The following is a 57,671-nucleotide window of genomic DNA, read 5'->3' on the forward strand; positions in this document are numbered from 1 at the left end:
GGACCGTACGCATTGAACATCCGCCGACCCGGCGCCCACCGCGCCACCAACTCCGGCGCACACACATCACCACCGGTCACCACCACCTCGACCGAATCCAACCCCACCGGATCCACCGACGCCAACGCCGCAGGAGTGACGAACGCATGCGAGACCCGCTCCGCGGCCAACAACGACGCCAACTCCACCCCACCGAACACCAACGGCGGCGCAATCACCATCGTCGCCCCACCCGAGAACGCCAACACGAACTCGAGAATCGAGGCATCGAAACTCGGCGAGGCAAACGCCAACACCCGCGACGACGGCCCCACACCGAACCGAACCCGCTCCTCGGCAGCCAAGTTCCCCACACCACGATGAGTGACCACCACACCCTTGGGCACACCCGTCGAACCCGACGTATAGATCAGATACGCCGCATCATCGAGCCGCAACACACCCGAACGCTCGGCATCCAACACCGGAGCAGACGACCGAAACGCCAGATCCGCCACCACATCGGCATCATCGAGCACCACCCACGAGACCCCACCCACACCCGACAACACACCCACATCGGCACCCAACGTCACACCCACCACAGCACCCGAATCGACCAACATGTGCTCGATCCGATCCACCGGATAATTCGGATCCACCGGCAAGAACGCACCACCGGCCTTCGCCACCGCCCACACCGCCACCACAGACTCCACCGACCGCGACAACGCCAACGCCACGAACGACCCCGGACCCACCCCACACGACATCAACATCCGCGCCAACCGCGACGACGCCGCATCCAACTCACCATACGAAACAGACCGCGACCCCGACACCACCGCAACACCACCGACACCAGCAACACCCACAGCACCAGCCAACAACTCCGGCAACACCACACCCACCACAGACCGCGGACCACGAACCGGAGCCAGGCGAGCGCGCTCGGCGGTGGACAGCAGGTCCACATCGCCGATCAGCAGATCCGGCTCGCTGGTCAGAGCGTCGAGCATGCGTACGAGGCGACGGGCGAGCTGAGCCATGCTCGCGGCATCGAAGAGTTCTGTGGCGTAGTCGAAGACGACTGTGAGAGTGTCGGACTCGTCGACGGTGACGACCAGATCCATGCCGATCCCGTCCCGCGGCAGTGCGGACGGACCGAACCGGAGCGCTACCTGAGCAAGCGGGCTGTGCGATTCCGAGCCCGGCAGACCGAGGGCCGCGGCGACGTCGTCGAACGACGTATGACCGTGCGCCATCGCAGCATCGAAGTCGATTCCGGAGGCATCGACGAACTCGGCGAACGAGTGGCGAACGTCGGGTCGGGTCCGTAGTACCACGGTGTTGTCGTCATCCGCGGGCACCGCGATCGACACGTCGTCGGTGTTCGCCAGTCGCGAAAGCAACACGGCGAGAGCGGATTCGAAGACCACGAACGGAGTCGTGGAACGTTCGGCCGCCAATCCAGCCACCCCGGACCACGATTCGGATCCGATGGTCACCTCGTGGGATGCGCGAACGTGACCGATGTGCGAGGGGCGCGGTCGGTCGGTCGGAAGATCGAGGAGATCCGGGGCATCGGCGAGCCGATCGGTCCAGTAGGCGAGCTGGGCTGCGGCGCGACGCCGACGTTGGCCTTCGCGTGCGCTGTCCGGATGTACGTCGAGAACGGCGACATCGGGTCCGGCGGCGATGAAGGATTCCACCATCTCCACGAAGCTCGCATGGTGCGCGGTGAGGTCGTCGTCGTCGTACCGGTTGGGGTTGGCCCTGAAATCGACGAACGTCCTGGCCGGAGAACCGCTCTGATACACGTTGACCAGAAGATCCTCGACCGGGCCCGAGGTCACGATGTTGAACTCGCCGACGATCGAGCCCAGGTTGATCTGCTGATGGAACAGCATCATGTTGACCATCGGGCCGGAAAGCTGTTTGTCGCTGCCCGAGGCCGCCAGCTCGCGCCGAATGTCCTCGATGCTGAAGCGCTGATGCCGCAGGGCACCCATCAGTTCGAGCTGCACCTGCTGTACCAGCTCGCCGACGGTCGCGTCCTGAGGCACGTGGATCGAAATGGGTGCGACGTTGACGAGCATTCCACCGGATCGGCGAAGCAGTGCGGTGGTGCGCGCGGACACCGGGATGTTGACCGAGACGTCCTCTCGCCCGGTCATTCGCGAGAGGTAGCAGCCGAAGGCGGCGATGAACACCGCGGCTGCGGTTCCGCCCTTGGTCGCGTCGGACGCCTCGAGGTCGGCGACGACATCCTCGGGCAGAGCGACGCTGCGCAGTTTACTGGCGGCGATCGTGCGACCGGCCGTGTTGGACAGAGAAGCTCCGTCGTGGATGTCCGCGGCGCGAGCCGTCCAGTATTCCTTGTCGGACTCGAAGCGGGACGACGTCCGGTATTCCTGATCGAGCTCGTAGAGTCGGCGAAGCTCGGCCGCCTTGTTGGGGGCAGGCTCGACGTGTTCGACGGCCGCTGTGTACAGGGCTGCGGTTCGATTGACGAGCGTCATCGCACCGTAGCCGTCGAGAGCGACGTGGTGAATTTTGCTGTACCAGAGGTTGCGATCGTCCTCGACCTGGATGATCCAGCTCTCGACGAGGGGATCGTGTTCCATGTCGACAGGCTGCACGTAGTTCTCGTCGATCCAGTGCAGCGCCGAGGTCATGGGATCGTCTTCGCCGCGCAGATCCAGGTAGTGCACGGACTGGTCGATGGAGTGATCGACCATCTGGACCGGTTCGCCGTCCACCTCGGCAAGTCTCAGGTAGGCAGATTGGAATTCGTGTGCCGCGCGAGCCGTCGCGTCTTGGAGCACGGCGATGTCGAGGTTGCCGCGAAGGTCGACGTATTGTGCGATACAGACCGGGACGTCAGGGGCCAGCTGCTGGGCGAACCACATGCCACGCTGAGCGGATGACAGCGGGAAGCCGTTCTCGAAACCGGGGCCGGTCGGGGGCGTCTGAGACCCACCCGTAATTGCTGCGCGCATTCACTTGCCCTTCGGCGGCACGGTCACGGCGGCGAAGGCCGACGTCGAGTCGAACGACTCGGAGCCCTCGGTTCGGTTCGGACTGTCGAGCCGCGGCGGCCTGTGCGCGCGATTGAGCAATTCTGGCTTCCGTTCTGGTCTGCGTTCGTGTCGATTCACACACGTTCGGTGGTGATATGGCTCTGGATCAATTCGTCGCGCACAGCCGACCGGATTGAAACAGGGAGAGAACCCGGTTCTACCGAATGGAACAAACCATGAGTTCAATGAATGAGTGTGTGGTGATCCTCGAATCCATCGTTCGGTACGACATGAACTCCCCTCCCCGCCAGGCGTACGACACGCTCGACAATGTCGGTGTCGATACTGTTCTCACACACCAACGCGAGACCGTCGGTCATCCGCTGAAAGCCGACCCGGAAATTCCGCGTCGAGCACCCCAGCGGCTTACAAAGATACAACATCGGCGAGATTCTTTTGTGCAGTAATCATAAGAACCATCGATCGCCGTCTCCAGCCTGTTACAGAAGTGACCTCGAGTGCTACCCGAACAGATGCTATTCGGTCGAACGAATGACTCCGCACGCCGCATCGACCGGCATTGCCTCGCTCGTATCCGACTCGACGATGCGATAAACCGGCTATTTACCAACTCGGCGATTGTTTCAGGAGGCGGAGCGGCGGCGTCCGGCCAGCAGCGTCGCGCCGAGGGCTCCGACGGCTGCCAGACACAGCACGAGTTCCGATCCGAAGCCGATCCGTGTCGCGACGGTGAGGGATTGTCGCAGTACAACACTGGACACCAGCACGTCGGGGGTGAAGAGCGGCGTCTGCTGCAGGACGTGCCCGTCCGGCGACACGATCGCGCTCACGCCACTCGTCGCCGCCACCACCACAGTTCTCCCGTGCTCGACGGCTCGTACTCTGGACATGGCGAGTTGTTGGTACGTCATTTCGGTGTCGCCGAAGGTCGCGTTGTTGGTGGGTATGGCGATGAACTCTGCGCCCGATCGGACCGATTCCTCGAGGGCGCGATCGAATGCGACTTCGTAGCACGTCGCTATTCCGGCCGCTATTCCCCCAGCGTGTACCACTCCATTTCCGTTGCCGGGGACGAAATAGCCCGCTCGGTCGGCATATTCCGAAAACAATCGGAAGAAACTTCGGAATGGCAAGTATTCGCCGAACGGTTGAATTATCTTCTTGTCGTGCCGCTCACCGGGCCCATCGTTACCGTTCCACGCAATCACCGAATTCGTGTTCGTGCCATCGGCATTGACCAGTACGGTGCCGACGAGAATCGGAGCCCCCACAGCCACCGACGCCTGTGTGATGAGCGTCGCAGCGTCGGTATTTCTCAACGGATCGATATCGGACGCATTCTCGGGCCACACGACGAGATCCGGGGCAGGCTGCCTGCCGGCCTCGACGTCAGCGGCCAACGTCATCGTTTCCCGAACGTGATTGTCCAGTACCGCTCGCCGCTGTGCGTTGAAATCCAGACCCAGACGCGGAACGCTTCCCTGGACGGCCGCGATCGTCACCGTCCGTTCGTCGTCCTCCGGCGCGTCGTTGCTGTGCAGTGTCGGTAGCAACGCCAGCGCCACGATGGACGCGGCCGTCGTGGCAGCGACCGGTCCCAGGAACGAACGCGCTCCGTCTCGCCGGCCGACCGCGACCAGCAGCGCCGCCGTTCCGGTTCCGGTCAGTGCCACGCCGAAACTGAGCAACGGTGCGCCCCCGATGCTCGCCAAGGGAAGCAGCCAGCCCTCGGGTTGTCCGAATGCCAACCTGCCCCACGGAAAGCCACCGAAGGGAACACTGGATCTGAGCCATTCGGTCAGGCTCCAGGCCAATGCCATCGACAACGGCCACCAGGCACTCCGTGCCGCCAACACCCCGAGCACTCCGAACAGGCCGACGAAGACGGACTCGGCGACGGCGAGCGCCAGCCAGGGCATCGGTCCTACGTACACACCGATCCATGGGAGGAGCGGAACGAAGAATCCGAGTCCGGCGGCACAGCCGTAGCCGAATCCCGCTTTCAGCGATACCGACCTGCGGCCGCCGAAGCCGGTCAGGACAAGGGCCAGCAGCGCGATACCCACCGGTGCCAGGAACCACAGTGTTCGCGGCGGAAAGCTCGCGAATATCAGTGCACCACCGGCAACGGAGAGCGCCGTGGACATCGCGCCCAGGCGTAGCCGCTGCGCTGACGAGGCCACCGTCCCGGCACCCGAAGCGGACTCAGTTCTCATGGATGACCTGTCCGCGATGCACGGTCATCGAGCACTGTGGGCTGGTGGACGACGGGTCGAGACCGGGCAACGGAGATACCCCCGCGCGTGGGTCCGTCGACCAGCGTTGAACGCTGTCCTTGGGTGCTCGGACGACGAGTTCGTCGACCTCCCACACCGCGAAGGACGCGGGAGCTCCCGGCACCAATGTCCCTGCCAATCCGTCTCGGACTCCGCCTGCGCGCCACGCCCCGCGGGTACCGGCCGAGAAAGCGGCCCGAGGCGAAATGGCACTGCCCGGCGTGTGGTGGTTGACCGCGGCTCTGACGGTCGCCCACGGATCGAGTCGGGTCACCGGCGCATCCGAACCGAATGCGAGCGAGACCCCCGCCGATGCCAAGCGCGCGAACGGATGGAGCGCCGATGCCCGATCTGCGCCGAGCCGTGCCGAGTACAACCCGTCCGTACCGCCCCACAGTGCGTCGAACATCGGTTGCATGCTGGCGATCACGCCCCACGAAGCCAATTTGTCGGCCTGCTCGGGTGCAACCATTGCCAGATGTTCGAGCCGATGCCCGCGCGCGGCGACGGCCGGAGTTCCGAGCTCGGCCACCACCCGCTCGAATGCGGTGACGGCAGCCGAGATCGCCGCGTCACCGATGACGTGGAAACCGGCCTGTACTCCGGCCGTCGTGCACGCCGAGATGTGAGCGGCGATCGCATCGACGTCCTCGTACGGCACGCCCGATCCGGAGCTGTCGGCATACGGAGAGGACAACCACGCGGTCCGCGACCCCAGCGAGCCGTCGACGAAGATGTCACCGGCCAACCCGTGGGCACCGGTGCTTTCGAGTAGCTGCCGCGCCTGCTCGGCCGTCTCGACCAGCTCGCCCCAGTATCCGCGAACCTCCACCCCGTGTTCGGTGGACATCAGTGCGCGGAAGTCGTCGATACCCGACACGATGGGACCGGCACATTCGTGAACGGCCACGATTCCCTGCGCCGCAGCACTGTCGAGCGCAGCCGTTCGAGCCCGCTCCCGGGTATCGGCCGTGATCATCGACCGTGCCGTCAGCCGCGCGAGGTGATGCGCGGCAGCGGTGAGCGGGGACTGCCCCGAGAAGCCGGCGGTGGATTCGATGCCGGTCGCGGCAACGCGCAACGGCGTCGAGACGGCGGCCGAATGCGAATCGATGCGAGTGAGATACACCGGCCGCCCGGGCGCTGCCGCATCGAGGTCGGCGCTCGACGGTGCACGACGTTCGGGCCACTCGGTTTCGTCCCAGCCGTGTCCCCAGACCAGGGCGTCCGAGGACGACGATGCATGCTCGGCGAGCACCCGCATGCAGTGTTCGAGCGAGGTGCAGCCGGACAGATCGAGTCCGATCAACGACAGGCCCAGATCGGTGACGTGCACGTGAGTGTCCACGAACGCCGGTGCCACGAAGGCCCCGGCCAGGTCGGTGACGTTGACCCCTGGGTGGAGGGCTCGGCCGGTGCGATCCTCACCGATCCAACTGACGATCCCATCGGTCACGGCCATGGCGGTGGCGTCGGAAGCCATCGGACTGTAGATCCGTCCGCCGCAGAACAATTCGGTGGTCACGAACGACCAGTCTGCCCCTACCGGTGTGGCTTCCGGAAATCCCCAGCGGCGGGATCGGATCGGTCGGGCTCGATCACCTGTCCCTCGAGGATCGCCGCAGGACCTGATGCATTCGGTGTTCGCGTGCTGTCGTCGACGTGATCGTCGAGTATCTCTCCGTCGATGACGGTGGGGCGCATGCGCCGCGTCGCAGTCGCAACCTGCGGCAACCAGCGTGCGGCGGCCCACATCACCGCTGGGCGTAGCAGCCACCTTGTCGGCGGGATCAACAACAGCAATCCGATCACCGTGGTCACCAGACCCGGCACGAACATTGCAACCGACCCTGCGGCGAAGAGAGCTCCATCGGCCACGGCCCCACCGGCCGACCGCTCGCCTCGCGATGCTCTCTGCAGACCGTCCAACACGCGTCTGCCCTGCGATCGCACCAGCAGTGACCCGATCAGCGATCCGCCGATCAGCAGTACGACGGTCCAGAGCACGCCGAGCGCGCTTCCCACGGCGACCAGCGCTGCGACCTCGACCACGACATAGAGTACGAACAGAGCGAGCATGACGGTCCTTTCTTCGCTTCACCGGTACAACGCGCGGGGCATCGAAATCGCTCCCGAAGTGACCGGTTTGCCGGGAAGTTCTCTAAGAACCCGGCCGTACGAGGCCGGTTTCGTACGCCAGAACGACGGCCTGGACTCGATCGCGGACGCCCAACTTCGTCAGGATTCGGCCGATGTGAGTCTTGATCGTTGCCTCGGACAGATGCAGGCCGGCCGCTATCTCGGCATTGGACAAGCCGGTCGCCAAGTGCACCAGCACCTCGCGCTCACGGCCGGTGAGAGCGTCGAGAACGGAGGCGTCGGTGGTCGACGGGGTCTGTGCGACGAACCTCGAGAGCAAACGCTTGGTGACCTTGGGTGAGACGACGGCATCGCCCGCGGCCACGCTGCGAATCGCGGAGACCAGGTCTTCCGGTGGAGTGTCCTTGAGCAGGAATCCACTGGCCCCCGCCCTGAGCGCACCGAGCACGTGTTCGTCGAGATCGAAGGTCGTCATCACCAGAACCTTGGCGTCCGAACCCGATTCGGTGATGGTGCGGGTGGCCGCCACGCCGTCGATGCCGGGCATGCGGACGTCCATCAGCACCACTGCAGGTGCCAGTCTGGCCACGGCCTCGACGGCACCCGCCCCGTCGGCGGCCTCCCCCACCACCTCGATGTCGTCCTGCGCCTCGAGCACCATGTTCAACCCCATGCGCATGAGTTCCTGGTCGTCCACGACGACAACGGTGATCGGCACCGACCCAACCTAGCCCTCACTCGATCGGCAGCGTCGCCCGCACGAGCCAATTGCCGTGTGGCGTCCGACCCGCGTGCAGGGTGCCGCCGAGCACCGCTACTCGCTCGCGCATTCCGAGCAGTCCGTGTCCACCGCCGACCGCGGACGTCGGTGCGCCGGAGCCGGTGCCGTTGTCGGAAATCTCGACGGTGACGGCCTCTTCTCCGCGAACGACCTTGACGACGGCGCGCGGCGCATGGCCGGCGTGCCGTAGGACATTGGTCAGCGATTCCTGGACCAACCGGTGCACTCCGAGGCTGATCGCCGGGCTGATGTCGTCCAGGTTTCCGGTCTGCTCGAGCTCGACGTTCAACCCGGCGCGACCCATCATCTCGACGACACGGGCCAGGCCTGCTGTCCCGTACTGGGGCATGTCGTCCGAGTCGGGGGACGTCCGCAGCAACGCGACCGTGCGACGCAACTCCGCGAGCGCCGACCGGCCCGTGGCGGAGATGTTGGCCACGGCCTGCTCCGCGCGATCGGGGTTGCGCCTGATGGCATACGAGGCACCGTCGGCCTGGACCACCATGACACTGACGCTGTGGGCGATGACGTCGTGCAGTTCGCGTGCGATGCGCGTGCGCTCGGTGATCACGGCCTCTTCGGCGCGCCGGTCCCTGTCGTACTCGGCCACGACGAGACGGGCCTGCGTCGCTTCGTCGTATGCCCTGCGGGCACCGAGAAATTCCGCCGCGACCCACGACAGCGCGTACATCAGCGCGCTGAACAACAGTGTCGTGAAGACCGGTTGGGCGAACAGGTACAGATTCGCGGCGGTGTAGGCGGCGAGTGCGGCGGCATAGATGCCGCCCTGGACTCGACCGACGTACGCAACCAGGGTGTAGAGCATGATCGGCAGGGCCAGAGCGGCCGGGTGACCGTTGTACGCGTCGCCCACCAGGCTGCCCGCTATGTCGGAGCTGAGCGTGGTGACGAGAGTGAGTGCTGCGATCGAGCGAGGCAGACGGCGCCGCCACGCGACGGGAATCGTCAGTACGACCGAGAACACCAGGAACAACGGTCCGTTGAGACCGTCGACCGAGCTGACGAACACCAGAATGTCGACGACGAACAGCCCGGCCGCCAGTAGGGCATCGGCCACGAACGGCTGCCCGCGGAGCCACAGACTGAATCGACGCATGTGATTGAGTTTGCCGTATGACTGCTGCCGACTGGGGATTGCTGATGGTCGCTGCCACGGCCGCCGGCTGGGTCGACGCCGTGGTGGGCGGAGGTGGGCTCATCCTGTTGCCCGCGATTCTCCTCGTGGCACCTCAGCTGACCCAACAGGCAGCGCTGGCGACGAACAAGGCGACCGCCGTATTCGGTACCGTCGCCGCCGTCGTCACCTTCGCGCGGAAGGTCTCGCTGAACTGGGCGGTGCTGATTCCGGCCGGCATCCTCGCCGCCGTGGCTTCGGCGGCAGGCGCTGCTGCGGTGTCGTTGATCGATCGCGAGCTGTTCATCCCGATCATCATGGTCGTTCTCGTCGGTGTGGCCGTACTGGTCACCTGCCGTCCGACCATCGGTCTGACCGCGGCACCGTCGCCGCCCACCCATCGCAAAGTTCTGATCGTCATCGGGTGCGCAGCCGCCGGAATCGGCTTCTACGACGGCATCCTAGGGCCCGGCACCGGAACGTTCCTGATCATCGTCTTCGCCACGATGCTCGGAACCGAGTTCGTGCGCAGCGCCGCGATGGCCAAGGTCATCAACGTCGGGTCCAACATCGGTGCCCTCGCCTTCTTCGCCGTCACCGGCAGCGTCTACTGGCAACTCGGAGCGGTCATGGCGGTGTGCAACGTGCTCGGTGCCGTCCTCGGGTCGCGGACAGCGGTCGCCCGCGGTGCCGGATTCGTGAGAATCGTCCTACTCGTCGTGGTGGTGGGGATGGTAGTTCGCCTCGGATGGCAGCAATTCGGCTAGCGTCTTCAGGCGTGACGAGACAATCGGATCGGTCGGTCGACGCCGACTTCCTGGCTCTGCCCCTGCATGCCCTCGCGGACGCCGCCCTGAGCACGGCCCGCTCGGCCGGCGCAACGCACGCCGATGTTCGCGTGCAGCGCTTGACGACTCAGTCGATCTCGCTGCGCGACGGCTCCGTTCAATCCGCAATCGACGCCGGGGAGATCGGTCTCGCCGTGCGGGTCGTGGTCGACGGGACCTGGGGTTTCGCATCGCACGCCGAACTCGGCACCGACGCAGCCGCAGCCACGGCCCGGAGTGCAGTCGAGGTGGCCACAGCGCTGCGCGCACTCAATCGCGAACGCGTGGAACTCGCTTCCGAGCCGGTGTACTCGAATGCAATGTGGGTGTCGGAGTACGACATCGACCCGTTCGAGGTACCCACCGCCGAGAAGGTGGCACTGCTGGCGGAGTACTCGTCCCGGCTGGCCGCGTCGGACGGCGTCGACCACGTCACCGCTTCGGTTCTGCAGGTCAAGGAACAGTCGTTCTACGCGGATCTGGCCGGTAGCAGCATCACTCAGCAGCGGGTGCGACTCCATCCACAGTTCGAGGCCACCACGGTGGATCGATCCGCCGGTGCGTTCGAGACCATGCGCACCCTCGCGCCCCCCGTCGGACGAGGCTGGGAGTACCTGGGTGAGCACAGCACGTGGGACTGGGCCGACGAGCTGGCCCGTATCCCCGAATGGTTGGCCGAGAAGGTGAAGGCGCCGTCCGTCGTGGCAGGCCCGACCGATCTCGTCATCGATCCGACCAACCTGTGGCTCACCATTCACGAATCGATCGGGCACGCAACGGAATACGATCGGGCCATCGGCTACGAGGCCGCCTACGCCGGCACCTCGTTCGCGACCCCGGACCAGCTGGGTACATTGCGCTACGGATCGCCCATCATGCACGTCACCGCCGACCGAACCGAGGTCAACGGCCTGGCCAGCATCGGCTGGGACGACGACGGAGTGGCCTCGCAGAGATGGGACCTGGTCCGCGACGGGACACTCGTCGGATACCAACTCGATCGAGTGTTCGCCCCGAAACTCGGTCTCGAACGGTCCAACGGGTGCTCGTACGCCGATTCCCCGCATCACGTTCCGATCCAGCGCATGGCGAACGTGTCGCTGCAGGCCGACCCCGACACCGATCGATCCACCGCCGACGTCATCGGTGAGGTGGAGGACGGCATCTACGTCGTCGGCGACAAATCCTGGTCGATCGACATGCAACGCTACAACTTCCAGTTCACCGGCCAACGCTTCTACCGAATCCGCAACGGTGTGCTCGACGGCCAGGTGCGTGATGTGGCGTACCAGGCGACGACCACCGAATTCTGGGGCTCGATGGAACTGCTCGGCGGACCGTCCACGTGGCGACTCGGCGGCGCATTCAACTGCGGCAAGGCCCAACCCGGGCAGGTGGCCGCCGTCAGCCACGGCTGCCCCGTCGCGCTGTTCCGCGGCGTCAACGTCCTCAACACCCGATCGGAGGCAGGTCGATGATCGCGCCGCAGCTCGTGATCGAACGTGCACTCGCCTGCGCGAGTGTCGACGACACCATCGTGATCGTCACCGACTCCAGCGACGCGACTCTGCGGTGGGCCGGAAACTCCATGACCACCAACGGAATTGCCACCTCGCGGCGGTGGGAGGTCATCTCGATCGTGCGCGGGGCCGACACCGTTCGAGTGGGCACCGTGTCGTCGACGAGTGTCGACCCCGAGGACATCGCGGCAGTGGTTCGGGCGAGCGAAGCGGCAGCGCGATCGGCAGAGCCTGCCGAGGACGCGATGCCGCTGCTGCCTCCGGATTCGGTCGGTGCTGCCTCCGGCTCGGAGAACTGGGACCGCACGGCGGCGCACACGTCGATCGACGTGTTCGGTTCGCTGGCAACAGAATTGAATGTCGGTTTCGATGGCGACGACACACTGTACGGATTCGCGCAGCACACCGTCGACAACGTCTGGCTCGGAACCTCCACCGGTGTGCGTCGTACGTTCACGCAGCCCACCGGATCGGTCGAGATCAACGGCAAGCGATCCGGTGCGAGCGCCTGGGTGGGCACCGGAACCACCGACTTCCAGGACGTCTCGGCCGGAACCATGTTGGCCGAGCTGTCCACCCGACTCGGCTGGGCCCGGAACACCGTCGAACTGCCCGCCGGTCGCTACCAGACTCTCCTGCCCCCGTCGGCGGTGGCCGATCTGATGATCTACCTGATGTGGACCATGGAGGGCCGCGGAGCACAGGAGGGCCGCACCGCACTCTCGCGGGCCGGGGGAACGCGCGTCGGCGAAAAACTCACCGACCTGCCACTGACGTTGTACTCCGATCCACGCGTATCCGGACTCGAGTATGCGCCGTTCGTGGTCGCCGGGTCGTCGAGTGATTCGGTATCGGTGTTCGACAACGGCATGGACATCGAGCGTGTCGACTGGGTTCGCGACGGTTCGGTGGCGGCCCTGTCCTACCCGCGCGCAGCAGCGCAGAAATTCGACGCACCCGTCGCGGTCCCGGGCAACAATCTCGTCATGACCGGCGGCACCGACATCCGGCTCGACGAGATGGTCGCCGCAACCGAGCGCGGACTGCTGCTGACCACGCTCTGGTACATCCGAGAGGTCGATCCCACCTCGCTGCTGCTCACCGGGCTGACCAGAGACGGCGTCTACGCCATCGAGAACGGTCGAATCACCGGAGCGGTGAACAACTTTCGCTTCAACGAGAGCCCACTCGACCTGTTGCGACGCGTCACCGAGGCGGGCGCAACGGAGGCGACACTTCCGCGCGAGTGGAAGGACTGGTTCACTCGCACGGCGATGCCGCCGCTACGCATCCCCGACTTCCACATGTCCTCGGTGAGCGCCGCTCAGTAGGGCGCCGTGGCTCGGCCTACTTGTCGGGGCCGGAGAGCTCGAGAGCGATGTTGTCGGGGTCGCGGAACTCCAGGATGGACAGTCCGGGCCCTGCGTCCTTGATGCCCTCGTGCGCGATGCCCAACTCGTCGAGTGTCTTCACGGCGTCCTCGAGCGCGGCGCGGGTGTCGACGGTGAAACTGAGGTGATCGAGCCCGCAGCGGTCCTCGGCGAACGTGTCGTCGCTCGGCGCGACCGGGCGCAGACCGAGCAGACCGCCACCGAATTTGTAGATGACGCCGCCGAAGAGGAACCACAGGGCCTTCTTGGTCTCTTCGTCCGCGTCGGGATCCCAGGCGTACGCGACGTCGAAGCCGAACACCGAGTCGTAGAACGACCGGGACCGGTCGATGTCGCTGACGGTGAGGCGAACATGGTTGTAATCGGTCACTGCGATAGGCACGTGGTGCTCCATTCCGACAGCAGGGGAAGCTGCCTCACGAAGCATTCGGAACCGCGCATGCAATCGATGGCACCGATCGCGACTCAGGCCGCGGTGATCGCCAGCCCGATGGAGCCGCTCTTGCCCCGGCGCAGCACGCTTCCCTTGACCGTGAGCCAGCCGATGATGCCGTACTTCGACGCTATCGCCGAGCGGGCCTTCTCCGTCTCGGCCGCGTCGAGTATCTCGGCCCGCGCGTCGACCGCGTCGCCCTGGGGGGTACCGCGCATGTCGCACGGTGCCAGGGTGACTGCCGGGTTGCGGCGTATCCGTTTGACCTTCCACGAATCGGCCACCGTCCAGACCAGCAGCCGATCCCCGTCGAGGGCACCCCACAGCGGGGTCGGCACCCCGGTGCCGTCCTTCTTGAACGTCGTCAGCAGTACGTACTTGCCCTTGGCAATGTCTTCGAAGGTGGCAGCCATACCGCTCAGAGTACGTCGCTACTCCCCTTCGAGCTCGCCCTCGGTTTCGAGATACACCTGGCGCAAACCGTCGAGAACCTGCTTGTCCGGCTCGGCCCACATCTTTCGCTCGGCCGCTTCGAGCAGCCGCTCGGCGATACCGTGCAGCGCCCACGGATTGGACTGTTGCATGAACTTCTTGTTCTGCTCGTCGAGCACGTACGTTTCGGCCAGCTTCTCGTACATCCAGTCCTGCACCACGTCGGTCGTCGCGTCGTAGCCGAACAGGTAGTCCACGGTCGCTGCCATCTCGAAAGCGCCCTTGTAGCCGTGCCTGCGCATTGCTTCGAGCCACCGCGGGTTCACCACGCGGGCGCGGAACACCCTCGCGGTCTCTTCCGAGAGCGTGCGCGTGCGAACCGATTCCGGGCGTGTGCTGTCACCGATGTACGCCTCGGGCGACTTCCCGGTCAACGCACGCACGGTTGCGACCATGCCGCCGTGGTACTGGAAGTAGTCGTCGGAGTCGGCGATGTCGTGCTCACGCGTATCGGTGTTCTTGGCGGCGACAGCAATGCGCTTGTAAGCGGTGCGCATGTCGTCCGAGGCCGGAACGCCGTCGAGACCGCGCCCGTACGCGAAGCCGCCCCAGGTGGTGTAAACCTGCGCCAGATCGTCGTCGCTGCGCCAGGTCTTGCTGTCGATCAGCTGCAGCAGACCGGCACCGTACGTGCCCGGCTTCGATCCGAAAATGCGCGTGGTGGAACGTCGTTCGTCACCGTGCTCGGCGAGATCGGCCTGCGCATGCGCTCGCACGTAGTTCTGATCGGCCGGCTCGTCCAATGCGGCGACCATCCGGACCGCATCGTCGAGCAGTGCGAGCACGTGGGGGAACGCGTCGCGGAAGAATCCACTGATGCGGACCGTCACGTCGATGCGGGGACGGCCGAGCTCGTCGAGGTCGATCACCTGGAGCCGCGTCACCCTGCGCGACGCCTCGTCCCACACCGGCGAGACTCCCAGCAGGGCGAACACCTCGGCGATGTCATCCCCGGAGGTCCGCATGGCCGATGTGCCCCACACCGACAGCCCGACGGATTTCGGCCACTCCCCGTGATCCTGGCGGTAGCGAGCGAGCAGCGACTCCGCCATCGCCTGCCCGGTCTCCCATGCCAACTTCGACGGCACGGCCTTCGGATCGACGGAGTAGAAGTTGCGGCCGGTGGGCAGCACGTTGATCAGCCCGCGCAACGGTGAACCGCTCGGCCCCGCCGCGATGAAACCGCCGTCGAGTGCGTGCAGTACCTGGGCGATCTCACGCGAGGTGCCGCGCAGACGCGGAACGACCTCGGCTGCTGCGAATTCGAGAATCTGTGCAACCACGCTGCCGTGTTCGCCCGCCACCCGCGCGGCCGCTGCGGGATCCCACTGCGCTGCCTGCATCGCCGCGACCAATCCGTGGGCCACGGCCTCGATGCTGTCGACGCGGGTACGGTCCTCGTCGCCGTCCTCGCTGAGTCCCAGTGCCTCTCGCAGACCGGGGACAGTCTGCTCCCCGCCCCACATCTGCCGGGCCCGGAGCATCGCGAGCACCAGTTCGACCTCGGCGTCTCCGACGGGTTCCTGGCCCAGGATGTGCAGCCCGTCGCGGATCTGCACGTCCTTGATCTCGCACAGCCACCCGTCGACATTGAGCAGCATGTCGTCGAACACTTCCTCGTCGGGTCGCTCCTCGAGCCCGAGGTCCTTGTGCATCTGCGCGGCCGTCATCAGGGTCCAGATCTGCTGGCGGATCGCAGGCAGCTTGGCCGGGTCGAGTGCCGAGATGTTCGCGTGCTCGTCGAGCAATTGTTCGAGCCGAGAGATGTCGCCGTAGCTCTCCGCGCGCGCCATCGGCGGAATCAGGTGATCGACGAGAGTTGCATGCGCTCGGCGCTTGGCCTGCGTGCCCTCCCCCGGATCGTTGACGAGGAACGGATAGATCAGCGGCAGGTCTCCCAGGGCCGCATCAGTTCCGCAGGAAGCGGACATACCGAGTGTCTTGCCCGGCAGCCATTCCAGGTTGCCGTGCTTGCCCAGGTGAACCATGGCGTCCGCACCGAAGCCGCCGTCGGCCTTCGTGGCCGAGATCCACCGGTAGGCCGCCAGGTAGTGATGGCTCGGCGGCAGGTCCGGGTCGTGATAGATCGCAACCGGCTTCTCGCCGAATCCGCGCGGCGGTTGCACCATGATCACCACGTTGCCGAATTGCATGGCAGCGATGACGATTTCACCGTTCGGATCGGCAGACCGATCGACGTAGAGATCGCCCGGTGCCGGGCCCCAGTGCTCGACGACGCCATCTCGCAGATCTGCGGGAAGCTGCTCGAACCACCGGCCGTACTGCGCGGCCGAGATACGAATGGGATTGCCCTCGAGCTGGGCGTCGGTGAGCCAGTTGGGGTCCTGGCCGCCGCGGGCGATCAGCGCATGGATGAGCGCGTCACCGTCGCGAGCAGCCAGACCCGGCACAGAATCCGGGCCGTCCAGCGGTCCGAGGTCGTAGCCCGCGGTGCGCATGTCCGACATCAACGCGATCGCGCTTGCCGGAGTGTCGAGGCCGACGGCGTTGCCGATCCGCGCATGCTTGGTGGGATAGGCCGAGAACATCAGGGCGATACGGCGATCGGCAGCCGGAATGTGGCGCAGCCGCGCGTGTCGTACGGCGATGCCTGCCACCCGAGCGGCGCGCTCGTGGTCCGGGACGTACGTGGTCAAGCCGTCGTCGTCGATCTCCTTGAACGAGAACGGGACGGTGATGAGCCGGCCGTCGAATTCCGGGACCGCGACCTGCGTTGCCACGTCCAGGGGGGATAGTCCGTCGTCGTTCTCGGCCCACGTCGCGCGGGAACTCGTCAGGCACAGACCCTGCAGGATCGGCACATCGAGCGCGGCCAGCTCGGCGACGTCCCAGGCTTCGTCGTCCCCACCGGCCGACGCTCCGGCCGGTTTGGTGCCTCCGGCGGCCAGCACGGTCACGATCAGGGCGTCCGCCGACTTCAGAGTGTCGAGCAGGTCGGCTTCCGCGGTGCGCAGCGACGCGCAGTAGATCGGGAGCGCGGTGGCTCCGGCGTTCTCCACTGCGGTGGAGAGAGCATCGATGTACGTGGTGTTTCCGGCCAGATGCTGGGCGCGGTAGTACAGGATCGCCACCGTCGGACCGGCGGACTGCGGAGCGGCGTGCCGTTCGAGGTGGCCCCATGTGGGCAGGTGCCGTGGAGCGTCGAAACCGTGGCCGGTCAGCAACACGGTGTCGGAGAGAAAGTTGTACAGCTGACGGAGGTTGTCGGATCCGCCCTCGGCCAAGTAGTTGTGCGCTTGCGCAGCAACGTTGGCGGGCACTGTCGAGATTTCCATCAGGTCCGCGTCGGGTGCCTGCTCACCGCCGAGCACGACGACAGGCAGTCCGGTCGCGAGAACCGCGTCGATGCCCGACTCCCACGAGCGCCTCGATCCCAGGATGCGCACGATGATCAACTCGGCCGACTCGGCCATTGCCGGAATGTCCTCGGCGAGCAGCCGGGAAGGGTTGCCCCAGGTGAAGTCGGCTCCACTGGCACGGGCGCTGAGCAGATCGGTGTCCGACGTGGACAGCAACAAGAACACGGGTAACGCCCTCCTCGGGGGTTTCGCGCCCCTGACTTCGGTAGTTCGAATGGTCGGTGAAAACTTCTCTTCGACTCGTCGGCGAGAGGGTCTGACTCCTGCCCCGTCCCGTAGGACCGAAGGCCATCACAGTGGCGCGACCGTACCGGATTTTCGCCGGTTTCCTCTCGGCCGGAGCCGTGAACATCGAATGCTACCGGGGCGAGCGTGGAATCGGGCCACCCGTTGCGCTTGTAGCCTGGTGACCATGAGTTCGCCAGAGAGGTCGGTGCCCGACGGCTGCCCTGGAGCCCTGACGACCCATCTGGCCGCGGACGGGCCGCTGGCACGAGTTCGGCTGCCGGGCGGCGTCGTCTTGCCGGGGCAGATGCAGGTTCTGGCGCAGGCCGCTTCGGAGCTGGGTGACGACACGCTGGAACTGACCTCGCGGGGCAATATCCAGGTGCGCGCGGTGTCGGACCCGGACGGCTTCGCGACCAGGTTGGCCGACGCAGGGTTGCTTCCGTCCCCGACTCACGAGCGAGTGCGCAACATCCTCGCTTCGCCTCTGTCGGGCCGGGTGGGCGGCCTCACCGATGTGCGCGCGCTGGTCGGTGCGCTCGACGAGGGCCTGTGTGCGCGGCCCGATCTGGCCGAACTGCCGGGTCGGACGCTCTTCGCGCTCGACGACGGCCGAGGCGACCTGTGCGGCCTCGAACCGGATTTCGGTGCCTATGCCCAGTCCGACGGGTCCTACGCGGTGCTGCTGGCGGGCCGGGACAGCGGCGTTCGCGTGGACCGCGACAGCGTCGTGCCGACGCTGCTGAACTGCGCGGGCACCTTCGTGGAACTGCGGCAGTCCCAGTGGCGGGTGGCCGAATTGGACGATGGACCGGCGCGGATCCTCGACCGTCTCGGGCTCTCGGCCGGCCCCGTCCTACCGATGCCCGCACCCGTGGAGGTGCCACCGATCGGATGGCTCGACCAGGACGACGGTTTGGTGGCGTTGGCCGCCGGATTGGCCAACGGTGTACTCGGGGCGCGGCTCGCCGAGTTCCTCGCGGCCATCGATCGCCCGCTGATCATGACCCCGTGGCGGTCGTTGATCGTGTGTGATCTGGACGAGGAACCGGCCGAACAGGTCGTCCGGGTGCTGGCTCCGATGGGACTGATCTTCGACGCGGCATCACCGTGGATTCGAGTGAGCGCCTGCACCGGATCTCCGGGGTGCGAGAAGTCGATGGCCGACGTGCGAGCCGACCTCTCCGCGGCAGTCGATGCCCGAATGACTCCGCGCGACGAGCGGCAACACTGGTCCGGGTGCGAACGGCGTTGCGGACGGCCCAAGGGCGAGGTGACCGACGTCATCGCGACGGGAATCGGCTACCGCGTGTCCTGAGTGGTGCCTTCACCCCAGGTGCGACCGGCTTTCTGCTGAGGGGTCCCTCTCCCCTATCGTGAAACGCATGCACGACTACGTCCGCGACGGCGCGGAGATCTACCGACAATCGTTCGCGACCATCCGAGCCGAAGCAGATCTGTCTCGGTTCGCGCCGGACGTTGCCCAGGTCGTCGTGCGCATGATTCACGCGGTCGGAGAGATCGATCTGACCGAGACCATCGGCTACACCCCAGCGGTCGTGACCTCCGCTCGCGCGGCACTGAACTCGGGAGCGCCGATCCTGTGCGACGCCAACATGGTCGCCGCCGGCATCACTCGTCGCCGTCTTCCGGCCGACAACGAGGTGCTGTGCACGCTGTCCGATCCTCGGGTGCCGGACTTGGCTCGGAGTATGGGGACCACGAGAACCGCTGCCGCGCTGGAGTTGTGGGGCGACAAGCTCGGCGGTGCCGTCGTTGCGATCGGAAACGCGCCGACCGCTCTGTTTCACCTGATGGAGATGCTCGCGGCCGGAGCTCCGAAGCCAGCAGCCATCGTCGGCGGCCCGGTCGGATTCATCGGCGCAGCGGAGTCGAAAGAAGATCTGATCGCAGCCGACCTCGGCGTCGAGTATCTCGTCGTTCGAGGTAGACGTGGTGGTAGTCCGATCACCGTCGCTGCGGTCAATGCCATTGCGAGCGAGCAAGAATGACCAGCACCGGAAAACTGTGGGGAGTCGGCGTCGGTCCCGGCGATCCGGAGTTGTTGACCGTCAAGGCCGCTCGCGTGATCGCCGAGGCGGATGTGGTCGCCTTCCACAGTGCACAGCACGGTCGCAGCATCTCTCGTGGACTGGCGGCCGGGTACATGCGGGACGGGCAGCTCGAGGAACATCTGGTCTATCCGGTGACCACCGAGACCACGGCGCACCCCGGTGGCTATCAGGGTGCGATCGACGAATTCTACGAATCCGCTGCCGCACGGTTGGCGGCCCATCTGGACGCGGGACGCTCCGTAGTGCTTCTCGCCGAGGGTGATCCGCTGTTCTACAGCTCGTACATGCACATGCACAAACGGTTGGCCGACCGCTTCGAGGTCGAGATCGTGCCCGGCGTGACGTCGGTCAGTGCCGCCTCGGCCGCGCTGGCAACTCCGCTCGTGGAGCGAGACGAAGTGTTCACCGTGCTGCCCGGCACGCTGCCCGCGGACGAACTCACGCGCCGGCTGCGCGGCACCGACGCAGCTGTCATCATGAAACTGGGCCGGACCTACCCCACCGTGCTCGAAGCACTGGAGCGTTCCGGCCGACTCGACGAGGCGCGCTACGTCGAACGCGCCAGCACGCACCAGCAGCGAGTACTCGACGCCGCAGACGCCGACAACGTGCCCTACTTCTCGATGATCGTCGTGCCGAGCCCGTCCAACAGAGCCGAAATGCCCACCGACAGTGGAGAAGTGGTCGTCGTCGGCCTCGGTCCCGGCGACGACGCATGGACGACCGACGAGGTGCGCACCGAACTGGCCGCCGCCACCGATCTCGTGGGCTACGTCACCTACATCGATCGGGTACCGCCCAGGCCCGGGCAGATTCGGCACGCAAGCGACAACAAGGTCGAATCCGAACGTGCCGCCTTTGCGCTCGATCTCGCCAAGCAGGGCCGCCGAGTAGCCGTGGTCTCCTCGGGCGATCCGGGGGTGTTCGCGATGGCGACCGCCGTGATCGAAGTGGCAGCCGAGCAGCAGTGGAACTCGGTACCGGTACGGGTGGTGCCGGGAATGACGGCCGCCAACGCCGTTGCCAGTCGAGTGGGCGCACCACTCGGCCACGACTACGCCGTCGTCTCGCTCTCCGACCGCCTCAAGCCCTGGGACGTCGTCGCAGCGCGGCTCGCGGCGGTCGCCGGAGCCGACATGGCGATCGCGATCTACAACCCGGCGTCGAAATCGCGCACCTGGCAGGTTGCGGCCATGAAAGAGATTCTGCTCGAGCATCGTTCGCCGCAGACCCCCGTGGTCATCGGACGCGCAGTGGGCAGCGCGCAGGAATCCGTTCGCACCGTGACGCTCGGCGAACTCGACCCGGAGTCGATCGACATGCGATGCCTTCTCATCATCGGATCATCGATGACGACGGTGGTCGACACGGGAAGCGGGCCGAAGGTGTTCACCTCCCGCCGGTACCCGTCAGAGGGTGGAGCGTAGTCGTTTCGTCAGCCAGTTCACGGCGGCTGCGATGTCGAACACCGTCGGTGCCGAGCCGGTTCGCGCAGGACGGTCGACCACGATCACCGGAATCGATGCAGCTCGGGCGGCATCGAGCTTGGCTCGCGTCATGTCACCGCCGCTGTTCTTGGTGATCAACAGATCGATTCGGTTGTCCGCGAGCATCATCGACTCGTGATCGACGTCGAAGGGCCCACGGCTCAGGTGCAGCGTCATGTGCGGCGGCACCGGGCCGGTCGGCGGGTCGATCGCCCTGACCAGAAACCACGAGTGCTCGACGCGCGCGAAATGGTGAACGCCCTGCCTGCCTGTCGTGAGGAACACCCTGCTGCCGGGGGTGATCGCCGACGCCGCGTCGGGCAACGACGCAACCGAGGTCCACCGATCACCCATGCCCGCGGTCCATGATGGCCGCGTCAGCACCAGGAGCGCGACCGACGTTGCCCGAGTGGCCTGCTCGGCGTGTGCCCCGATGGTGGAGGCGAACGGGTGTGTTGCGTCGACCACCACGTCGATTGCGTTGTCTCGCAGCCACATTGCAAGGGCGTCCGGCCCGCCGAAGCCCCCGATCCGCGTATGTCCGACGGGAAGTATCGGCTCGGCGACCCGACCCGCCAGCGAGGTGATCGTCTCGATCCCCTGCACCGTGTCCAGGGCTGCCGCGAGTGCCCGCGACTCCGTCGTACCACCGAGAATCAGGACCTTCACAGTTTGACAGCGCTCCATTGGGTGACCGGCAGCTGTGGTCTCCACGTCGTGAACGCGCCCAGCGGTTCACCGCGATAGATCTGGAACCTGCGGAGCTCTCCGCCGTACTTCGCCGCGGCGGTCAGCAACAGCGAATCCGATTCGGCGGTCACCGAATTCGCTACCACCCGTCCGCCGGTGCGCACCGCGCCCCAGCACGCCTCGAGCATGTCGGCACCGGTCAACCCACCACCGATGAACACCGCATCCGGTGCGGCGTCCGAGACCGCAGCGAAGCTCTCCGGGGCACCGCCGTGCACCACGAGTTGCGGAACTCCGAGGTGCAGTGCATTGGTCTCGATCTGCTCACGGCGCGCCGGCACGCTCTCGAACGTCACTGCGCGACAAGATCGGTCGGTCCGCATCCATTCGATCGCAATGGTTCCCGACCCGCCCCCGATGTCCCACAGCAACTCGCCGGGCGCCGGTGCCAACGCGCTGAGCGTGAGTGCTCGAACCTCCCGCTTGGTCATCTGACCGTCTCCGGTATACGCGGAATCGGCCAGGCCGGGAATGCGGGTGTGGCGGGACGCGTCGGGATCTCGGACACACAGCACCGCAACGACATTGAGTGGGTCGATGCCCTCGAACGTCGACTCGCGGGCGATTCCGCCGGCGACCCGCTCGGCCGGTCCGCCGAGCTGTTCGAGGACCGTCATGTCGCTCGATCCGAAGCCGTTGGCGCACAACACTGCCGCGATCTCTCTCGGTGTGCTGCTGCCCCGACTCAACACCAGTATCCGACGCCCGTCGGCCAACTCGGGCAACACCGTCTCGGCCGGGGTGTTCACCAGAGACACCGTCGGGGTGTCCTGCAGTGCCCAGCCCAGTCGCGCGCATGCCAACGACACGGAGGACGGTGCCGGGTGAACGCGTAGTCGCTCGGCACCGAACTCTCGCGCCAGCGTCACCCCGATGCCGTGGAACATCGGATCCCCGCTGGCCAGCACGCACACGCGAGAACCTGCGCAGGCGTCGATCATCGGCCGCAGATTCGGCACCAACGGACTGGGCCATGTCCTGGTCTCGGTGCAGTGCTCCCGCACCCCCGCGACCTGGCGGGCCGAACCGAACACCACATCTGCTTGCTCGACGGCCGTGCGGGAAGCAAGAGACAGTCCGTCCCAGCCGTCCGCACCGATTCCCACGACCACGATCGGAGTGGGCACGGGCACCACCATCAGCGCGGCATCCTGCGCCAGAGCCATTGTGGCAGTAGACGCATGGCGAAGAATACCGGTCGCAGAGTGCCGGGGATCCACACGCTGGCCCGACGCTTGCCCAGCGCCGTGACAACGCCGTCGGCGACCTGATCCGGCGTACTCGACATGGGCGCGGGTGTCATCCCCTCGGTCATGGAACCGATGACGAATCCGGGACGAACGAGCAGCAGATGCACTCCGCTGCCGTGCAGTGAGTCGCTCAGTCCGCTGGCGAACCCGTCGAGACCGGCCTTTGCCGATCCATACACGTAGTTGGCGCGTCGCACTCGCACACCCGCGACCGACGAGAACACGACCAGGTCGCCGCTCCCCTGGGCTCGGAGCAGCTTCGAAGCGTGCGTCAGCACCGAAACCTGAGCCAGAAAGTCGGTGGTGATGACGTCGAGAGCGTGCTGCGCATCGTCCTCGGCCCGCGCTTGATCCCCGAGGATCCCGAACGCCAGCACCACGATCCCGATCGCGCCGTATCGCTCGGCAACCCGGCTCATGAGCTCGGCGTGAGTGTCCATCGCGTTCGCGTCGAACTCGACGGTGTGCACGGCGTCCGCGCCTGCACGCTGCACTCGTTGTTGCTGAGCATCGAGGTCGGTGCTACGCCGAGCTGCCAGTACGACGGTTCGCCCCGAGGCGAGTCGGGTAGCGACCTCGAGTCCGATCTCGCTGCGCCCGCCCAACAGCAACAGCGTTCCGGCGGCGGGTTCTGCTCGTCTGCTCACGCCGACCAGTCTTGCCGATCGAACACCGTTCACTACAGTCGGGTTATGGCCGCACAACCCGCTGACGCGACTTCACTCACCGACGACGCAATCGAATTCCTCACCGAGAGGCACCTTGCCACTCTGACGACACTGCGCACGGACGGAACCCCGCACGTCGTGGCCGTCGGCTTTACCTACGACGGCGACGCGCAGATTGCCCGGGTCATCACCAACGACGTGTCGCAGAAGGCCATCAACGCCGGACGGGGTGCCTATGCCGCCGTCACTCAGATCGACGGCGCTCGCTGGCTGACGTTGGAGGGGCCCGCGTCGGTCCGGAACGATCGAGAGTCGGTCGTCGATGCGGAGAACCGCTATGCGCAGCGCTATCGCGTACCGAGAGAGAACCCCACCCGGGTCGTGATCGAGATTCAGGTGCAGCGGGTACTGGGTAGCCGTTCGCTGCTCGACCGGTAGCGAGCCGTCACCACAGCCCTCACGGCCACGGCAGAACGGTGAGGCTCGGCCACTCGGTCGTCCATCGGGCCGCCTTGGCCTCGTACACGTGCTGCATCGGCAACCGCGGGTTCGGCCGCACGATTCCCGCGAAGAGATCGTCGAATCCGTGCGGTGCGTACACGACATCCGCACCGCCCTGGCCCGTGGTGATGCCGAAGCAGCATGTGGTGGAGACGAAGTGATCGATCGCATCCTCGGTACTTCGGTACGGTGCGATCGCAGTGCCGAAATGCTCCTCGTACCACAGGTGTACGCGCGCCTCGTTGCGTACTTCGATGTCCACACCGAGGTCGGCGAACACCGAATCCACGCGCTCGATCACCTCGTTCTCCGCATCGTAGGACAGATCGGAGTCGTCGAAGTAGAAGAAGTCGTAGTCCCGAATTCCCGCACGCAGGTCCCGACCGGCCAGGTGGTTCCACACCGTCTGGAAGAGGCCACCCGCTGTCAGATACCACCCGGGGAGCCCCAGCTGCGGTGCGCGTCGAAGTATCTCGTCGACAGCAGGATTGGATCGAACGACCGAGACGAACTCGGCCTCGCCCGGTGGCATCACACCGGCAGGACGGCCAGACCGTGCGGCCTGAGGTTGACCGACTCGCAGCCGTCTGCGGTGACGACGACGATGTCCTCGATGCGTGCACCCCACTGTCCGCGGAAGTAGATTCCCGGCTCGATGCTGAACGCCATCCCCTCGGTGAGCGTGATGTCGTTTCCCGCAACGATGTACGGCTCTTCGTGTACCGACAGGCCGATCCCGTGGCCGGTGCGGTGCAGGAACGCCTCGCCCAGACCGGCGTCGACCAGGACGTCGCGGGCGGCCGCATCGATGGACTGCGCCGTGACACCGGGCACCACCGCATCGACAGCTGCCTGCTGGGCCCGCTCGAGTACCGCGTACTGCTCGGCGACCTCCGCCGAGGGCTCGCCGAGACTGTAGGTGCGGGTGGAGTCGGAGTTGTATCCCGGTGCGACAGGTCCCCCGATGTCGATCACCACGACGTCGCCAGCCTCGACGACTCGATCGGAGACCTCGTGGTGCGGATCGGCACCGTGAGGCCCGGACCCGACGATGATGAATTCCGGTGCCGTGTGGCCTTCTTCGACGATCGCGGCCGCGATGTCCGCGGCGATCTGCGCTTCCGTGCGGCCCACTCGAAGCCATTCACCCATACGGGCGTGCACGCGGTCGATGGCGTGCCCGGCGCGCCGCAACGCGGCGATCTCGGCCGCATCCTTGACCATTCGGAGTTCGCGAAGCACGTCGGTGGCCAGCACCGGGACCGTGCCGAAGACGCCCGCCAGCGGCACGAAATGTAGGGCGGGCGTGGCGTCGGCGACGGCTGTTCTCGTTCCACCGGGAACTGCCGATGCCACCAGTGCGTACGGATCCGCACCGTCGACCCAGTCGACGAGCGTCAGAGACAGCTCTTGCGCCGCGGAATCGCCCAGTGCGGCGAGCTCGAGCCGAGGAACCACGACCGTGGGGGTGCTGCCGTCCGCGGGAACGACCAGAGCGATGAGACGCTCGAACGAACTGGCCTTCGATCCGATCAGGTACTGCAGATCCGGACCCGGGGTGATCAACAGGGCATCCAAGCCTGCTTCCGACGTCAGGCGAGCCGCGCGGGCGAGTCTGGACGCGTAGACATCGCTGGAGAAACGTGAGGAACTGACCGAAGAATCGACACTCATCCCACCAGGCTAGTGCCGTTTGGCAAGATGAGCCCCATGACCGCCCCCGGAAAGTCGCCGCTGCTGCTCCTCGACGGCGCGAGCCTGTGGTTCAGGGCCTACTACGCACTGCCCGAGTCGATTACGGCCCCCGATGGCCGACCCGTCAATGCCGTCCGAGGCTTCCTCGACATGATTTCGGCGTTGATCGCGCGCACCGAACCCAGCCGACTGGCGGTGTGCCTCGATCTCGACTGGCGGCCACAGTTTCGCGTCGACCTGGTGCCGTCCTACAAGGCGCATCGTGTTGCCGAGGCCGCGCCGGAGGTCGCCGAGAGCGAAGAGGTGCCGGAGACACTGACACCACAGGTGGACATGATCATGGATGTGCTCGCCGCATTGGGGATCGCGACCGCAGGCGCAGAGGGCCTCGAAGCCGACGACGTGCTGGGAACCCTGGCAGCGCGCGAGCGTCAGGACCCCGTGGTCGTGGTCAGTGGAGACAGAGACCTGCTTCAGGTTGCCGCTGACGAGCCGAACGAGGTGCGCGTTCTGTACGTGGGCCGTGGGTTGGCCAAAGCCGAATTGTTCGATCCCGCACTGGTTTCCGAGCGCTACGGTGTGCCACTTCATCGAGCGGGCGAGGCGTACGCGGAACTCGCCCTCCTGCGCGGCGATGCCTCCGACGGCCTGCCCGGCGTCAAAGGAATCGGGGAGAAGACGGCGTCGACGCTGATGCTGAACTACGAATCCGTCGCTGCGCTGCGTGCTGCGGCACTCGATCCGTCCTCGGACATGGCCAAGGGCATCCGGGCGAAGCTGGCCAATGCGAGCGAGTATCTGGACGCCGCACTTCCCGTCGTCCGAGTCGTCACCGACGCCGATGTCGTCCTGTCGAAGTCCGACGAGATTCCAGCCGAGCCCACCGATCTCGACGCGCTGAACACTCTCGCCGAGACCCTCGGAATCGAGAACGCCGTGAACCGCCTCGTCTCTGCGATGGCGGCCACGGCGTCGAAGAACTGACCCGAGTGGCCGAGCCGGTCTACTTGGGTAGGGAGACCTCGTAGTTCGCGTCGTTGTCGAGGAAGGTCAACGTCACCGTCCTGAACGCACCGTCGACCGTCAGGGTGCAATCGACACTGGTCCCGGCCTCGACCTCGATGTCCTGGGGGCAGGACACACCGGAGACGTCGGACGCACCGTAGGACTCGGTGACGACCGTTCGAATACCCTCCTCGGCCGCAGCAGTGTCGAGGGTGGTCGTGCGACCGAAGGCGAAGAACGACACCACCGCGATCACTGCGACCACTGCGATGACGGCACCTGCGATGATCAGGGGCTTCGTCGACTTGGACCCGGCCTGCCCGGGCCCCTGCTGATTCGGATACTGCTGGTTCGGATACTGCTGGTTCGGATACTGCTGATTGGGATTGAAGGGCTGCTGTGGTTGCTGACCGTATTGCCCTGGCCCGTATTGCCCACTACCGAATTGCTTTGGTGCATAGGGGTTCTGGTATGCCGCATCGCCCGATGCAGGCGCACCGGCACCGGGATAGGGCGCGCCGTACTGCTGACCGGCCGGGTATTGCGCAGGGGGGTTCGGGCCTTGGGGGTACTGCCCCTGGGGGTAGCCGCCCTGTGCGTTCGGAGCCTGGGGGTATTGCCCCTGCGGATAGCCGGCAGGGGGGTACTGACCCTGCGGATATTGACCTTGTGGGTATTGACCTTGTGGGTACTGCCCCTGCGGGTACTGCCCCTGCGGGTATTGCCCCCTGGGCTGCTGCGGGCTCTGCCCGTACGCACTCCGATCGGGTTCGCCGTACGGCGCGGCCGGCGGCTGTCCGTACTGATCCCACGCCGCTGGTGTCGGAGTCTGTGGATCGGCGGAGGGACCGCCAGGCTGCGTCTCCGGCGTGTCTTTCGCGGCACCGTCCTGCTGATCGGGCTTGCGCGACCAGCTGTTGTCCGGATCGGTCGGACCGTATGGGCCGCTCATCTCGCCTCCACTGAAAATTCGGATTCGTCGGGGGTACAGTATCCCGCCCGTACGACTCTCCGCTGTACCGACCCGGCAGTCCGATTCTCGCCTGTCATGCGGCATCGACGGCGACCACGCCGCGGCGCAGGGCCGCGATCGCCCGCGCCGCAGTTCGCGACAGTTCCGGCTCCGGGGCCGCGAGCCGAACCTGATCCAACAGGTCGATCACCTGCCGACACCAGCGCACGAAGTCTCCGCCGGACAGTGCTTTGCCGTTGTCACCCGCGGTGACGAGAGCATCGACCAACGAGTGGTTCGACGCCCACTTGTAGATCGCCTTCACGAAGCCCATGTCGGGTTCTCTCGTCGGCGGAAGCTTGTGCCGAACTTCGTCGGACCGCAACTCGTGCCATACCCGCACCGTTTCGGTCAGCGCGTGTCGAATCGGACCCGTCGGACCGTGCGGAGTGATGTCACCCTCCGACCTGGACTCGTAGACCACCGCCGAGACCACCGCCGCCAACTCTGCCGGAGAAAGGCCCTGCCACAGCCCGCCGCGCAAGCACTCGGCGACCAGTAGATCGGACTCGGAATAGATTCGGCTCAGCCTTGCGCCGTCGTCGGTGACCTTCGGATCCTTGCCCGCCGTCACATAACCGCGGTCGGCGAGCAACGCCAGGATGCGATCGAACGTCCGGGCGAGGGAGTTCGTCGTGGCCGATACCTTCTGGCGCATCGTTTCGGTCTCGCGCGCCAGTCGGTTGTAGCGCTCACCGGTGCGGCCGAGCTCGTCGCGGTCGGGGCGCGCGTGCACCGGATGCGAGCGGATGGCTCGTCGGAGTGTGGCAAGTTCCTTGTCGTCCGCTGCGGTCGATTTGCGTCGGATGCGGTCCGACGGCTGCGAGATTCCGCGGGTGACCAGGGCGGTTGCCAGGTCACGCCGGGTCTTCGCAGTGCGATGGTCGACGAAGCGAGGAAGCCGCATGGTGCCCAGAGGTGTTGCAGGTGAAGGGAAGTCCGCCGCCGAGAGTCGTCCGGCCCACTTGTCCTCGGTCAGCACGAGCGGCCGCGGATCGGCTCGGTCGTCATCCGGCTCGAGCACCACGGCCAGGCCGCTGCGGCGACCGGTCGGCACCGAGATCACGTCGCCGCGGCGCAGGGCACGCAGCGAATCGACGGCCTTGTCCCGCCGATCGGACCTGCTCTGGCGTTCGAGGGTCTTCTCGCGATCCTTCAGTCGCTCGCGCAGCCGCGCGTACTCGAAATACTCGCCGTCGGGGCCTCCGAGCCGTGCACTGAGCGCCTCCAACGTCTGCATGTTCTTCTCGATACCGCGCACCATCCCCACGACGGAGCGGTCGGCCTGGAACTGTGCGAAGGACCGTTCGAGCAGCAGACGCGAATCTGCCGCGCCGAACTGTTCGATCAGGTTGATCGACATGTTGTAGGCAGGCGCGAACGAACTGCGCAGCGGGAACGTACGGGTCGACGCCAACCCCGCAACCTCGGTCGGCTCCGTGCCCGGCTGCCACAGCACGACGGCATGTCCTTCGACGTCGATGCCGCGGCGTCCGGCCCGGCCCGTCAGCTGCGTGTACTCCCCCGGCGTCAACTCGGCGTGCGTTTCGCCGTTGAACTTGACCAGCTTCTCCAGCACGACGGTTCGGGCCGGCATGTTGATCCCCAGAGCCAGGGTCTCGGTGGCGAACACCGCGCGGACCAGGCCCTTGACGAACAACTCCTCGACGGTGTGCCGAAAGACCGGCAACATCCCCGCGTGATGGGCGGCGAATCCGCGCTCGAGTGCGTCGCGCCACTCCCAGAAACCCAGCACTTCGAGGTCCTCGCGCGGCAGTTCCGAGGTGTGCTTCTCGGCGATGTACCGAATCTCCTCGGCCTGCTCGGGCGTGGTCAGCACCAGCCGCGAACGCATGCACTGCGTCAGAGCGCCGTCGCACCCGGCGCGGCTGAAGATGAACGTGATCGCCGGGAGCAGACCCTCTTCGTCGAGCTTGGCGATCACATCGGGTCGGGCCAGTGGGCGGTTGTTCGCACCGCTGCCATGACCGCCACCGCGACCTCCGCCGCCTGCCCGACCGCCGCGGCCTCTGCTGTGCGGAGCGTGCCAGCGGTCCATCGAGTCGAGGGACTGACGTTGTTTGACGTGTCGCACGAGTTCCCGATCGACGACGACCTTCTGACTGCCGTCCGCCGACTGGGCGCGCGTGTCGAACAGATCGAACAAGCGGCGGCCCACCATGATGTGCTGCGAGAGGGGCACCGGACGGTTCTCGTCCACCACGACCGAGGTGTCACCGCGAACCGTGCTCATCCAGGCACCGAACTCCTCGGCGTTGCTCACCGTTGCCGACAGGCTGACCAGTCGAACGTCGTCGGACAGGTGCAGGATGACCTCCTCCCACACCGCGCCTCGGAATCGGTCGGCGAGGTAGTGCACCTCGTCCATGACGACGTGCGAGAGCCCCCGCAATGCGTCCGAGGATGCGTAGAGCATGTTGCGCAGCACTTCGGTCGTCATGATGACGATGGGGGCATCGGGGTTGATCGACGAGTCTCCGGTCAGCAGCCCGACCGTGTCACGCCCGTACCGCGCGGTCAGCTCGGCGAACTTCTGGTTGCTCAGCGCCTTGATCGGGGTGGTGTAGAAGCACTTACGTCCGGCGGCGAGCGCCAAGTGCACCGCGAACTCGCCGATCACGGTCTTGCCCGCACCTGTGGGGGCACAGACCAGAACACCGTGACCGTTCTCCAGGGCGGTGCAGGCATCCACCTGGAACCGGTCGAGGGGGAAGCCGAGCTCTGCCGAGAAGCGTTGCAGCTGGGTGGGTCGGGGGCTTGTCCCCGTATCGACAACCGTCTCGGTCATGCGATCGACCCGGCGGTTCGACCGAGGTCAGATCGTGTCGTCGTACTGTGCCTGTGCTCGGGTCGCGGTACCGAAGCCGTTGGACGGCGGTGTCGGAGCGACGGCATCCGGTGACTCGATCGAACCTGCGCCGTCGATGCGCGTTGCTTCGTCATCTGACACATCACCCCATTCGTCTCTTCTCTTGCGCAACTTACGCTTGTCGTGAATTCGCGCAATCTGCACTGCCATTTCGAAGAGCACCGTCAACGCCAAGGCCAATGCCAGCATCGAGAACGGGTCCTGCCCCGGAGTTGCGATGGCCGCGAAGACGAACAGCCCGAAGATGAGACCTCGACGCCACGCCTTGAGTCTCTCGTAGGTGAGTACGCCGACGAAGTTCAGGGCGACGACCAGCAACGGAATCTCGAAGCTGACGCCGAAGATGATGAGGAGGTTGATCAGGAATCCGAAGTACTGATCGCCGCTGAGGGCGGTGATCTGCACGTTGTCGCCGATGGAGAGCAAGAAGTGCAGGCCCTTGGCGACCACGTAGTAGGCCAGGACGGCTCCGGCGACGAACAGCGCTGCCGCTCCGGAGACGAACGAGACCGCGTGTCGCCGTTCGTTGGCGTACAGGCCCGGAGTGATGAAGGCCCAGATCTGATACAGCCAGATGGGGCAGGCCATGACGACGCCCGCGGTGAACGCGACCTTGAACCGCAACAGGAACTGATCGAACGGGCCGGTGGCCAGCAGTCGACACTGGTCGTCGTCGTTCAGGTTCGCGCGCAGGCTGGGGTCGAGTGTGCAGTAGGGGCCCCGTAGGAGGTCGCCGAGGCTCTCGACGCCGAGGATGGTGTGCGAGTACCAGAAGAACCCGAAGGCAGTCGTCAGCGCGACGGCAACCAACGACCACAGGAGCCGGGTTCGCAGCTCGTACAGGTGATCGACCAACGACATCGTGCCGTCGGGATTGACTCGGCGCTTGCTACGCCGCGGATCGAACGGAATGCGCATGGTGTTCTACGGTCAGCCTTCTTCGGTCGGACGACGGCGATAGGCCGTCACCGACAGCAGTGAACCTTCGGTGCCACCTGGCACCGAAGGCGTGCTGAGCGGCCTTGCGCTCAGGCAGACTTGGCGTCGTGCTGGGTCTCGCTGGTCGGCTGCACGACCGGCGCGGGAGAGGGCAGCTGAGCGGGAGCGGTCGGCTGCTGCGCCGTCGCAGTGTCGGTGTCGGACTTGCCGTCGTTCTGCATCTCCTTCACCTCGCTCTTGAAGATGCGCAACGACCGGCCGAGTCCGCGAGCAGCCTCGGGCAGCTTCTTGGAACCGAACAGAATGATGACGACCACCGCAACGATGGCCCAGTGCCAAGGACTGGTGAATCCCATGCGAACCTCCTACAGATCAGATGAACCGAGCGTACCCGACCCCGGGTGCCGCCTCCGGCAGCGGCGGGTGCCGGTTTGCCCCGTGTTCATGTGGCGACGGTGCCGTTCGCGCTGGTGGCGTCGAGCTCGGCGTACGCATCCAGGGCCGAGCGGGCTCGATCGCGGACGGAGTTCACCAAGGATTCAGGTGCCAGTACCGTGACGCCGCCACCGAAGCCCAAGGTCAATCGCGTCATCCACTGCAGCGTCGCGAACCGCATCGTGACCACGATCGACCCGTCCGCATCCGCGGCGACCTGGGTCATCGGGTAGTAGTCCAGGATCCAGGTGAAGGCGGGCGACACCTTCAACCGCGCCTGAGACAGCGAGGGATCGTCGTTGAAGATCTCGAAGGCGTCCTCGTCCTGCACCGATTCCGGCGGCGCGGCGGGTTCGTCGAGTTCGGTTGCCGAGTCGATGCGGTCGAAGCGGAACAGCCGAACTCCCTCGGCGCTTCGGCACCACGCCTGGACATAGCTGTTGTCGTCGACGACGACCGTCCTGATCGGGTCGACGGTCCGCTCGGTGACGACATCCCGCGATGCGGAATAGTAGGTCAGCTCCAGAGCGTGCCGATGACGCAGCGCAGATCGGACGGTGGCGGAGACCGGGCCTTCTTCCGCACCTGCGCCGTCGTGATCCGACGAGAGTGGCACGTTGGCCGCCGCCGAGCCCGCTGCGGTCTCGATCTTCGCGATCGCGCGCTGAGCGGCGGACGGATCGACCATGCCGGGCATCGAGGTCAGGGACCGCAGTGCAACCAACAGGGCCGTCGCCTCGGTCGACGTCAGGCGTAGCGGTCGATCGATTCCGGCCGAGAACGTCACGTCGATGCTCTCCTCGGAGAACGAGAGATCGATGAGATCACCTGGGCCGTAGCCGGGCAGACCGCACATCCAGAGCTGATTGAGATCGGCCATCAGGGTCGCCGTCGACACCCCCAGCTCGCGCGCGGCCTCCTCGGCACTCAAGCCGGGATTGGCCATGAAGAACGGCACCATGTTGAGCAACCTGGCCAGCCGAACCGACAGTCGTGCGCTCATCGCTCGTTCTCCACGTCGGCCGCCTTCTGCAGGGTGGAGATCACGTCGGCGCGCAGTTCCGCGGGTTCGAGCACCACCGCATCCGCGCCGTGACCGGCGATCAACCGCGAGACCCAATCCCAGGACCGCACGGGAACCTCGACGACAGTGCCGCTGCGGGTGCCGAGACTCTGCACGCCGACCACCGTTCCCATTCTGCGCAATTCCAGCGCCCTCCCGTCCTGTAGCCATACCCGGGCCGTGCCCGATACCGAGGACGTGCCCGCCACTCGACGGACGATGTCCTGCAGATCGACGCCGTCGGGCTTGCGGACGCTCTGCGGGGTGCCGAACGACTTGACCTCGTCGCCGATTCGGGACAGTCGGAACGTGCGGGTGTCGTCGCGGTCCACGTCGTGTCCCACCAGATACCAGCGGCCGCGAAACGTCACGACACCCCACGGCTGGACGGTTCTGGTGGTGAACGGCTCGGTCAACGACGGGCGGTGTTGGAACCGTACCGACTTGCCGTCGTCGATCGCGGCCAGCAAGGCACCCAGCGCGGGTTCGGAGCCTCGGGTGCGTGCGGGAACCGCGGTCACCGCTGCGGCGGACTCGTTCTGGTCGACCTGAATTCCGGCGGCTCGGAGTTTGAGCAACGCACTCTGTGCCGCGGAGGTGAGCTCCGGCGATTCCCACAGTTTGACGGCGACCGCAACGGCGGCCGATTCCTCGCTGGTGAGGTCGATGTCGGGCAGTTCGTAGGCATCGCGATTGATGCGATAGCCCTCGACGCCACCGAATCTGGTTGCGGTACCGGTCTCCAACGGGACTCCGAGGTCGCGCAGTTCGTTCTTGTCTCGCTCGAACATTCTGCTGAACGCTTCGTGGCTGGTGGAGTCGTCGTATCCGGCAACGCTCTCGCGGATCCACTCCGCGGTCAGGAACTGACGTGTCGACAGCAGACAGATGACCAGATTCATCAGGCGTTCGACTTTGGTGGTGGCCACGACAGTCGAGCCTAGTTGCTCACCGGTGGCCGCAGCGGTAACGACCCGACTGCGTGCGGCGCTACATCGATGCGATCAGCCGTTCCACTCGCTCGTCGACCGAGCGGAACGGATCCTTGCACAGCACGGTTCGCTGAGCCTGGTCGTTGAGCTTGAGGTGTACCCAGTCCACCGTGAAGTCGCGACCTGCCTCCTGAGCGGCCGTGATGAATTCTCCGCGCAGCTTGGCTCGGGTGGTCTGGGGCGGCAGATCGACGGCCTCGTCGATCTGTTCGTCCTCGGTGACTCGTTTGGCCAGACCCTTGCGCTGCAGCAGGTCGAACACTCCTCGGCCGCGTTTGATGTCGTGATAGGCCAGGTCCAACTGCGCGATCTTGGGATCGGACAGCTCCATCGAGTACCGGTCTTGATACCGCTGGAACAGTTTGCGCTTGATGACCCAGTCGATCTCGGTGTCCACCTTCGCGAAATCCTGTGTCTCGATGGCGTCGAGCGTTCGTCCCCACAGATCGACAACCTGCTCCACCTGAGTGTTCGGCTCGCGCGTCTTGAGATGCTCGACCGCTCGCGCGTAGTACTCGCGCTGAATATCGAGGGCGCTGGCCTGTCGTCCCCCGGCGAGTCGAACGGGACGCCGCCCGGTGAGATCGTGACTGACCTCGCGGATGGCGCGAATCGGATTGTCCAGTGCGAAATCTCGGAAGGAGACGCCCGCCTCGATCATTTCGAGAACGAGGGCTGCCGTTCCGACCTTGAGCATCGTCGAGGTCTCGGCCATGTTCGAGTCGCCCACGATGACGTGCAGCCGGCGGTACTTCTCGGCGTCGGCGTGCGGCTCGTCGCGAGTGTTGATGATGGGTCGCGAACGAGTGGTGGCCGAGGAGACGCCTTCCCAGATGTGCTCGGCGCGCTGTGAGAGGCAGAACGTCGCAGCCTTCGGCGTCTGGAGTACCTTGCCTGCGCCACAGATCAACTGACGCGTGACCAGGAACGGCAGCAGCACGTCCGAGATTCGGGAGAACTCGCCGGCACGTTGCACGAGAAAGTTCTCGTGGCAGCCGTAGGAGTTTCCCGCCGAGTCGGTGTTGTTCTTGAACAGATAGATATCGCCTCCGATACCCTCTTCTGCCAGGCGTTGCTCGGCGTCGATCAGCAGGTCTTCCAGTACTCGCTCGCCGGCGCGGTCGTGGGTGACCAACTGCAACAGACTGTCGCACTCGGCGGTGGCGTACTCGGGGTGCGAGCCCACATCGAGGTACAGGCGGGCACCGTTGCGAAGGAACACATTCGAGCTGCGACCCCACGAGACGACTCGGCGAAACAGATAGCGAGCCACTTCGTCCGGACTCAGCCGTCGATGTCCGTGGAAAGTACATGTGACACCGAACTCTGTCTCGATGCCCATAATTCGTCGCTGCACACTTCGACACTACAACGCAACCCTCGAATCGATGTGTCGGAGCGCCCCGATGTCGTCCGTCCGTGAGGATGCCGTCGCACGTGCCTAGGCTGGGCGTCATGACATCCACGCGTACCTCGATCGCGACGGCCGTCCACGCGTGGGATCTGTCCCTGGTGGCGCGAAGTGCTGCTCTGCGGCAGAGCAGAGCGGACGGTGGCCTGCGCGCCTTGAGCAACGCCGCCGATCACGGCCGTCTGTGGCTCGGCGCGGCTGCGCTTCTCGTGGCCGTAGGTGGCCCGGCCCGACGCGGTGGCGTCCGGGGGCTCGTGGCACTGGCCGGTGCGAGCTCTGTGGCGAACGGGCTGCTCAAACCACTCTTCCCGCGGACTCGTCCCGATTCCGAGTCGGTTCCCGTCCTGCGTCAAGTACTGGCTCCGCCGGTGTCGTCGTCGTTTCCCTCGGGGCATTCGGCGTCGGCGGCCGCGTTCGTCACAGCGGTGGCGATCGAATCCCCGGTGGCAGGCGTGCTGCTGGCACCCGTTGCGGCCGCGGTGTGTTACTCCAGGGTCCACGTCGGGGTGCATTGGCCGACCGACGTCATCGCCGGTGCGGCTCTGGGCTCGGCCATCGCGTTGTCCACCCGTCGCTGGTGGGCCGTGCGATCGGAAAAGCCTGCCGATCTGGGTTCCCCGGTAGAGATCGATCCACTGCCCGGCGGCCGGGGGCTGCTGGTACTCGTCAATCCGGGTTCGGGCGACGATTCGGACGCGGTGCACGACGCGATCCGTCGAGCACTTCCCGATGCCGATCTGTTCGTGCCGAATCCCGATCAGGACTTCAACGAGCAACTGGAACAGCGAATTCGGAGCACGTCCCCGCGTGCCCTCGGTGTGTGCGGTGGCGACGGAACGGTGGTCAGCGTTGCTGCATCGGCGGTGCGCAACGGATTACCGCTCGCAGCATTTCCGGGCGGCACCCTCAACCACTTCGCGCGCGACACCGGGTTGACCGTCGTGGAGGACACTGCTGCCGCCGTGGAAGCGGGCACCGCCGAACGGGTCGACATCGCCGAGGTGTCCGTCGACGGCCGCAGTGTGTCGTTCGTCAACACCGCGACGTTCGGTGGCTACCCAGACTCGGTGCGGCTGCGTCAGAAGTTGCAACGCCGAATAGGTAAATGGCCGGCCGCCGCCATCGCGATGACGAGGGTCCTGGCAGCTGCGGAACCACTGAACATCAGGCTCGACGGCACAAGACATTCGGTGTGGATGCTGTTCGTCGGCAACGGCAACTACGCACCGGCCGATCAAGTTCCCATGTCTCGCAGCAGCATTCACACCGGAACGCTCGATGTTCGGTTTCTTCCGTCCGAGCCGAGGGCATCCAGAACCAGACTGCTGTGGGCAACGTTGACCGGCACCCTCGGCTCGTCGCCCGCGTACGTTCGTCGAGCGGTGAAGCAGTTGACCGTCGAGGTGGAGGGCTCCCCCGTTGCGCTCGCCGCCGACGGCGAAGTGGTGGGCGACGGAACGTGGTTCGAGTTCACCAGCGACAAGAACGGCCTCGTGCTCTACCGAAAGCGATAGCGCACGAGGCCGAACGAATGTCGGGACCACCGGTCAGGAAGGCGGTGTACCTTCGGTGTCGGTGACCGCCTCGACCGACGCAGTCGGCGTCGGCAGCATGTCCTCCAGCGCAGCTCCGGCGATGCGTCGGAACGCTCGTCGCGGCCGCGCCTGGTCCAGCACCGCGACCTCGAGCGCCGAGACCTCGAGGACCTTCTTCTCCGGCTCACCGCCCGCAGGGGGCGGCGTCGCGGGACCTGCCGTGAGGGCGGCAACAGCAACCCGTACCGCTTCGGCCAGATCCAGGCCGGAACGATAGGTGTCCTTCAGCGCGGCCACGATCGGCTCGGTCGTGCCACCCATGACGACGAAATCCTGTTCGTCGACGATGGATCCGTCGTAGGTGATGCGGTAGAGCTGCGTAGCGACCGGCTCGTCCTGATGCGACACCTCCGCGACACAGATCTCGACCTCGTACGGCTTGAGCTGCTCGGTGAAGATCGTGCCGAGTGCTTGCGCGTACGTCTTGGCGAGCGAACGGCCGGTCACGTCACGCCGATCGTAGGTGTATCCCTTGATATCGGCGTGCTGGATGCCGGCCTTGCGCAGGTTCTCGAACTCGTTGTACTTGCCCACGGCCGCGAAGCCGATCCGGTCGTAGAGTTCGCTCACCTTGTGCAACGCGGTCGAACGGTTTTCGGCCACGAAGAGGACCCCGTCCGCATACGTCAGCACGATGACGCTGCGGCCGCGGCCGATTCCCTTGCGCGCCAACTCCGAACGATCGCGCATGATCTGTTCGGCAGATGCGTAGTACGGCATCGTCATGGTGCGCTACCCCCTTCGCTCACTTGCTGGCCGGCCCGGGTGTGATGCTCGGCACCGCCGGAATGCGCTGCACTCTCGGTCCGCTCCGCGAGGACGGACCGAGCGGCAGCCGAAATCCGCTCGTGCGCAACGTCGTCCGCCCCGACACTGGTGATGGCGACAGCCGTCGGGTAGATCCCGCGGGTGACGTCCGGACCACCGGTGGCCGAGTCGTCGTCGGCGGCGTCGTACAGCGATTCCACCGCTGCACGAATCGCCTCCTCCTCGGTCATTCCGGGGCGATAGAGCTTCTTGAGCGCGGACTTGGCGAACAACGATCCCGATCCCACCGCGTGATAACCCGAACGCTCCTCGTATCGCCCGCCGACCACGTCGTAGGACACGATGCGTCCGGCTCGATCCGGATCCGAGATGTCGATGTCGAATCCGACCAGCAACGGGACGGCGGCAAGCCCTTGCATCGCGGCACCGAGATTGCTTCGCACCATCGACGACAACTTGTTGGCCTTGCCGTTGAACGTGAGCGGAACGCCTTCGATCTTCTCGTAGTGCTCGAGTTCGACGGCGAAGAGCCGGACCAGCTCGATCGCGATGCCTGCGGTTCCGGCGATACCCGCGGCGGAGTAGTCGTCGGTGACGTAGACCTTCTGCATGTCGCGATTGGCGATCAGATTGCCCTGCGTGGCTCGCCGGTCACCCGCGATCAGTACGCCGCCCGCGTAGGTCAGGGCGACGATCGTCGTCCCGTGCGGGGCGATGCCGGACTTGTCTGTGGTGCCGTTGGCGGTGTGCGACGCCAGATCCGCCGCGATACCGCTCTCGGGCAACAGGTGGGGGGCGTGCCGACGAAGATAGTCGGAGAACGACGAGCTGCTCGACCCGAGTGGGATCGTCATTCCGTCGCCGGCCGACCGTGGGTCCGAACGATCCACCGTCACTGGCCGCCCTTCTGAACGTAGGCGCGGACGAAGTCCTCGGCGTTTTCCTCGAGCACGTCGTCGATCTCGTCGAGAAGGTCGTCGGTCTCCTCGGCCAGCTTCTCGCGTCGTTCCTGACCACCGGCTCCGGTGTCGCCGGGAACCTCATCGTCGTCGCCGCCGCCAGAGCGCCGTGTCTGCTCCTGTGCCATAGTCGCCGACCTCCTCCGTATATCGAGAAAACAGATCTACTGCACTCTCACCGGTCGATCCGAGGTGCACCGTCGTGGATGTGCAAGTGCAACCGAACGTTCCGCCGAAAGTGCACGGACCTTTACCCTACCGACAGACCGACTCCGCCGGTTGGCAAGACACCGCGATTGGTCGCCACCGGTCTGTGGGTGCGTCAGGTGGTGAGCTGATCGACGAGCTCTGCGGCGCTGTCGACCGACTCGAGCAGTGCACCGACGTGCGATTTGGTGCCTCGGAGCGGCTCGAGGGTCGGGATGCGAACGAGGGAGTCGCCGCCGAGATCGAAGATGACCGAGTCCCAGCTCGCCGCGGCGATGTCGGCCCCGAACTTGCGCAGGCACTCGCCGCGGAAGTAGGCCCTCGTATCCTCCGGCGGCGTGCCGACGGCATCGAGTACCTGCTGCTCGGTGACCAGTCGATCCATCGATCCGCGAGCGACCAGCCGGTTGTACAGGCCTTTGTCCAGCCGCACATCGGAATACTGCAGGTCGACCAGATGCAGCCGCGGAGCCGACCACCCGAGCCCCTCCCGCTGGCGGAAGCCTTCGAGCAGGCGCAGTTTCGCGGGCCAGTCCAGCAGGTGGGCACACTCCATCGGATCCCGCTCGAGCAGGTCGAGAACCATGGCCCACTTGTCGAGCACGTCCAGCGCGCGCGCATCGTCACTGCCCTCGGCGGCCACGAACTTCGCAACGCGCTGGTGGTAGATCCGCTGCAGCGCAAGCCCGGTGAGTTCGCGGCCGTCGGCGAGAGCGACGGCCTTGCGCAGCGTCGGATCGTGGCTGATCTGATGGACTGCGGTCACCGGCCTGGCCAGCTGCAGATCGGACAGATCGACTCCCGCTTCGATGATGTCGAGCACGAGCGCTGTGGTGCCGACCTTGAGGTAAGTCGACATCTCGGCGAGATTCGCGTCGCCGATGATGCAATGCAGGCGGCGATACTTGTCCGCGTCCGCGTGCGGTTCGTCGCGCGTGTTGATGATGCCGCGCTTGAGGGTGGTCTCGAGGCCCACCTCCACCTCGATGTAGTCCGCCCGCTGCGAAAGCTGGAAGCCCGCTTCGTCACCGGACTGGCCGATTCCGACGCGTCCCGACCCGGTGATGACCTGCCTCGAAGCGAAGAACGGCGACAGACCGGCGATGACCGCCGAGAACGGCGTCTCGCGCGACATCAGGTAGTTCTCGTGGGTGCCGTACGACGCACCTTTACCGTCGACGTTGTTCTTGTACAGCTGAAGGCGCGGCGCTCCCGGGACGCTCGACGCGTGGCGAGCGGCGGCTTCCATCACGCGCTCGCCTGCCTTGTCCCAGATGACTGCGTCCAGCGGGTCACGTACCTCCGGAGCCGAGTACTCGGGGTGAGCGTGATCGACGTACAGGCGGGCACCGTTGGTGAGAATCATGTTGGCTGCGCCGATCTCGTCGGCGTCGATCACCGGAGCCGGGCCGCTGAAGCGTCCGAGGTCGAAGCCGCGGGCATCACGCAGCGGCGACTCGACCTCGTAGTCCCAGCGCGTGCGCTTGGCCCGAGGCACTCCGGCGGCTGCCGCGTACGCCAACACCGCCTGGGTGGACGTCAGGATCGGGTTGGCGGTGGGTTCGGTAGGCGAAGAAATGCCGTACTCGACCTCGATACCGATGATGCGCTGCATAAGTCGAGCCTAGACGGCCGACAGATGCAGTTCGGGGCGCGCCCTGTGCGGACGCGCCCCGAAAACTGCTCGACGAAGGATCTACAGGTACTGGCCGGTATTGGCCTCGGTGTCGATCGCCCGGCTCGCACTGGCGTTCTTGCCGGTGACCAGCGTGCGGATGTAGACGATCCGCTCACCCTTCTTGCCGGAGATTCGAGCCCAGTCGTCCGGGTTCGTGGTGTTCGGCAGGTCTTCGTTCTCGGCGAACTCGTCGACGATGGAGTCGAAGAGATGTTGAATTCGCAGACCGCCGTTGCCGGTTTCGAGTACCGATTTGATGGCGTACTTCTTCGCGCGGTCGACGATGTTCTGGATCATGGCACCGGAGTTGAAGTCCTTGAAGTACAGAACTTCCTTGTCTCCGTTGGCATACGTCACCTCGAGGAAGCGGTTGTCGTCGCTTTCGGCGTACATGCGCTCGACGACACGGTCGATCATCCCTCGGATGCAGGCAGCGCGGTCTCCGCCGAACTCGGCGACATCGTCGGCGTTGACCGGCAGCGAGTCGGTCAGGTACTTGGAGAAGATGTCCTGTGCCGATTCGGCGTCGGGCCGCTCGATCTTGATCTTCACGTCCAGGCGACCGGGCCGCAGGATCGCGGGGTCGATCATGTCCTCACGGTTGGAGGCACCGATCACGATCACGTTCTCCAGCCCCTCCACGCCGTCGATCTCCGCGAGCAGCTGCGGCACGACCGTCGTCTCGACGTCGGACGAGACGCCGGAACCACGGGTGCGGAAGATCGAATCCATCTCGTCGAAGAACACGATGACCGGGGTGCCCTCGGACGCCTTCTCCCGTGCGCGCTGGAAGATCATCCGGATGTGCCGCTCTGTCTCGCCGACGAACTTGTTGAGCAGTTCGGGGCCCTTGATGTTGAGGAAGAACGACTTCGCTTCCTTGGCGTCCTGCCCGCGGGCCTCGGCGATCTTCTTGGCCAACGAGTTGGCAACCGCCTTGGCGATCAACGTCTTTCCGCAACCGGGAGGGCCGTAGAGCAGCACACCCTTGGGCGGACGCAGGGAGTACTCGCGAAACAGATCCTTGTGCAGGAACGGCAGTTCGACGGCGTCGCGAATCTGCTCTATCTGTCGACCGAGACCACCGATGTCCTCGTATCCGACGTCCGGCACCTCTTCGAGGACCAGGTCCTCCACCTCGGCCTTGGGGACACGCTCGAAGGCGTAGCCGGCCTTGGTGTCGACGAGCAGGGAATCGCCGGGGCGGAGTTTGCGGGACGGTTCGTCCGGGTCGATGGGGCCCTCGTCGTTGACCATGTCGATCAACGGCTTGGCCAGCCACACGACTCGCTCCTCGTCGGCGTGACCGACGACGAGTGCCCTCGATCCGTCGCCCAGAAGCTCACGCAGAGTGCTGATTTCGCCGACCTGGTCGAAGGTGCAGGCCTCGACGATGGTCAACGCTTCGTTCAGTCGCACCGTCTGTCCCGGTGCAAGTAAGTCGGCCTCGATGTTGGGTGAACACGTCAGCCTCATCTTGCGTCCGGAGGTGAACACGTCGACCGTGCCGTCGTCGAAGACGCTCAGCAGAACGCCGTAGCCGCTCGGTGGTTGGCCGAGGCGGTCCACTTCCTCGCGGAGTGCGATGAGCTGTTGCCTGGCCTCTTTCAGGGTGTCCATCAACTTGGCGTTGCGGAGCGCCAGCGAATCGACGCGACCTTCGAGTTCGCGTACCTGCTCGGGGGACTCCCCCAGTTGACGGCGCAGTGAAGCAGCTTCGGCTCGCACGGCGTCCAGTTCGGCTCTGGCCGCGGCCACATCCGGATTGTCTGTTGAGCTCATGAGCGACTCCTCCCAGTGACGATCTATCAACGCTACCGGCACCGGCCCGAATGTGCGGACCGACACCACGATCGGGACGGAGAAGCAGTGTGTCTCGACCGCACCCGAGCGTCGGTCGAGTTCATGTTAGCCTCACCTGACAAAACAGCGGACCGACCACGGAATCAGGGGCTTCACCAGTGAAGATGCGCAATTTCTCGGTAGGTGTCGCGCTCGCGGCAGCGGTGATTTCGGTAGCCGGATGCAGCTCGGCCGACGAATCCGATCAAACCGATCACAATTCGACGTCAGTCGCCGAGGGCAACGCCCCGGCAACCGATACACCCGCCGTCGCGCCCCCGACATCCGATGAACTCGAGGCATCTCTGCTGCAACTGGTGGCCCCGAACGTCGACGCAGCGACGAAGGCGGCCTCGATCGAGAACGGGCAGGCACGCCTGACCAACCTCGACACGATGACCGCGGCTCTGGCGAACTACGGGGCGATCACGTTCGAGGTTGCCGAACCGACGGTCGAGGGCGAGACATCCACCGCCGACGTCGCGATCGCCACTCCTCGGGGAACGGCAGCTCCGTCCCCTCAGACCTGGGTGCTGATCGACGGCGAGTGGAAGCTTTCCGATGCCAGCACCTGCCAGATTCTCGCGATGGGACAGGCTCCCTGCGCCTAGACCGAAAGGTCAGCCCTTGCCGGATCGACGTTGCGGCTTGGGCGTGACGGTGCCCTCGGCGAGGCGTCGGACACTGACGAGGAATGCCGTGTGTCCCTGCATCCGATGCTCGGGACGAACTGCCAGTCCGACGACGTGCCACCCGCGCACCATCGACTCCCACGAACGGGGTTCGGTCCAGCATTCCTGCGCGCGAAGGGCTTCGACGACCTTGGACAACTGCGTCACCGTAGCGACATAGACCAGCAGCACGCCGCCGGGAACGAGAGCCTTCGATACCGCAGGCAGAGCGTCCCAGGGTGCCAACATGTCGAGGACAACCCGGTCGACCTGCTCACCGGGACGATCGACACCGAACCGATCCACGTCGGCCACCGTCAGGTGCCAGTTGGACGGCCGCTCTCCGAAGAACGTCTCGACGTTCTTGATCGCGTAGTCGGCGTGGTCCTGGCGGATCTCGTAGGACATGACCGTTCCTGCGGTACCGACGGCACGCAGCAGCGAGCACGTCAGAGCGCCCGATCCGGCACCGGCCTCGAGTACGCGCGCCCCGGGGAACATGTCGCCCTCGTGCACGATCTGGGCTGCGTCCTTGGGGTAGATGACCTGAGCGCCACGCGGCATCGACAGTACGTAGTCGGTCAGCAGCGGCCGAAGCGCGAGGTAGGGGGTGCCGTTGACGGACGTGACGACGCTGCCCTCGTCGGCACCGAGCAGTTTGTCGTGGGTGATTCCGCCCCGGTGGGTGTGGAACTCCTTGCCCGCCTCGAGCACCACCGTGTAGTGGCGGCCCTTCCCGTCGGTGAGCTGGACTCGATCCCCTACGCGGAACGGTCCGCTGCGGGCGGGTCCGGTCGGTACCGGCTCGGCCGGTATGCCGTCGTCGGTCGTCAGAGCTTCGTCCAGTTCGATCTCGTCGACGGTCGCGGTGACCACCTCGTCCGCATTGGGGACGTCCGCGCTGGGAACCGGGGCGTCGACGATCGCGTCGACCTCGGGCCCGTCGGTCGTCGACGCGGACGCGGAATCACCGAAGGACACAGCATCACCGGACGGCACAGCGGAACCTGCTTTCGTTGCTCTGTTCGACGCCCGACCTGTTCGGTCCGACACCTGGGACGACTCGACGTGCCAGACTACGGCCTTGACCGAAGATGTCGGACCAACGGCATAGGGTCGCAGTCGTGAGTATTTCCGTGTCGACGCCCATCGACTTGCCGCTAGTCGATCCCGGCGACAGTGCGCACCAGTCGCCGTCGATGTCCGGCTCCCGCAGTACACCGGCGTTGTCGCCCTCGCGCGCAGGTGATTTCAAGCAGTGCCCGCTCCTCTATCGCCTTCGAGCCGTCGACCGAATTCCCGAGGCCTCCACCGAAGCTCAGGTGAAGGGAACTGTGGTGCATGCCGCATTGGAGGCCCTGTACGCGTTGCCCGCACAGGATCGTGTGCCGACCACTGCACGAGAGCTTGTCGACCCGGCGTGGGAGCGAGTGGTCGCGCGGTCGCCCGATATCGAGACTCTGGTTCCGGTGGACGAAAGGCCGGCGTTTCTCGACCGGGCTCGCGCGCTGGTCGCCGGCTATTACGAACTGGAAGACCCCACCCGGTTCGAGCCCGAATCCTGCGAACAGCGAGTGGAGGTGGTGCTGGACGACGGTACGCCGCTGCGCGGGTTCATCGATCGGATCGACGTTGCTCCGAACGGGATGATCCGTGTCGTCGACTACAAGACGGGCCGGGCGCCGCGGGAGTTCACCGAGTCCAAGGCGCTGTTCCAGATGAAGTTCTATGCCCTGATGATCATGCGGATGCGTGGAGTCGTTCCGGCGCAACTGAAGTTGATGTATCTCTCCGACAAACAGGAGCTGACCTACACCCCCGACGAGGGCGAACTGCGCAGGTTCGAGCGCATGCTCTCGGCGATCTGGAAAGCGATTCTGGCCGCAGGCGAGACCGGCGATTTCCGCGCCAAACGGGGTGCGTTGTGCAAGTGGTGCGATCACCAGGCGCTGTGTCCGGAGTTCGGTGGTACTCCCCCGCCGTATCCGGGGTGGCCCCGGGCCGCTGCCGAACCGGTGGGAGCCGAGCTGTGACGGTTCCGAACGCCTTCTTCGTTCCCGCCGGTGTCGGCAGTAAGGGCCACGAGAGGGTCACCGCGACCGAGCACACCGTCAGCCTGTGGGCACCGACGATGCAGCACGGGGCTCCGCCGTCTGCGCTGTTGGTCCGTGCGCTCGAACGAGTGGACGCCAGGGAGGACACTCGTATCAGTCGCGTGGCCGTCGACATCCTCGGGCCGGTTCCGGTCGGGGACATCGAGATCCGAGCGTGGACAGAGCGTCCCGGCACCAATATCGAGCTCGTCGTGGCGGAACTCTGGGCGGACGGCACCTCGGGAACTGCGCGGGCGGTGGCCCGCGGCAGCGCATGGCGTATGCGCACCACGCCGACCGACGACGTTGCGCACTCGGGCGATCCGGTGATGCGACCGGTGAGCGACGGTGTCGACTACACGTTCGGTGGCACCTGGTCGTCGGGTTATCTCGACGCCGTCGAGTTCAAGATCCTCACCGGGCTCGGTGCCGATGGGCCGGGCGAGATCTGGGCCAGGCCCATACCTGCTCTCGTGCAGGGTGAATCGATGACATCCCTGGAAAGACTCTTCTCGATTGCGGACATCGCGAACGGAATCGGAGCGAAACTCCCGATCGACGAATGGACGTTCTTGAACACCGACCTGACCGTGCACGTGTTCCGAGTGCCGCAGGGTGACTGGATCGGGGTGTCGGCCGAGACCTCCACCGGGCCGGACGGCATCGCCATGTGTGCGGGCACGCTCAGCGACGAACTGGGACCGGTCGGTCGCATCGCTCAGACGGTGTTGGTTCGGCGTCGGAGCTGACTGTCCAGTCCGGTCAAGACGTACGCGCTGTGACGACGGTGCCCTGGGCGACTGCGACGACGCGTTCCTTCTCACCGTCGATCGAATGAACGGTGCAGTGGCAGACGGCCTGGCTGCGTGTGACTGACACGGCGTGTGCGCGGGCGATCAGGTACTCGCCCTTTGCCGGCCTCGCGAAATCGACGGTGCACTGCGATGTCACCGCGTCCCCGCCGAGTGCGACTCCACCGGCGAAGGTCACGGCGTTGTCGGCGAGATAGCTGATGACGCCGCCGTGCACGAAACCGTGTTGCTGCTGCAACTCGGGCCTGTTTCGGAGCCGAACTTCGACGTGACCTCCGGCCGTCGAGATCAGTTCGGCACCGAGCAACCGGGTGAACGGCTGCGCGTCGAACACGGCCCGCGCCAGACGGGCGAGATTCTGTTCGGAAGTATCGGATGTCATGCGCCCCCCCAGACGGCCGGACCGGATTCAGAACGCCCGGCAGGACCTGATGTCGGAGGCGAGGATCGCCTTGGCGCCCAACTCGGCGAGCTGATCCATGACGTTGTTGTGCACCTTGCGAGAAACCATGGCGCGCACGGCAACCCAATTGTCGTCGACCATCGGGGCGAGGGTCGGTGATTCGATTCCAGGGGTGATCTTCACGGCCTCGTCGAGGATCGACTTGGGGCAGTCGTAATCGAGCATCAGGTACTGCTGTGCGAAGACGACGCCCTGCACGCGGGCGATGAGTTGCTTGCGTGCGGAGTCGGTGCCCGGTGTGCCTGCTCGTTCGATCAACACACCCTCCGAATCGCAGAGGGATTCGCCGAAGGCCACGAGGTTGTTCTGACGCAGCGAGCGTCCCGACTCCACGACGTCGGCGATCGCGTCGGCGACCCCGAGTTGGATGGAGATCTCGACTGCTCCGTCGAGGCGAATGACCGTTGCCTCGAGTCCTCTGGCGGCCAGATCCTTGCGCACCAGGTTGGGATAGGACGTGGCGATGCGCAGTCCGCCCAGGTCCTCGGGTGCCCACTGCTTGCCCGCGGGTGCGGCGTAGCGGAAGGTCGATCGACCGAATCCGAGTGCCAGCCGTTCCTCGACCGCGGCACCCGAATCGAGAGCCAGGTCGCGTCCGGTGATGCCCAGATCCAATTGACCGGATCCGACGTAGATCGCGATGTCCTTGGGACGCAGAAAGAAGAACTCGACGCCGTTCGCCGGGTCGAGAACCGTCAGGTCCTTGGAATCGCTTCGGCGTCGGTAGCCGGCTTCACTGAGAATTTCGGCGGCGGATTCGGAGAGAGCGCCCTTGTTGGGTACGGCTACGCGCAGCATGGAGTCTTCCTTGTTCGACGAGTTCGTGAGCGGCATGCGGATCGAACTCACAGATGCTTGTAGACGTCCTCGAGTTCGAGACCTCTGCCCACCATCATCACCTGTACCCAGTAGAGGAGCTGTGAGATCTCCTCGGCGAGCGCCTCGTCGCTCTCGTGCTCGGCAGCGATCCACACTTCACCGGCTTCTTCGAGGACCTTCTTGCCCTGGAAATGAACTCCCGCGTCCAACGCTGCGACGGTGCCCGAACCCTCGGGACGGGTCTTCGAGCGGTCGGTGAGCTCGGCGAACAGCGAATCGAAAGTCTTCACGGCTGGTTATTCTTTCACGTCGTCGCTCGGGTACACGAATACGGTCGAGATCAGGGTGTTCGGCCTGACCAAGCCCGCCGGACGTCGTCGGCAGTCAGGCCGAGCAGACCGTCACGGATGGTGTAGCCCGGAGCTTGTGCCACCGCGATCTCCGAGGGAACGACCAGTACCGGACAGCCCGCCGTGTGGGCAGAGAGCGATCCGGTGGGCGAATCCTCGACCGCAAGGCACGACGCGGTGTCGAGTCCGAGCAACGCAGCACCGCGTAGGTACGGAGCCGGGTGCGGTTTGCCTGCCTCGACCTCGTCGCCGGTGACCGTGATGTCGAAGTACTCGCGCCCCAGGGTGTCCAGAGCCCGCTCGACCAGACCCCGCTCGGTGTTGGTGACCAGCCCGGTGGACAGGCCCATCTCGCGCACGAGCGCAAGAGCGTCCTTGGCACCGGGCCGCCACGGAATCCCCTCGGCGAACAGGTCTCCGACGCGGGCCGTCAGCCATTCGCGCCCCTCGGACAGATGCTCGTCGGTGACCGCGACGGAGGCGTTGGCCAGCACCTTGCTCAGTGCGTCCCGCATGGAGTTGCCGAGGGTGCTCTCGCGCACCTCGGTACTGAGTTCCGTTCCCAGCGTGCGGGAGTACTCACCGATGGCGACGTCCCAGATCTTCTCCGAGTCGAGCAGTGTGCCGTCCATGTCCCACAGGACACCGTGCAGGTGGGTGCTAGACATTGAAGTACTTGGCCTCCGGGTGATGAAGTACGAACGCATCGGTCGACTGTTCGGGGTGTAGCTGCAGTTCCTCGGAGAGCTTCACGCCGATTCGCTCGGGCTCGAGGAGCGCGGCGAGCTTGATGCGGTCCTCGAGATCGGGGCATGCTCCGTATCCGAACGAGTAACGCGCACCGCGGTATTCGAGTTTGAAGAAGCCCTCGGCCTCGGTGGGATCCTCCGAGGCAACGGACTTTCCGTCGGACAGCTTCAATTCCTCGCGCACCCGGCGATGCCAGTACTCGGCCAAGGCTTCGGTGAGCTGGACGCCGATTCCGTGAACCTCGAGGTAGTCGCGGTACGAGTCGGCGGCGAACAGTTCGTTCGCGAAGTCGGCAATGGGCTGGCCCATCGTCACCAGGTTCATCGGCAGAACATCGACCTTGCCCGATTCCCGTGCAGCCGAACGCGATCGAACGAAGTCTGCAACACAGAGGAATCGATCACGGTGCTGCCGCGGGAACGTGAATCGGAACCGTTCGGGCGCATCGGGTTCCGGTTCGGTGAGCACCACGACGTCGTCGCCCTCGGACACCGCCGGGAAGTACCCGTACACCAACGCCGCGTGCGCGAGGATGCCGTCGGTGCTCAACCGATCCAACCAATACCGCAGGCGCGGTTTGCCTTCCGATTCCACCAGATCCTCGTACGTGGCACCTTCACCCTTCCGGGCGCCACGCAGACCCCACTGCCCCAGGAACAGAGCCCGCTCGTCGAGCAGCCCCGAGTACTCCGACAGTGACACGCCCTTGACGATGCGCGTGCCCCAGAAGGGTGGCACCGGGATGTCGATGTCGGCAGCGACATCGGATCGCTCGGGCACGACCACCGGCGCTTCGGCGGCCTTGCGCTTCTCGGCGATGCGCTTGGAGCGCTCGTGGCGTTCCTTGCGTTCGGCCGTCTTGGCCTTCGCGGCGAGTGCCTCGGGGCTGTCCGGAGCCGGTCCACCGCCACGCTTGGTGGTCATGATGGTGTCCATCAACCGAAGGCCCTCGAATGCGTCACGCGCATAGTGCACGTCGCCCTCGTAGACGTCCTGCAGATCGTTCTCGACATACGACCGCGTCAGCGCCGCTCCGCCCAGCAGAACCGGGAATTGCTCGGCGACACCACGCGAGTTGAGTTCGATCAGGTTGTCCTTCATGACCACCGTGGATTTCACCAACAGCCCGGACATGCCGATCACATCGGCGCGCTTGTCGATCGCAGCTTCCAGAATGGTCGAAATCGGTTGCTTGATACCGAGATTGACCACCTCGTAGCCGTTGTTGCTCAGAATGATGTCGACGAGATTCTTGCCGATGTCGTGCACATCGCCCTTGACGGTACCGAGCACGATGCGGCCCTTGCCGTCGTCGTCGGTCGCCTCCATGTGCGGCTCGAGGTACGCCACAGCAGCTTTCATCACCTCGGCGGAGGCGAGCACGAACGGCAGCTGCATCTGGCCGGAGCCGAACAGCTCGCCCACGGTCTTCATACCCGAGAGCAAGGTCTCGTTGATGATCTCGAGCGGCGGCTTCTCGGTCATCGCGGTGTCGAGATCGGCGTCGAGGCCGTTGCGTTCACCGTCGACGATGCGCCGTTCGAGTCGCTCGAACAGCGGCAATCGGCCGAGTTCTTCGGCGCGGGATTCGCGAGCGGAGGCCGCGGAGACGCCCTCGAAGAGCTGCATGAGCTTCTGCAGCGGGTCGTAGCCCTCGCTGCGGCGGTCGTACACCAGGTCGAGGGCAGTCTCGCGCTGCTCGTCGGGAATCTTGTTCATCGGCAGGATCTTCGACGCGTGCACGATGGCGGTGTCGAGACCGGCCTGCGTGCACTCGTGCAGGAACACCGAGTTCAGTACCTGGCGTGCAGCGGGATTGAGGCCGAACGAGATGTTCGACAGCCCGAGGGTGGTGTGCACCTTCGGGTACTTCTCCTTGAGCTGCCGGATCGCCTCGATGGTCTCGATGCCGTCGCGTCGCACCTCTTCCTGGCCGGTCGAGATCGGGAAGGTGAGGGTGTCGACGATGATGTCCTCGTGGCGCAGGCCCCAGTTCTCGGTGATGTCGGTGATCAACCGGTCTGCGACACGCACCTTCCACTCGGCCGTACGTGCCTGTCCCTCTTCGTCGATGGTCAGAGCAACGACAGCGGCGCCGTGCTCCTTGACCAGACGCATGATCTTCTGGAACCGCGAGTCGGGCCCGTCGCCGTCCTCGTAGTTGACCGAGTTGACCGCGCTACGGCCACCGAGGTGTTCCAACCCTGCTTCGAGAACGGCGGGTTCGGTGGAGTCGAGCATGATCGGCAGGGTCGACGCGGTCGCCAGGCGGCTGGCCAGTGCCGCCATGTCTGCGGCACCGTCGCGGCCGACGTAGTCGACGTTGAGATCGAGCATGTGCGCACCGTCGCGCGTCTGATCCTTGGCGATGTCGAGGCACTTCTCGTAGTCCTCGGCGAGCATCGCGTCGCGAAATGCCTTGGATCCGTTGGAGTTGGTGCGCTCACCGATCATCAGGATGCTGGCATCCTGCTCGAACGGAACGGCGGTGTAGAGCGAGGAGACGCCCGGCTCGGGAGCCGGCCGACGTTCGAGTTTCGTTGCCCCGTGGACCATGTCGGCAACCTGGCGGATGTGCTCGGGCGTGGTACCGCAGCAACCGCCGACCAGAGCCAGCCCGTACTCGTTGACGAAACCGCTCAGAGCCTCGGCCAGTTCGGGGGCAGTCAGTGGGTACTCGGCACCTTTCGCGCCCAGGGTCGGCAGGCCGGCGTTGGGCATGACCGACACGGGAAGGCGTGAATGCTTGGACAGATGGCGCAGGTGCTCGCTCATCTCGGCCGGGCCGGTCGCACAGTTGAGCCCGATCATGTCGATGCCGAGGGGTTCGAGTGCGGTCAGTGCGGCACCGATCTCGCTACCGACGAGCATCGCGCCCGTCGTCTCGACCGTGACGTGGGTGATGATCGGGATGCGCACACCGAGCTTGTCCATCGCATGCTGACTGCCGATGATCGCGGCCTTGACCTGCAGCAGATCCTGGCAGGTCTCGACCAGGATGGCGTCGGCACCGCCGTCGATCATGCCGAGGGCGGCTTCGGTGTATGCGTCGCGCAGCCGGGCGAACGGGGCGTGTCCGAGAGTGGGGAGCTTGGTGCCCGGGCCCATCGAGCCCAGCACGTAGCGGCCCATTCCATCGCGGCCGGGGCCCATCTCGTCGGCGGTCTCGCGCGCGAGCCGGGTGCCCTTCTCCGCAAGTTCACGGATGCGGTCCTCGATGTCGTAATCGGCGAGGTTGGGCAGATTGCAACCGAAGGTGTTGGTCTCGACGGCGTCCGCACCGGCCGCGAAGTACTCGCGGTGGATCTCCCGCAGGACATCCGGCCGGGTGTCGTTGAGGATTTCGTTGCATCCTTCGAGACCGAGAAAGTCGTCGAGAGTCAGCTCGGCGTCCTGGAGCATCGTGCCCATCGCGCCGTCGCCGATGACAACGCGACGTGAAATCGCATCGAGCAGACTGGGCTTGTGTTCAGCGGGCATCACTACAGAGTAGTGGGCACCGAAGTTACGTCGGGTCGTAGGCTGTCGTGGTGAGTCCCCGAAACCTCGATGGCCAGTCCCCGATCGACGACGGTACCGAAAATAAGGACATTTCAGGTTCCGGATCGGATGTGCCTCTCGATGCTGCATTGATCGAGGCAGTCCACGACGCTGTGGCCAACGCCACAGACCTCGACGATCTCGATGATCTCGACGATGACATTCCCGAGCTGCGCTCCCCGATCCTGGTGGCTGCCTTCGAGGGCTGGAACGACGCAGGCGATGCGGCCAGCGGCGCGATAGAACATCTGGAGCTGATCTGGGACGCCAGCCCGCTGGCCGAATTGGATTCCGAGGACTACTACGACTACCAGGTCAACCGCCCTACGGTGCGCCAGGTGGACGGTGTCACCCGCGAGATCGAGTGGCCGTCGACGCGGCTGTCGGTGTGTTCGCCTCCCGGCAGCTCACGCGATGTGGTGTTGCTGCGCGGCATCGAGCCGAACATGCGCTGGCGCAGTTTCTGCGACGACCTCCTCGAATTCGTCGAACAGCTCGGCGTCGAGACCGTGGTGATCCTGGGAGCGCTGCTGGCCGACACCCCGCACACCAGGCCCGTTCCGGTGACCGGCACGGCCTACAGCACCGAGTCGGCCGAACAGTTCAACCTCGAACAGACCCGGTACGAGGGACCGACCGGAATCACCGGTGTACTGCAGGACGAGTGCGTCAAGGCCGGGGTGCCCGCGGTCTCCTTCTGGGCCGCTGTTCCCCACTACGTCTCTCAGCCGCCCAACCCCAAGGCCACCGTGGCGCTGCTGCAGCGGGTCGAGGACGTGCTCGACATCGAGGTACCGCTCGGCGAACTGCCCACCCAGGCCGAGGAATGGGAAGAGGCGGTGACCGAGATGACGAAGGAAGACGAGGAGATCAGCGAATACGTCCGCAGCCTCGAGGAGCGCGGCGACGCCGAGGTGGACATGTCCGATGCGATCGCCAAGATCGACGGTGACGCCATCGCGGCCGAGTTCGAGAAGTACCTGCGGCGACGTGGTCCGGGCAACTTCGGGCTCTGACCGACCGCACACAAGGAAGCGGGAGCCGGTGAGGTCTTTCTGATCCCGACGTAACGTCACCGCAGCGGTGACGTCACCCCGACCCCGCAACCTCGTGTGTATGGCCAGCACACCGCGATTCCTGCAAGGCATTTTCTCCTTCACCGGGCACGGTCTGGACAAGCCCGAGTTGATCGATCCCAGCCTGAGCTTCGTTGTACCCGAGGGTGCGACTGCTCAGCCGCTGTACTTTCGCGGCGGAAACTCGAGCGACGAGCTGGTGGTCGTGACATTGCTGCGCGACGGCAGCCCGATGCGCATGTTCCCGATGGGTGCCAAGAGTGGAGTGAACATTCCGCTGCGGGTGGTCGAGGACGTGGATCCGGACACGGTGCTCGAACTGGTGATTGCCGCCCCTGCCGGAACCAGCGGAGAGGTCGTCGTCGATTTCGGTCTGGTGCTGATCTGATGACCGCGGCCAAGCAGCGACTGCTTGTGGTCGGTAACGGAATGGCCGGTGCCAGGGCCGTCGAGGAGATCATCAAACGCGACGGCAGTTCGCTGTTCGAGATCACCATGATCGGCGACGAGCCGTACGGCAACTACAACCGAATCATGCTCTCGCACGTGTTGTCGGGCGAGGCCACCGTCGACGACGAGGATCTGATCCTCAATCCCATGAGCTGGTACAGCGAGAACGGCGTCACACTGCACGCCGGGGACCGCGCGGTCTCGCTCGACCGGTTCTCCAAGACCGTCGTCTGCGAAAGCGGTCGGTCCGTCGACTACGACGTGCTGATCATCGCCACCGGCAGCAACACGTTCTTCCCCAACATGGACGGTCTGCGCGAGTCCGACGGCAGGCTGGCGCGCGGCGTGTTCGGCTTCCGCACCATCGCCGACACCAATGGGATGCTGCAGATGGCGCAGTCGCGTGACGACGTCTCGGCGGTCGTCATCGGTGGCGGACTCCTCGGCCTCGAAGCCGCGTACGGCTTGCGCACGCAGGGCCTGGAAGTGAACGTGGTGCACTCCCCCGGCCACCTGATGAATCAGCAGCTCGACGAGCGCGGCGGACGCGTGCTGCGCAACAAGATCGAGTCACTCGGCGTCGGCGTACACACCTCCAAGCGGACCACCTCGGTGGTGCGCTCCGAGGACGGCGTCGTCACCGGCGTTGGGTTCAACGACGGCACCTCGCTCGACGCGGACATGGTCGTGGTCACCGCGGGCATTCGTCCCAGTGTCGATTTCGCTCGCGCGGGCGGGCTGGTGATCGAACGCGGAATCGTCGTCGACGACCAATTGCGTTGCGAGGACGAGGGTTCCATCTATGCCGTCGGTGAATGCTGCCAGCATCGCGGCGAGGTCTACGGCCTGGTCGCGCCGCTATGGGAGCAGGCCGTCGTGCTGGCCGACGTGCTCACCGGAGCCGATCCCACTGCGGCGTACCACGGTTCGCGGCTGACCACCAAGCTCAAGGTCGCCGGTGTGGACGTCGCCTCGATGGGGATCACCGCGCCCGAACGCGACGACGACGAGTTCGTCCAGTTCTACGAGCCGCGTAGTGGCACGTACAAGTCGGTGATCGTGCGCAATAACAAACTCGTCGGTGCCACCCTGCTGGGCGACATCTCCAAGGCCAACTTCCTGACTCAGGCATTCGACGAGAAAGTGCCGTTGCCCGAGGAGCGCATCAGCATGCTCTTCGACATGGGAACTCCCTCTGCGGCAACAGGAGCCGCCGAGCTGGCCGACGACGTCCAGGTGTGCAACTGCAACGGCGTCACCAAAGGTGCCATCGTGGCCTGCGTGCACGCGGGTGCCAAGAACCTGAGCGACGTGACCGCGAAGACTCGGGCGGGCAAAGGGTGCGGATCGTGCAAGGGCCTGGTCAAGGACATCATCGCGTGCGCAGCAGGTGGAGCCGTCGAGGCCGATCCCACGGCCGACTGGTATGTCCCCTGCATCCCCATGACCAAGCCGGAACTGATCGACGCCATTCGAGCGCAGGATCTGCGGGCGGTGTCTGCGGTGTTCGCGGCGCTGGCGACCGGCGGAGCGGAGGATGCCGCCGCCAAGATGCCGTTGGCATCGTTGCTGCGGACGGTGTGGGGCCCGGACTGGGTGGACGAGCGCGGCGCGCTGTTCATCAACGACCGGGTCCACGCCAACATCCAGCGAGACGGCACGTTCTCGGTTGTGCCGCAGATGAAGGGTGGCGTCACCACCCCGGATCAGTTGCGCAAGATCGCCGACGTCGCAGACAAGTACCACGTACCCCTGGTCAAGGTCACCGGCGGACAACGTATCGACCTTCTGGGCATCAAGAAGGAAGACCTGCCGAAGGTGTGGGGTGATCTGGACATGCCGTCGGGCTTCGCCTACGGCAAGAGCATGCGCACGGTGAAGACCTGCGTCGGCAGCGACTTCTGTCGCTTCGGCCTCGGTGACTCGACGGCTCTGGGCATCGCCCTCGAAGAGCGGTTCCAGGGCCTGGAGACTCCGGCGAAGTTGAAGCTCGCGGTCGCGGGCTGCCCGCGCAACTGCTCCGAGGCACTGTGCAAGGACTTCGGCGTCGTCTCGGTGGGCGAAGGCAAATGGGAGATCTACGTCGGCGGGGCGGCAGGCGCACACATCCGCAAGGGCGATCTACTGGCCACCGTGACGGGGGCCGAGGAGGTTCTGACCGTGGCAGGCAGGTTCATTCAGCACTACCGCGAGAACGCTCAGTGGCTCGAGCGAACGTACGCATGGGTTCCGCGTGTCGGCCTGGAAGAACTGCAGAGCGTACTGATCGACGATCGTGACGCCATCGTCGCCGGACTCGACGAGCGAATGCAGGCATCGGTGGACGGATACATCGACCCCTGGCAGGACCGCGCGGCACCGAAGTCACCCGCCCAGTTCACCCCGTCCTTGCCCCTGCTTCCGCTCCCTCAGGTGCCGGTCCGATGAGCGTGCCGGTCGGGGCCGTGGAGGATCTGACACCCGGCGAGGGACGGGCCTACGTGGTGGACGGCAAGCAGGTTGCGGTGTTTCTGCTCAGCGACGGCTCGGTGCGGGCGATGGACGCCGTGTGCCCGCACAAGGGCGGGCCCCTGGCAGACGGTCAGATCGACGGATCCATCGTCGTCTGCCCGCTGCATCAGTACACGTTCTCGCTCGACGACGGCACCTGCCCCAGCGGCATCGACTCGGTGCGCACCTACCCCGCCGCCGTGGTGGACGGAAAAGTGACCGTGGAGATCTGACACCTTCGCGGTGGCTCAGCTGTGTCGATTGCCGATATTCACCAAGTGAGTCACAATGTGAAACATGGATGTGAAACGTTTGCCTGTGACGCTCGACAGCGATGACCAAGCCGAGGTGGCCGTGTTCTCCGACCCGAATCGCGCCGAGTCCGTCATCCTCCGTGCGTGGGCGAAACAGAATCACATTGCGGTCCGCGACAATTCCGAGTCTGGAATCGTCCGTGCATTGCTACGCGCCGGTGCGGAGTCACTTCGAGAGAAGGCGCTCGAGGCGGGCTACGCAGAGCTCGCCAAAGATCAGGCCGACGGGCTCGACGAGCAACGCGCGCGGCGAAACCGCTACGTCGAGCAGGTCGACCGGGCCTACGGCGAATGACGGCCGCAGTTCGCGGGCAAATCTACTGGTGCGACCTGGGGCACGGTGAAATGCCGTGGGTCGTGGTCTCCAACAACGTCCGCAACCGCAACCTGAACACTGTACTTGCGGCGCGGGTGACCACAACGCCGAAACATGGCATCCCGACAGCCGTCAATCTCGGGAGTTCGGACCCACTCGTCGGATCGATTCTCGCCGATGACCTCGTCCAGCTTTTCGACGACGAGATCGCCGCGAGCAGGCCTGCCGGTGTGCTCTCCCCTGCCACTGTGCTCGAACTGAACAAGGCGCTTGCGGTCGCCCTCGGGCTTCCCTGAACGACGAGACAGTACGAGCACGGTTGAACGACTGAGGCACCTACCCCCTACCCTGTTCCAGTGAGCGAATCAGGCGAGGACGCGCGGCAGGGAGTCGTGAACGCGTTCGTGGAGGAAGATCGTCTCGGTCTCTTCTCGTTCGCCGTCGCCGAGAAGCGATCCGAATACCTGGCCGTTCTCCGGGCATTCGACACCGCACGAGCCAACTACGTCGTTCTGCTGCACTCCGGAGACGTAGCCGACCTCATCGCACGCAGCCCAGGTCGGCACGACGCCCTGACCACCCTCGACATCGCACCTCTGCTCGATCAGCTCCACGCCTGGGGCCTGCTCGAACGCAGCTACGACGGCACCCGCGCCGCAACCCTCGCCGAGTACCGCAACCGTCACTTCGTCTACCAGTTCGGCCAAGCCGGCTACAAGGCC

Annotated in this window: 51 protein-coding genes (1 of these 51 running past the window's edge); 19 read left to right on the forward strand and 32 right to left on the reverse strand. The window is 65.5% G+C overall.

The genetic code is table 11. The features are described from left to right. The 6 genes from AB0366_RS10230 to AB0366_RS10255 all read right to left on the reverse strand — a co-directional run. A partial coding sequence (locus tag AB0366_RS10230) for a condensation domain-containing protein (protein WP_366243883.1) occupies positions 1-2,981 on the reverse strand: 2,981 nt, incomplete at its 3' end. 665 nt (positions 2,982-3,646) lie between these two features. Further along, positions 3,647-5,170: an apolipoprotein N-acyltransferase gene (lnt, locus tag AB0366_RS10235; RefSeq protein ID WP_366244387.1), complete on the reverse strand. Its 1,524-nt coding sequence runs from the start codon at positions 5,168-5,170 to the stop codon at positions 3,647-3,649. A gap of 58 nt (positions 5,171-5,228) precedes the next feature. Continuing rightward, positions 5,229-6,824 (reverse strand): amidohydrolase, encoded by a 1,596-nt coding sequence (locus AB0366_RS10240; RefSeq protein WP_259467924.1) that lies wholly within the window; start codon positions 6,822-6,824, stop codon positions 5,229-5,231. Positions 6,825-6,841: 17 nt separating this feature from the next. Continuing rightward, entirely contained in the window at positions 6,842-7,378 is a 537-nt protein-coding gene (locus AB0366_RS10245; RefSeq protein ID WP_121869848.1) for an FxsA family protein, read from the reverse strand. 82 nt (positions 7,379-7,460) lie between these two features. After that, complete coding sequence (locus AB0366_RS10250) at positions 7,461-8,117, reverse strand: response regulator transcription factor (protein ID WP_121869849.1); 657 nt, start codon at positions 8,115-8,117, stop codon at positions 7,461-7,463. A gap of 16 nt (positions 8,118-8,133) precedes the next feature. Then, on the reverse strand, positions 8,134-9,297 hold the full coding sequence (locus AB0366_RS10255) for a sensor histidine kinase (protein WP_121869850.1): 1,164 nt from the start codon (positions 9,295-9,297) through the stop codon (positions 8,134-8,136). Between the two features lie 17 nt (positions 9,298-9,314). Between AB0366_RS10255 and AB0366_RS10260 the strand changes: the two genes are divergently transcribed. Genes AB0366_RS10260 through AB0366_RS10270 form a run of 3 tightly spaced genes read left to right on the forward strand, consistent with a single transcriptional unit; the run spans position 9,315 to position 12,993 of the window. Then, on the forward strand, positions 9,315-10,082 hold the full coding sequence (locus AB0366_RS10260; protein WP_121869851.1) for a TSUP family transporter: 768 nt from the start codon (positions 9,315-9,317) through the stop codon (positions 10,080-10,082). Continuing rightward, positions 10,064-11,620: a TldD/PmbA family protein gene (locus AB0366_RS10265; protein WP_121869852.1), complete on the forward strand. Its 1,557-nt coding sequence runs from the start codon at positions 10,064-10,066 to the stop codon at positions 11,618-11,620. Before AB0366_RS10260 ends, AB0366_RS10265 begins: the two co-directional genes overlap by 19 nt. Then, positions 11,617-12,993: a metallopeptidase TldD-related protein gene (locus AB0366_RS10270; protein ID WP_121869853.1), complete on the forward strand. Its 1,377-nt coding sequence runs from the start codon at positions 11,617-11,619 to the stop codon at positions 12,991-12,993. Before AB0366_RS10265 ends, AB0366_RS10270 begins: the two co-directional genes overlap by 4 nt. Positions 12,994-13,009: 16 nt before the next feature. Here AB0366_RS10270 and AB0366_RS10275 read toward each other — a convergent pair whose 3' ends face one another. The 3 genes from AB0366_RS10275 to cobN all read right to left on the reverse strand — a co-directional run bounded on the left by AB0366_RS10275 (position 13,010) and on the right by cobN (position 17,523). Then, positions 13,010-13,435: a VOC family protein gene (locus tag AB0366_RS10275; RefSeq protein ID WP_121872406.1), complete on the reverse strand. Its 426-nt coding sequence runs from the start codon at positions 13,433-13,435 to the stop codon at positions 13,010-13,012. 83 nt (positions 13,436-13,518) lie between these two features. Then, positions 13,519-13,899, reverse strand: a complete 381-nt coding sequence (locus AB0366_RS10280; protein ID WP_121869854.1) for a PPOX class F420-dependent oxidoreductase — start codon at positions 13,897-13,899, stop codon at positions 13,519-13,521. Positions 13,900-13,917: 18 nt separating this feature from the next. After that, entirely contained in the window at positions 13,918-17,523 is a 3,606-nt protein-coding gene (gene cobN, locus AB0366_RS10285) for a cobaltochelatase subunit CobN (protein ID WP_366243885.1), read from the reverse strand. A 247-nt stretch (positions 17,524-17,770) separates the two neighbouring features. Between cobN and cobG the strand changes: the two genes are divergently transcribed. The 3 genes from cobG to AB0366_RS10300 all read left to right on the forward strand — a co-directional run bounded on the left by cobG (position 17,771) and on the right by AB0366_RS10300 (position 21,085). Next, positions 17,771-18,901 carry a precorrin-3B synthase gene (gene cobG / locus AB0366_RS10290; RefSeq protein WP_366243886.1) on the forward strand — a complete coding sequence of 377 codons (1,131 nt, stop codon included), beginning with the start codon at positions 17,771-17,773 and terminating at the stop codon, positions 18,899-18,901. A gap of 67 nt (positions 18,902-18,968) precedes the next feature. Then, entirely contained in the window at positions 18,969-19,595 is a 627-nt protein-coding gene (locus tag AB0366_RS10295; protein WP_121869856.1) for a precorrin-8X methylmutase, read from the forward strand. Continuing rightward, the gene (locus tag AB0366_RS10300; RefSeq protein WP_366243887.1) at positions 19,592-21,085 is read left to right on the forward strand and encodes a precorrin-2 C(20)-methyltransferase; all 1,494 of its coding nucleotides are present in this window, start codon (positions 19,592-19,594) and stop codon (positions 21,083-21,085) included. Before AB0366_RS10295 ends, AB0366_RS10300 begins: the two co-directional genes overlap by 4 nt. Here the strand turns inward: AB0366_RS10300 and AB0366_RS10305 are convergent. The 3 genes from AB0366_RS10305 to AB0366_RS10315 are packed head-to-tail and all read right to left on the reverse strand — an operon-like array spanning position 21,068 to position 23,792. Next, a complete protein-coding gene (locus tag AB0366_RS10305; RefSeq protein ID WP_366243889.1) occupies positions 21,068-21,814 on the reverse strand; it encodes a cobalt-precorrin-6A reductase in 747 nt (248 codons plus the stop codon). The two genes, AB0366_RS10300 and AB0366_RS10305, sit on opposite strands and share 18 nt — an antisense overlap. Beyond that, complete coding sequence (gene cbiE / locus AB0366_RS10310) at positions 21,811-23,061, reverse strand: precorrin-6y C5,15-methyltransferase (decarboxylating) subunit CbiE (RefSeq protein WP_366243890.1); 1,251 nt, start codon at positions 23,059-23,061, stop codon at positions 21,811-21,813. Before cbiE ends, AB0366_RS10305 begins: the two co-directional genes overlap by 4 nt. Continuing rightward, complete coding sequence (locus AB0366_RS10315; protein ID WP_366243892.1) at positions 23,034-23,792, reverse strand: SDR family NAD(P)-dependent oxidoreductase; 759 nt, start codon at positions 23,790-23,792, stop codon at positions 23,034-23,036. The genes cbiE and AB0366_RS10315 overlap by 28 nt, the downstream gene beginning before the upstream one ends. Positions 23,793-23,837: 45 nt before the next feature. Between AB0366_RS10315 and AB0366_RS10320 the strand changes: the two genes are divergently transcribed. Next, positions 23,838-24,251, forward strand: coding sequence for a TIGR03618 family F420-dependent PPOX class oxidoreductase (locus AB0366_RS10320; RefSeq protein WP_366243893.1), 414 nt, complete (start codon positions 23,838-23,840; stop codon positions 24,249-24,251). A 19-nt stretch (positions 24,252-24,270) separates the two neighbouring features. Here the strand turns inward: AB0366_RS10320 and AB0366_RS10325 are convergent, their stop codons facing one another. Continuing rightward, on the reverse strand, positions 24,271-24,846 hold the full coding sequence (locus AB0366_RS10325; protein ID WP_366243894.1) for a nucleotidyltransferase family protein: 576 nt from the start codon (positions 24,844-24,846) through the stop codon (positions 24,271-24,273). After that, a complete protein-coding gene (locus AB0366_RS10330; RefSeq protein ID WP_366243895.1) occupies positions 24,846-25,988 on the reverse strand; it encodes a Xaa-Pro peptidase family protein in 1,143 nt (380 codons plus the stop codon). The genes AB0366_RS10325 and AB0366_RS10330 overlap by 1 nt, the downstream gene beginning before the upstream one ends. Positions 25,989-26,015: 27 nt before the next feature. On the opposite strand from AB0366_RS10330, the gene AB0366_RS10335 reads away from it, so the two are divergent. Further along, complete coding sequence (locus AB0366_RS10335) at positions 26,016-26,993, forward strand: 5'-3' exonuclease (protein WP_366243896.1); 978 nt, start codon at positions 26,016-26,018, stop codon at positions 26,991-26,993. 19 nt (positions 26,994-27,012) lie between these two features. Here AB0366_RS10335 and AB0366_RS10340 read toward each other — a convergent pair whose 3' ends face one another. The 7 genes from AB0366_RS10340 to pafA form a co-directional block, all read right to left on the reverse strand. Beyond that, positions 27,013-27,966, reverse strand: a complete 954-nt coding sequence (locus tag AB0366_RS10340) for a DUF4333 domain-containing protein (protein ID WP_366243897.1) — start codon at positions 27,964-27,966, stop codon at positions 27,013-27,015. A gap of 94 nt (positions 27,967-28,060) precedes the next feature. Beyond that, a complete protein-coding gene (locus AB0366_RS10345) occupies positions 28,061-30,835 on the reverse strand; it encodes a DEAD/DEAH box helicase (RefSeq protein WP_366243898.1) in 2,775 nt (924 codons plus the stop codon). 27 nt (positions 30,836-30,862) lie between these two features. Next, positions 30,863-31,834 carry a twin-arginine translocase subunit TatC gene (gene tatC, locus AB0366_RS10350; RefSeq protein WP_366243899.1) on the reverse strand — a complete coding sequence of 324 codons (972 nt, stop codon included), beginning with the start codon at positions 31,832-31,834 and terminating at the stop codon, positions 30,863-30,865. Between the two features lie 110 nt (positions 31,835-31,944). After that, positions 31,945-32,211 carry a Sec-independent protein translocase subunit TatA gene (tatA, locus tag AB0366_RS10355; RefSeq protein WP_121869866.1) on the reverse strand — a complete coding sequence of 89 codons (267 nt, stop codon included), beginning with the start codon at positions 32,209-32,211 and terminating at the stop codon, positions 31,945-31,947. 86 nt (positions 32,212-32,297) lie between these two features. Then, complete coding sequence (locus tag AB0366_RS10360) at positions 32,298-33,293, reverse strand: YafY family protein (protein WP_121869867.1); 996 nt, start codon at positions 33,291-33,293, stop codon at positions 32,298-32,300. Beyond that, entirely contained in the window at positions 33,290-34,282 is a 993-nt protein-coding gene (locus AB0366_RS10365; protein ID WP_121869868.1) for a YafY family protein, read from the reverse strand. The genes AB0366_RS10360 and AB0366_RS10365 overlap by 4 nt, the downstream gene beginning before the upstream one ends. Positions 34,283-34,343: 61 nt before the next feature. Next, a complete protein-coding gene (pafA, locus tag AB0366_RS10370; RefSeq protein ID WP_170944814.1) occupies positions 34,344-35,702 on the reverse strand; it encodes a Pup--protein ligase in 1,359 nt (452 codons plus the stop codon). Positions 35,703-35,800: 98 nt separating this feature from the next. Here pafA and AB0366_RS10375 point away from each other — a divergent pair, with 98 nt between their 5' ends. Then, positions 35,801-37,270, forward strand: coding sequence for a phosphatase PAP2 family protein (locus tag AB0366_RS10375; RefSeq protein ID WP_366243900.1), 1,470 nt, complete (start codon positions 35,801-35,803; stop codon positions 37,268-37,270). 33 nt (positions 37,271-37,303) lie between these two features. Here the strand turns inward: AB0366_RS10375 and prcA are convergent, their stop codons facing one another. From prcA to arc, 5 genes are all read right to left on the reverse strand, one after another. Continuing rightward, a complete protein-coding gene (prcA, locus tag AB0366_RS10380) occupies positions 37,304-38,077 on the reverse strand; it encodes a proteasome subunit alpha (RefSeq protein WP_366243901.1) in 774 nt (257 codons plus the stop codon). Next, positions 38,074-38,973: a proteasome subunit beta gene (gene prcB / locus AB0366_RS10385; protein ID WP_259468163.1), complete on the reverse strand. Its 900-nt coding sequence runs from the start codon at positions 38,971-38,973 to the stop codon at positions 38,074-38,076. Before prcB ends, prcA begins: the two co-directional genes overlap by 4 nt. Positions 38,974-39,011: 38 nt before the next feature. Next, positions 39,012-39,206, reverse strand: a complete 195-nt coding sequence (locus AB0366_RS10390; RefSeq protein ID WP_008716348.1) for a ubiquitin-like protein Pup — start codon at positions 39,204-39,206, stop codon at positions 39,012-39,014. A gap of 194 nt (positions 39,207-39,400) precedes the next feature. Beyond that, positions 39,401-40,900 (reverse strand): depupylase/deamidase Dop, encoded by a 1,500-nt coding sequence (gene dop, locus AB0366_RS10395; RefSeq protein ID WP_366243902.1) that lies wholly within the window; start codon positions 40,898-40,900, stop codon positions 39,401-39,403. A gap of 81 nt (positions 40,901-40,981) precedes the next feature. Then, on the reverse strand, positions 40,982-42,745 hold the full coding sequence (gene arc / locus AB0366_RS10400; protein ID WP_366243903.1) for a proteasome ATPase: 1,764 nt from the start codon (positions 42,743-42,745) through the stop codon (positions 40,982-40,984). Positions 42,746-42,930: 185 nt separating this feature from the next. Between arc and AB0366_RS10405 the strand changes: the two genes are divergently transcribed. Further along, entirely contained in the window at positions 42,931-43,416 is a 486-nt protein-coding gene (locus tag AB0366_RS10405; RefSeq protein ID WP_366244388.1) for a hypothetical protein, read from the forward strand. A 9-nt stretch (positions 43,417-43,425) separates the two neighbouring features. Here the strand turns inward: AB0366_RS10405 and AB0366_RS10410 are convergent, their stop codons facing one another. Beyond that, positions 43,426-44,292, reverse strand: coding sequence for a tRNA (adenine-N1)-methyltransferase (locus AB0366_RS10410; RefSeq protein WP_366244389.1), 867 nt, complete (start codon positions 44,290-44,292; stop codon positions 43,426-43,428). Positions 44,293-44,675: 383 nt separating this feature from the next. Between AB0366_RS10410 and AB0366_RS10415 the strand changes: the two genes are divergently transcribed. Together AB0366_RS10415 and AB0366_RS10420 are read left to right on the forward strand one after the other, a co-directional pair. After that, positions 44,676-45,509, forward strand: coding sequence for a RecB family exonuclease (locus tag AB0366_RS10415; protein WP_366244391.1), 834 nt, complete (start codon positions 44,676-44,678; stop codon positions 45,507-45,509). Beyond that, positions 45,506-46,318 (forward strand): thioesterase family protein, encoded by an 813-nt coding sequence (locus tag AB0366_RS10420; RefSeq protein WP_366243904.1) that lies wholly within the window; start codon positions 45,506-45,508, stop codon positions 46,316-46,318. The genes AB0366_RS10415 and AB0366_RS10420 overlap by 4 nt, the downstream gene beginning before the upstream one ends. 13 nt (positions 46,319-46,331) lie before the next feature. On the opposite strand, the gene AB0366_RS10425 is transcribed toward AB0366_RS10420, so the two are convergent. From AB0366_RS10425 to metH, 5 genes are read right to left on the reverse strand one after another with little or no spacing between them, the layout of a single operon-like run. After that, the gene (locus tag AB0366_RS10425; protein WP_366243905.1) at positions 46,332-46,763 is read right to left on the reverse strand and encodes a PaaI family thioesterase; all 432 of its coding nucleotides are present in this window, start codon (positions 46,761-46,763) and stop codon (positions 46,332-46,334) included. Between the two features lie 27 nt (positions 46,764-46,790). After that, positions 46,791-47,642, reverse strand: a complete 852-nt coding sequence (gene hisG, locus AB0366_RS10430; protein ID WP_121872413.1) for an ATP phosphoribosyltransferase — start codon at positions 47,640-47,642, stop codon at positions 46,791-46,793. A gap of 47 nt (positions 47,643-47,689) precedes the next feature. Beyond that, a complete protein-coding gene (locus AB0366_RS10435) occupies positions 47,690-47,953 on the reverse strand; it encodes a phosphoribosyl-ATP diphosphatase (protein WP_032398466.1) in 264 nt (87 codons plus the stop codon). Positions 47,954-48,003: 50 nt separating this feature from the next. Then, positions 48,004-48,681, reverse strand: coding sequence for an HAD family phosphatase (locus AB0366_RS10440; protein WP_121869876.1), 678 nt, complete (start codon positions 48,679-48,681; stop codon positions 48,004-48,006). Beyond that, positions 48,674-52,243, reverse strand: coding sequence for a methionine synthase (metH, locus tag AB0366_RS10445; protein ID WP_366243906.1), 3,570 nt, complete (start codon positions 52,241-52,243; stop codon positions 48,674-48,676). The genes AB0366_RS10440 and metH overlap by 8 nt, the downstream gene beginning before the upstream one ends. Positions 52,244-52,416: 173 nt before the next feature. Between metH and AB0366_RS10450 the strand changes: the two genes are divergently transcribed. The 7 genes from AB0366_RS10450 to AB0366_RS10480 form a co-directional block, all read left to right on the forward strand. Further along, the gene (locus AB0366_RS10450) at positions 52,417-53,319 is read left to right on the forward strand and encodes a PAC2 family protein (protein ID WP_094615316.1); all 903 of its coding nucleotides are present in this window, start codon (positions 52,417-52,419) and stop codon (positions 53,317-53,319) included. Between the two features lie 100 nt (positions 53,320-53,419). Next, positions 53,420-53,767 carry a molybdopterin oxidoreductase gene (locus AB0366_RS10455; protein WP_121869878.1) on the forward strand — a complete coding sequence of 116 codons (348 nt, stop codon included), beginning with the start codon at positions 53,420-53,422 and terminating at the stop codon, positions 53,765-53,767. Next, positions 53,767-56,256 (forward strand): nitrite reductase large subunit NirB, encoded by a 2,490-nt coding sequence (nirB, locus tag AB0366_RS10460; RefSeq protein ID WP_366243907.1) that lies wholly within the window; start codon positions 53,767-53,769, stop codon positions 56,254-56,256. The genes AB0366_RS10455 and nirB overlap by 1 nt, the downstream gene beginning before the upstream one ends. After that, a complete protein-coding gene (locus tag AB0366_RS10465) occupies positions 56,253-56,552 on the forward strand; it encodes a Rieske 2Fe-2S domain-containing protein (protein WP_366243908.1) in 300 nt (99 codons plus the stop codon). The genes nirB and AB0366_RS10465 overlap by 4 nt, the downstream gene beginning before the upstream one ends. A gap of 64 nt (positions 56,553-56,616) precedes the next feature. Continuing rightward, positions 56,617-56,928, forward strand: a complete 312-nt coding sequence (locus AB0366_RS10470; protein WP_366243909.1) for a hypothetical protein — start codon at positions 56,617-56,619, stop codon at positions 56,926-56,928. After that, entirely contained in the window at positions 56,925-57,245 is a 321-nt protein-coding gene (locus AB0366_RS10475; RefSeq protein WP_366243910.1) for a type II toxin-antitoxin system PemK/MazF family toxin, read from the forward strand. The genes AB0366_RS10470 and AB0366_RS10475 overlap by 4 nt, the downstream gene beginning before the upstream one ends. Before the next feature lie 108 nt (positions 57,246-57,353). Next, positions 57,354-57,671, forward strand: partial view of a TIGR02677 family protein gene (locus AB0366_RS10480; protein ID WP_366244393.1) — the start only. It continues 1,158 nt past the right edge of the window; the window shows 318 of its 1,476 coding nt (coding positions 1-318); the start codon lies at positions 57,354-57,356; its stop codon lies beyond the right edge, outside the window.

This window comes from Rhodococcus sp. NPDC076796 (genome assembly GCF_040702765.1).
Taxonomy (GTDB): Bacteria; Actinomycetota; Actinomycetes; order Mycobacteriales; family Mycobacteriaceae; genus Rhodococcoides.

Excerpts from the sequence above, each read along its gene's own strand:
- lnt (WP_366244387.1), bottom strand. The coding sequence starts at position 5,170 with ATGTCCACGGCGCTCTCCGTTGCCGGTGGTGCACTGATATTCGCGAGC.
- AB0366_RS10245 (WP_121869848.1), bottom strand. The coding sequence starts at position 7,378 with ATGCTCGCTCTGTTCGTACTCTATGTCGTGGTCGAGGTCGCAGCGCTG.
- AB0366_RS10255 (WP_121869850.1), bottom strand. The coding sequence starts at position 9,297 with ATGCGTCGATTCAGTCTGTGGCTCCGCGGGCAGCCGTTCGTGGCCGAT.
- AB0366_RS10260 (WP_121869851.1), top strand. The coding sequence starts at position 9,315 with ATGACTGCTGCCGACTGGGGATTGCTGATGGTCGCTGCCACGGCCGCC.
- AB0366_RS10265 (WP_121869852.1), top strand. The coding sequence starts at position 10,064 with ATGGCAGCAATTCGGCTAGCGTCTTCAGGCGTGACGAGACAATCGGAT.
- AB0366_RS10270 (WP_121869853.1), top strand. The coding sequence starts at position 11,617 with ATGATCGCGCCGCAGCTCGTGATCGAACGTGCACTCGCCTGCGCGAGT.
- AB0366_RS10280 (WP_121869854.1), bottom strand. The coding sequence starts at position 13,899 with ATGGCTGCCACCTTCGAAGACATTGCCAAGGGCAAGTACGTACTGCTG.
- cobG (WP_366243886.1), top strand. The coding sequence starts at position 17,771 with ATGAGTTCGCCAGAGAGGTCGGTGCCCGACGGCTGCCCTGGAGCCCTG.
- AB0366_RS10295 (WP_121869856.1), top strand. The coding sequence starts at position 18,969 with ATGCACGACTACGTCCGCGACGGCGCGGAGATCTACCGACAATCGTTC.
- AB0366_RS10300 (WP_366243887.1), top strand. The coding sequence starts at position 19,592 with ATGACCAGCACCGGAAAACTGTGGGGAGTCGGCGTCGGTCCCGGCGAT.
- cbiE (WP_366243890.1), bottom strand. The coding sequence starts at position 23,061 with ATGGCTCTGGCGCAGGATGCCGCGCTGATGGTGGTGCCCGTGCCCACT.
- AB0366_RS10320 (WP_366243893.1), top strand. The coding sequence starts at position 23,838 with ATGGCCGCACAACCCGCTGACGCGACTTCACTCACCGACGACGCAATC.
- AB0366_RS10325 (WP_366243894.1), bottom strand. The coding sequence starts at position 24,846 with ATGCCACCGGGCGAGGCCGAGTTCGTCTCGGTCGTTCGATCCAATCCT.
- AB0366_RS10330 (WP_366243895.1), bottom strand. The coding sequence starts at position 25,988 with ATGAGTGTCGATTCTTCGGTCAGTTCCTCACGTTTCTCCAGCGATGTC.
- AB0366_RS10335 (WP_366243896.1), top strand. The coding sequence starts at position 26,016 with ATGAGCCCCATGACCGCCCCCGGAAAGTCGCCGCTGCTGCTCCTCGAC.
- AB0366_RS10340 (WP_366243897.1), bottom strand. The coding sequence starts at position 27,966 with ATGAGCGGCCCATACGGTCCGACCGATCCGGACAACAGCTGGTCGCGC.
- AB0366_RS10345 (WP_366243898.1), bottom strand. The coding sequence starts at position 30,835 with ATGACCGAGACGGTTGTCGATACGGGGACAAGCCCCCGACCCACCCAG.
- tatC (WP_366243899.1), bottom strand. The coding sequence starts at position 31,834 with ATGCGCATTCCGTTCGATCCGCGGCGTAGCAAGCGCCGAGTCAATCCC.
- tatA (WP_121869866.1), bottom strand. The coding sequence starts at position 32,211 with ATGGGATTCACCAGTCCTTGGCACTGGGCCATCGTTGCGGTGGTCGTC.
- AB0366_RS10360 (WP_121869867.1), bottom strand. The coding sequence starts at position 33,293 with ATGAGCGCACGACTGTCGGTTCGGCTGGCCAGGTTGCTCAACATGGTG.
- AB0366_RS10375 (WP_366243900.1), top strand. The coding sequence starts at position 35,801 with ATGACATCCACGCGTACCTCGATCGCGACGGCCGTCCACGCGTGGGAT.
- prcA (WP_366243901.1), bottom strand. The coding sequence starts at position 38,077 with ATGACGATGCCGTACTACGCATCTGCCGAACAGATCATGCGCGATCGT.
- prcB (WP_259468163.1), bottom strand. The coding sequence starts at position 38,973 with ATGACGATCCCACTCGGGTCGAGCAGCTCGTCGTTCTCCGACTATCTT.
- AB0366_RS10390 (WP_008716348.1), bottom strand. The coding sequence starts at position 39,206 with ATGGCACAGGAGCAGACACGGCGCTCTGGCGGCGGCGACGACGATGAG.
- dop (WP_366243902.1), bottom strand. The coding sequence starts at position 40,900 with ATGCAGCGCATCATCGGTATCGAGGTCGAGTACGGCATTTCTTCGCCT.
- arc (WP_366243903.1), bottom strand. The coding sequence starts at position 42,745 with ATGAGCTCAACAGACAATCCGGATGTGGCCGCGGCCAGAGCCGAACTG.
- AB0366_RS10405 (WP_366244388.1), top strand. The coding sequence starts at position 42,931 with ATGCGCAATTTCTCGGTAGGTGTCGCGCTCGCGGCAGCGGTGATTTCG.
- AB0366_RS10415 (WP_366244391.1), top strand. The coding sequence starts at position 44,676 with ATGTCCGGCTCCCGCAGTACACCGGCGTTGTCGCCCTCGCGCGCAGGT.
- AB0366_RS10425 (WP_366243905.1), bottom strand. The coding sequence starts at position 46,763 with ATGACATCCGATACTTCCGAACAGAATCTCGCCCGTCTGGCGCGGGCC.
- hisG (WP_121872413.1), bottom strand. The coding sequence starts at position 47,642 with ATGCTGCGCGTAGCCGTACCCAACAAGGGCGCTCTCTCCGAATCCGCC.
- AB0366_RS10440 (WP_121869876.1), bottom strand. The coding sequence starts at position 48,681 with ATGTCTAGCACCCACCTGCACGGTGTCCTGTGGGACATGGACGGCACA.
- metH (WP_366243906.1), bottom strand. The coding sequence starts at position 52,243 with ATGCCCGCTGAACACAAGCCCAGTCTGCTCGATGCGATTTCACGTCGC.
- AB0366_RS10455 (WP_121869878.1), top strand. The coding sequence starts at position 53,420 with ATGGCCAGCACACCGCGATTCCTGCAAGGCATTTTCTCCTTCACCGGG.
- nirB (WP_366243907.1), top strand. The coding sequence starts at position 53,767 with ATGACCGCGGCCAAGCAGCGACTGCTTGTGGTCGGTAACGGAATGGCC.
- AB0366_RS10465 (WP_366243908.1), top strand. The coding sequence starts at position 56,253 with ATGAGCGTGCCGGTCGGGGCCGTGGAGGATCTGACACCCGGCGAGGGA.
- AB0366_RS10470 (WP_366243909.1), top strand. The coding sequence starts at position 56,617 with ATGGATGTGAAACGTTTGCCTGTGACGCTCGACAGCGATGACCAAGCC.
- AB0366_RS10475 (WP_366243910.1), top strand. The coding sequence starts at position 56,925 with ATGACGGCCGCAGTTCGCGGGCAAATCTACTGGTGCGACCTGGGGCAC.